The 57,671-nt window shown below is 61.9% G+C and carries 49 protein-coding genes (2 of these 49 running past the window's edge); 35 read left to right on the top strand and 14 right to left on the bottom strand.

The genetic code is table 11. The features are described 5' to 3' along the window. The 7 genes in view from ACQZ6J_RS23680 to ACQZ6J_RS23650 are tightly spaced (at most 59 nt apart) and all read left to right on the top strand, a layout consistent with a single transcriptional unit that may run on beyond the window. Positions 1–636 carry the 3' portion of a FecCD family ABC transporter permease gene (locus ACQZ6J_RS23680; protein ID WP_449085843.1) on the top strand. 417 nt of this gene lie to the left of the window's left edge, so the window shows 636 of its 1,053 coding nt (coding positions 418–1,053); its start codon lies off the left edge, out of view; the stop codon is at positions 634–636. Next, positions 633–1,394, top strand: a complete 762-nt coding sequence (locus ACQZ6J_RS23675; RefSeq protein ID WP_449085842.1) for an ABC transporter ATP-binding protein — start codon at positions 633–635, stop codon at positions 1,392–1,394. Before ACQZ6J_RS23680 ends, ACQZ6J_RS23675 begins: the two co-directional genes overlap by 4 nt. Continuing rightward, positions 1,391–2,695 carry a hypothetical protein gene (locus tag ACQZ6J_RS23670; RefSeq protein ID WP_449085841.1) on the top strand — a complete coding sequence of 435 codons (1,305 nt, stop codon included), beginning with the start codon at positions 1,391–1,393 and terminating at the stop codon, positions 2,693–2,695. Before ACQZ6J_RS23675 ends, ACQZ6J_RS23670 begins: the two co-directional genes overlap by 4 nt. Then, entirely contained in the window at positions 2,688–3,200 is a 513-nt protein-coding gene (locus tag ACQZ6J_RS23665) for a hypothetical protein (RefSeq protein ID WP_163989092.1), read from the top strand. The genes ACQZ6J_RS23670 and ACQZ6J_RS23665 overlap by 8 nt, the downstream gene beginning before the upstream one ends. 57 nt (positions 3,201–3,257) lie before the next feature. Further along, positions 3,258–4,349 carry an ABC transporter substrate-binding protein gene (locus ACQZ6J_RS23660; protein WP_449085840.1) on the top strand — a complete coding sequence of 364 codons (1,092 nt, stop codon included), beginning with the start codon at positions 3,258–3,260 and terminating at the stop codon, positions 4,347–4,349. A 59-nt stretch (positions 4,350–4,408) separates the two neighbouring features. Then, the gene (locus ACQZ6J_RS23655; protein ID WP_449085839.1) at positions 4,409–5,023 is read left to right on the top strand and encodes a hypothetical protein; all 615 of its coding nucleotides are present in this window, start codon (positions 4,409–4,411) and stop codon (positions 5,021–5,023) included. Further along, positions 5,020–5,664, top strand: coding sequence for a hypothetical protein (locus tag ACQZ6J_RS23650; RefSeq protein ID WP_163989099.1), 645 nt, complete (start codon positions 5,020–5,022; stop codon positions 5,662–5,664). The genes ACQZ6J_RS23655 and ACQZ6J_RS23650 overlap by 4 nt, the downstream gene beginning before the upstream one ends. Positions 5,665–5,731: 67 nt before the next feature. Here the strand turns inward: ACQZ6J_RS23650 and ACQZ6J_RS23645 are convergent, their stop codons facing one another. From ACQZ6J_RS23645 to ACQZ6J_RS23620, 6 genes are all read right to left on the bottom strand, one after another. Continuing rightward, on the bottom strand, positions 5,732–6,682 hold the full coding sequence (locus ACQZ6J_RS23645) for a YncE family protein (protein WP_449085838.1): 951 nt from the start codon (positions 6,680–6,682) through the stop codon (positions 5,732–5,734). Positions 6,683–6,763: 81 nt separating this feature from the next. Continuing rightward, the gene (locus ACQZ6J_RS23640) at positions 6,764–7,873 is read right to left on the bottom strand and encodes an ABC transporter substrate-binding protein (RefSeq protein WP_204326691.1); all 1,110 of its coding nucleotides are present in this window, start codon (positions 7,871–7,873) and stop codon (positions 6,764–6,766) included. Between the two features lie 22 nt (positions 7,874–7,895). After that, positions 7,896–8,942: an ABC transporter permease gene (locus tag ACQZ6J_RS23635; protein ID WP_449085837.1), complete on the bottom strand. Its 1,047-nt coding sequence runs from the start codon at positions 8,940–8,942 to the stop codon at positions 7,896–7,898. 32 nt (positions 8,943–8,974) lie between these two features. After that, positions 8,975–10,507, bottom strand: a complete 1,533-nt coding sequence (locus tag ACQZ6J_RS23630) for a sugar ABC transporter ATP-binding protein (protein WP_449085836.1) — start codon at positions 10,505–10,507, stop codon at positions 8,975–8,977. Then, entirely contained in the window at positions 10,504–11,409 is a 906-nt protein-coding gene (locus tag ACQZ6J_RS23625) for an SMP-30/gluconolactonase/LRE family protein (RefSeq protein WP_449085835.1), read from the bottom strand. The genes ACQZ6J_RS23630 and ACQZ6J_RS23625 overlap by 4 nt, the downstream gene beginning before the upstream one ends. 39 nt (positions 11,410–11,448) lie before the next feature. Further along, the gene (locus tag ACQZ6J_RS23620) at positions 11,449–12,474 is read right to left on the bottom strand and encodes a 4-hydroxythreonine-4-phosphate dehydrogenase PdxA (protein ID WP_449085834.1); all 1,026 of its coding nucleotides are present in this window, start codon (positions 12,472–12,474) and stop codon (positions 11,449–11,451) included. A gap of 446 nt (positions 12,475–12,920) precedes the next feature. Between ACQZ6J_RS23620 and ACQZ6J_RS23615 the strand changes: the two genes are divergently transcribed. After that, complete coding sequence (locus ACQZ6J_RS23615) at positions 12,921–13,598, top strand: GntR family transcriptional regulator (RefSeq protein WP_163989110.1); 678 nt, start codon at positions 12,921–12,923, stop codon at positions 13,596–13,598. Between the two features lie 26 nt (positions 13,599–13,624). Here ACQZ6J_RS23615 and ACQZ6J_RS23610 read toward each other — a convergent pair whose 3' ends face one another. The 5 genes from ACQZ6J_RS23610 to ACQZ6J_RS23590 all read right to left on the bottom strand — a co-directional run bounded on the left by ACQZ6J_RS23610 (position 13,625) and on the right by ACQZ6J_RS23590 (position 19,626). Continuing rightward, entirely contained in the window at positions 13,625–14,374 is a 750-nt protein-coding gene (locus tag ACQZ6J_RS23610) for an SDR family oxidoreductase (protein WP_449085833.1), read from the bottom strand. 4 nt (positions 14,375–14,378) lie between these two features. After that, on the bottom strand, positions 14,379–15,395 hold the full coding sequence (gene dmpG, locus ACQZ6J_RS23605; protein WP_449085832.1) for a 4-hydroxy-2-oxovalerate aldolase: 1,017 nt from the start codon (positions 15,393–15,395) through the stop codon (positions 14,379–14,381). Further along, positions 15,392–16,336: an acetaldehyde dehydrogenase (acetylating) gene (locus tag ACQZ6J_RS23600; RefSeq protein WP_449085831.1), complete on the bottom strand. Its 945-nt coding sequence runs from the start codon at positions 16,334–16,336 to the stop codon at positions 15,392–15,394. The genes dmpG and ACQZ6J_RS23600 overlap by 4 nt, the downstream gene beginning before the upstream one ends. 40 nt (positions 16,337–16,376) lie before the next feature. Continuing rightward, complete coding sequence (locus ACQZ6J_RS23595; RefSeq protein ID WP_449085830.1) at positions 16,377–18,113, bottom strand: IlvD/Edd family dehydratase; 1,737 nt, start codon at positions 18,111–18,113, stop codon at positions 16,377–16,379. A 592-nt stretch (positions 18,114–18,705) separates the two neighbouring features. Continuing rightward, complete coding sequence (locus ACQZ6J_RS23590) at positions 18,706–19,626, bottom strand: LysR family transcriptional regulator (RefSeq protein WP_449085829.1); 921 nt, start codon at positions 19,624–19,626, stop codon at positions 18,706–18,708. A gap of 114 nt (positions 19,627–19,740) precedes the next feature. Between ACQZ6J_RS23590 and lysA the strand changes: the two genes are divergently transcribed. The 17 genes from lysA (at position 19,741) to ACQZ6J_RS23505 (ending at position 41,134) form a co-directional block, all read left to right on the top strand. After that, positions 19,741–21,072 carry a diaminopimelate decarboxylase gene (gene lysA / locus ACQZ6J_RS23585; protein ID WP_449085828.1) on the top strand — a complete coding sequence of 444 codons (1,332 nt, stop codon included), beginning with the start codon at positions 19,741–19,743 and terminating at the stop codon, positions 21,070–21,072. Between the two features lie 120 nt (positions 21,073–21,192). After that, positions 21,193–22,776: an ABC transporter substrate-binding protein gene (locus ACQZ6J_RS23580; RefSeq protein ID WP_449085827.1), complete on the top strand. Its 1,584-nt coding sequence runs from the start codon at positions 21,193–21,195 to the stop codon at positions 22,774–22,776. A gap of 156 nt (positions 22,777–22,932) precedes the next feature. Further along, a complete protein-coding gene (locus ACQZ6J_RS23575; protein ID WP_163989125.1) occupies positions 22,933–23,868 on the top strand; it encodes an ABC transporter permease in 936 nt (311 codons plus the stop codon). Beyond that, a complete protein-coding gene (locus ACQZ6J_RS23570) occupies positions 23,868–24,764 on the top strand; it encodes an ABC transporter permease (RefSeq protein ID WP_163989127.1) in 897 nt (298 codons plus the stop codon). The genes ACQZ6J_RS23575 and ACQZ6J_RS23570 overlap by 1 nt, the downstream gene beginning before the upstream one ends. 4 nt (positions 24,765–24,768) lie before the next feature. Further along, positions 24,769–25,785, top strand: a complete 1,017-nt coding sequence (locus ACQZ6J_RS23565) for an ABC transporter ATP-binding protein (protein WP_449085826.1) — start codon at positions 24,769–24,771, stop codon at positions 25,783–25,785. Next, positions 25,782–26,756 carry an ABC transporter ATP-binding protein gene (locus tag ACQZ6J_RS23560; protein ID WP_163989130.1) on the top strand — a complete coding sequence of 325 codons (975 nt, stop codon included), beginning with the start codon at positions 25,782–25,784 and terminating at the stop codon, positions 26,754–26,756. Before ACQZ6J_RS23565 ends, ACQZ6J_RS23560 begins: the two co-directional genes overlap by 4 nt. 11 nt (positions 26,757–26,767) lie before the next feature. After that, positions 26,768–27,277, top strand: coding sequence for a L,D-transpeptidase family protein (locus ACQZ6J_RS23555; protein WP_449085825.1), 510 nt, complete (start codon positions 26,768–26,770; stop codon positions 27,275–27,277). 3 nt (positions 27,278–27,280) lie between these two features. Next, positions 27,281–28,840, top strand: a complete 1,560-nt coding sequence (locus tag ACQZ6J_RS23550) for a D-aminopeptidase (protein WP_449085824.1) — start codon at positions 27,281–27,283, stop codon at positions 28,838–28,840. Positions 28,841–29,243: 403 nt separating this feature from the next. Further along, positions 29,244–29,750 carry an RNA polymerase sigma factor gene (locus ACQZ6J_RS23545; protein WP_163989135.1) on the top strand — a complete coding sequence of 169 codons (507 nt, stop codon included), beginning with the start codon at positions 29,244–29,246 and terminating at the stop codon, positions 29,748–29,750. 96 nt (positions 29,751–29,846) lie between these two features. Beyond that, on the top strand, positions 29,847–30,782 hold the full coding sequence (locus ACQZ6J_RS23540) for a FecR family protein (protein WP_163989277.1): 936 nt from the start codon (positions 29,847–29,849) through the stop codon (positions 30,780–30,782). Between the two features lie 139 nt (positions 30,783–30,921). After that, entirely contained in the window at positions 30,922–33,363 is a 2,442-nt protein-coding gene (locus tag ACQZ6J_RS23535; RefSeq protein ID WP_163989137.1) for a TonB-dependent siderophore receptor, read from the top strand. Next, on the top strand, positions 33,360–34,292 hold the full coding sequence (locus ACQZ6J_RS23530) for an ABC transporter substrate-binding protein (protein ID WP_449085823.1): 933 nt from the start codon (positions 33,360–33,362) through the stop codon (positions 34,290–34,292). Before ACQZ6J_RS23535 ends, ACQZ6J_RS23530 begins: the two co-directional genes overlap by 4 nt. Beyond that, entirely contained in the window at positions 34,289–36,271 is a 1,983-nt protein-coding gene (gene fhuB / locus ACQZ6J_RS23525) for a Fe(3+)-hydroxamate ABC transporter permease FhuB (RefSeq protein ID WP_449085822.1), read from the top strand. Before ACQZ6J_RS23530 ends, fhuB (ACQZ6J_RS23525) begins: the two co-directional genes overlap by 4 nt. A 167-nt stretch (positions 36,272–36,438) precedes the next feature. Beyond that, complete coding sequence (locus ACQZ6J_RS23520; protein WP_163989279.1) at positions 36,439–37,221, top strand: ATP-binding cassette domain-containing protein; 783 nt, start codon at positions 36,439–36,441, stop codon at positions 37,219–37,221. Positions 37,222–37,516: 295 nt separating this feature from the next. After that, positions 37,517–38,758, top strand: a complete 1,242-nt coding sequence (locus ACQZ6J_RS23515; protein ID WP_449085821.1) for a DUF2325 domain-containing protein — start codon at positions 37,517–37,519, stop codon at positions 38,756–38,758. Between the two features lie 24 nt (positions 38,759–38,782). After that, complete coding sequence (locus ACQZ6J_RS23510; protein WP_163989145.1) at positions 38,783–39,730, top strand: LysR substrate-binding domain-containing protein; 948 nt, start codon at positions 38,783–38,785, stop codon at positions 39,728–39,730. Positions 39,731–39,949: 219 nt separating this feature from the next. Next, positions 39,950–41,134, top strand: a complete 1,185-nt coding sequence (locus ACQZ6J_RS23505; RefSeq protein ID WP_449085820.1) for an NAD-dependent formate dehydrogenase — start codon at positions 39,950–39,952, stop codon at positions 41,132–41,134. A 65-nt stretch (positions 41,135–41,199) separates the two neighbouring features. On the opposite strand, the gene ACQZ6J_RS23500 is transcribed toward ACQZ6J_RS23505, so the two are convergent. Further along, positions 41,200–43,428, bottom strand: a complete 2,229-nt coding sequence (locus ACQZ6J_RS23500; RefSeq protein ID WP_449085819.1) for a TonB-dependent siderophore receptor — start codon at positions 43,426–43,428, stop codon at positions 41,200–41,202. 217 nt (positions 43,429–43,645) lie between these two features. Between ACQZ6J_RS23500 and ACQZ6J_RS23495 the strand changes: the two genes are divergently transcribed. Next, positions 43,646–43,882 carry a hypothetical protein gene (locus ACQZ6J_RS23495; protein WP_449085818.1) on the top strand — a complete coding sequence of 79 codons (237 nt, stop codon included), beginning with the start codon at positions 43,646–43,648 and terminating at the stop codon, positions 43,880–43,882. 112 nt (positions 43,883–43,994) lie between these two features. Here the strand turns inward: ACQZ6J_RS23495 and ACQZ6J_RS23490 are convergent, their stop codons facing one another. Continuing rightward, positions 43,995–44,693, bottom strand: a complete 699-nt coding sequence (locus ACQZ6J_RS23490) for a FadR/GntR family transcriptional regulator (protein ID WP_449085817.1) — start codon at positions 44,691–44,693, stop codon at positions 43,995–43,997. Between the two features lie 206 nt (positions 44,694–44,899). Between ACQZ6J_RS23490 and ACQZ6J_RS23485 the strand changes: the two genes are divergently transcribed. The 8 genes from ACQZ6J_RS23485 (at position 44,900) to fhuB (ACQZ6J_RS23450) (ending at position 55,386) form a co-directional block, all read left to right on the top strand. After that, entirely contained in the window at positions 44,900–46,984 is a 2,085-nt protein-coding gene (locus tag ACQZ6J_RS23485; RefSeq protein WP_449085816.1) for an FUSC family protein, read from the top strand. Next, positions 46,984–47,178, top strand: a complete 195-nt coding sequence (locus tag ACQZ6J_RS23480; protein WP_163989155.1) for a DUF1656 domain-containing protein — start codon at positions 46,984–46,986, stop codon at positions 47,176–47,178. The genes ACQZ6J_RS23485 and ACQZ6J_RS23480 overlap by 1 nt, the downstream gene beginning before the upstream one ends. An 8-nt stretch (positions 47,179–47,186) precedes the next feature. Next, a complete protein-coding gene (locus ACQZ6J_RS23475) occupies positions 47,187–48,104 on the top strand; it encodes an efflux RND transporter periplasmic adaptor subunit (protein ID WP_449085815.1) in 918 nt (305 codons plus the stop codon). Positions 48,105–48,314: 210 nt separating this feature from the next. Next, positions 48,315–48,803, top strand: a complete 489-nt coding sequence (locus ACQZ6J_RS23470; RefSeq protein WP_449085814.1) for an RNA polymerase sigma factor — start codon at positions 48,315–48,317, stop codon at positions 48,801–48,803. A 102-nt stretch (positions 48,804–48,905) separates the two neighbouring features. Next, positions 48,906–49,901: a FecR family protein gene (locus ACQZ6J_RS23465; protein WP_449085813.1), complete on the top strand. Its 996-nt coding sequence runs from the start codon at positions 48,906–48,908 to the stop codon at positions 49,899–49,901. 150 nt (positions 49,902–50,051) lie between these two features. After that, positions 50,052–52,475, top strand: coding sequence for a TonB-dependent siderophore receptor (locus ACQZ6J_RS23460; RefSeq protein WP_449085812.1), 2,424 nt, complete (start codon positions 50,052–50,054; stop codon positions 52,473–52,475). A 62-nt stretch (positions 52,476–52,537) separates the two neighbouring features. Then, positions 52,538–53,404, top strand: a complete 867-nt coding sequence (locus tag ACQZ6J_RS23455) for an ABC transporter substrate-binding protein (RefSeq protein WP_449085811.1) — start codon at positions 52,538–52,540, stop codon at positions 53,402–53,404. Between the two features lie 23 nt (positions 53,405–53,427). Next, complete coding sequence (fhuB, locus tag ACQZ6J_RS23450) at positions 53,428–55,386, top strand: Fe(3+)-hydroxamate ABC transporter permease FhuB (RefSeq protein WP_449085810.1); 1,959 nt, start codon at positions 53,428–53,430, stop codon at positions 55,384–55,386. Between the two features lie 51 nt (positions 55,387–55,437). Here fhuB (ACQZ6J_RS23450) and ACQZ6J_RS23445 read toward each other — a convergent pair whose 3' ends face one another. Then, entirely contained in the window at positions 55,438–57,111 is a 1,674-nt protein-coding gene (locus tag ACQZ6J_RS23445) for a cyclic peptide export ABC transporter (RefSeq protein ID WP_449085809.1), read from the bottom strand. A gap of 483 nt (positions 57,112–57,594) precedes the next feature. On the opposite strand from ACQZ6J_RS23445, the gene ACQZ6J_RS23440 reads away from it, so the two are divergent. Further along, positions 57,595–57,671, top strand: the beginning of a protein-coding gene (locus tag ACQZ6J_RS23440; protein WP_449085808.1) for an RNA polymerase sigma factor. 433 nt of this gene lie beyond the right edge of the window; only the first 77 of its 510 coding nucleotides appear in the window; it begins with the start codon at positions 57,595–57,597; its stop codon lies off the right edge, out of view.

The raw sequence follows: 57,671 nt of genomic DNA, 5'->3' as shown, positions 1-57,671 counted from the left end.
CTTGGCCTGTCGGCCCTGGTGCTCGTCGGGATGCTGGCGCGCATCAACGGACGGACCGAGGTCATCACGGTCATTCTCTCGGGCATGGTCGTCGGCGCGCTGTTCGCGGCCCTCGTCTCCGTCGTTCAGTTCGTCGCCGATCCCAATACATCGCTTCCCGCCATCGTCTATTGGCTGATGGGATCCTTTTCCACCGCGACCTGGGCGCGGCTGGGTCTTGCCATTCCCGGCATGGCGATCGGTCTCGGCGTCATCTTCCTGCTGCGCTACCGGCTGAACCTTTTGGCGCTTGAAGAACAGGAGGCGCGTTCGCTTGGAGTCAATCCAGACCGCGAGCGCTGGTATGTCTTCGTCGCCATTGCCCTGATGACGGGCACCTCCGTGTCCATTGCCGGCATCATTGGCTGGATCGGCCTCGTCGTGCCGCATGCGGCACGTATCCTCGTCGGCGAAGATCATCGCGCCCTGATTCCGGCGGCGGCCTTGCTTGGCGCCGCTTATCTCACCTTCATCGACACGCTGGCGCGAACGCTGACGGCGGCGGAAATCCCGCTCGGGGTTCTGACCGCCCTGATCGGCGCACCGGTTTTCGGCTACCTGCTGCGTCGCCACTTCAGGGAGGCGAACCGGGCATGATCGGGCTCAACAATGCAACGATGGCATTCGGTAGCCGGACACTGTTTTCCGGTATCTCCTTCACCGTACCCGTCGGACGTTCCATGGCGATCCTCGGCCCCAACGGGCGCGGCAAGACGACCCTGCTTCGGGGCCTTCTCGGCTTTCAATCATTGGCAAGCGGCACGCGGCAGGCACCCGATGTCGCCGGCTATGTGCCGCAGCATGGCGCTTCGCAGGCCAAACTGACCGGCCTCGAGGTGGTTGTCATGGGCCGTGCGGCCCGGCTTGGCCTGTTCGGCCAGCCGAAAGCGGCGGATCGGATGGCCGCACAGGAGGCTCTCGCGGAAGTTGGCGCCGGCGAGCTGGCGGACCTGCGCTATGACCGCATGTCGGGCGGCCAGCGCCAGATGGTGCTGATTGCCAGGGCGCTTGCGACCGGATCGCCGGCACTGGTCTTCGACGAACCGACCTCGGCGCTCGATCTCGGCAACCAGTCGCGAACCCTCGATCTTCTGAACACGCTGAGGCACCGGCGCGACAAGGCTATTCTGTTTACCACCCACGATCCGAACCATGCGCTTGCCGCAGCCGACGATGTCCTGCTGATGATGCCGGGCGGGCGCGAAATCAGCGGCCCGGTCGCCGACATGATCGAACCGGAAAAACTCTCGGAACTCTATGGCGTGCCCATGCGCTGGGTCGATGTAACGAGTGCGGGTGGCAAGACCCGGAAAGCCATCCTGCCGGCCTTTGCCGGCGTCGAGGTGGCGGCATGAGCGTCATCTATCTGAAATCGGCCTATGACGCCCCGTCGGAAACTCTCATGAAGGCCGCAGCCGCAGGGGCAGTCGAGATCGTCGAGCAGACGGATCTGACGCACGCGCGGCTTCTCGCCAGCCGTGGATTGGTCACCGGCAATCAGCTGGACCAGAACGCCATGCTCGCCATGAGGGATATTGTCGCGGCCTTCCTTGATGCCGGCGGCCGCTGGTTCCTCAACGGCCATATTGTCCGCCCGCTGGTTGACGGCATGGCGCAGTATCGTCCGATCGACACCCCGAGACGGTCCGATTTCGCGCTGACGTCGGTCAACTCACACCCGATCTTTGCCGGCATCGATCTCAAGCAGATCGAGACGAACAAGGGTGTTGCCGGCTTCTATGGCCGTGGCTGCAATCCGCTGCCGGCCGGTGGCGTTGCCGTCAACGGTCTTGGCGAAGCGCAGGTGCCGGTCGACTGGGTCTGGGCCAGGCCCGGCGGAGGCCGGGTCTTCTCCCATGCCGGCAACGATCTGGGCGCGATGGGTCAGGATTGGGGGCTTTCGCCCGAACTCACGCGGCGGATTCTCGACTGGACCGCCGGCGGAGCTTGCCTCGACCCGTGGCCCTCGGATGCCGCGCATCCTGCCGGTGGCCGTGTCCTTGAGGAGCCGGAGACCTTTGCCGGCGCGAAGTCGGCGCCCGTCAGAGCAGGTCGCATCGTCGCTCCTTCGGTCGGCTCCTACCATATCGTCCGCAGCCTCGAGGGGCCGCGCTACGCGGACGCCTTCGATGTGATTGCGGCGCCGGAAGAGCTGGCAGACGTGCTCCAGCCGGCCGATACCCTCTGGGTTCCCTGCCGCACGCCGGCCCAGCGGATGATGCCGCGGCGTGAGGTCATCGCCAGCCATCTGCAGGCCGGTGGCACCGTGGTGGCTCTCGGCGAAAGCCGCTCCGATCTCTGGCTTCCCTCGATCGATTTCACCGAGACGCCGACGAACTGGTGGTGGTGGCGAGACCCTGATGCCGATCTTGGCGTCTCGGTTGTAGCGCCCGATCATCCGCTGATGCGCGGCATGGTCAAGGAAGACGTCACCTGGCATCTGCACGGCTGGTTCGTGCCGCCCGATGGTGCGGAGGTGCTGGCGACCGACGCGGAAGGCCGCGCCATTCTGTACGTCGACGAGGTTTCGACGCCGGGGCGGATGATCCTCTCCACGCTCGATCCGATGTTCCACCACGGCTCGCATTTCATGCCCGCCACGACGCGGTTTCTCGATCGCTTCGTGCCCAACCTGAAGGCCTATCTCCATGCATGACACGATCACCGTCCGCGAAAACGGCAAGGACCTCGTCTTTTCCTTCGATGACATCAATAGCTTTCACGGCGGCGGCTTTCCGGGCGGCGTCGCGCATGGCCTGAAATCCATGCAGGCGGCTTTTCCGCTGCTTTCGGACACGCCGCCGGAACGTCGCGAGATCTCTGTTCTGACGGCGTTTTCAGGCCCCGGCGGGCGTGATGCGATCGAGATGGCGACCCGCGCTCTGACGGACGGCCGGTTTGTCGTCGACCGTTCGATCGGCGGCAGGGACGTCATCAGCGAGCCGCCAGGCCCCTATGTCTTCCGCTTCACCTATCGCGGCAGAACGGCCGAAGCCGTCATCAAGCCAGGTCATGTGCGCGAGGAGTTCGTGGTGCTCGGCGCCAAGACGGACAGGACTGCCGAAGAAGAGGCCCGGCTGGAGGAGCTGAAGGCGGAGATGGCCGGGCGTTTGCTGCCGCTGCCGGCCACCGACATCTACACGGCGCGATTGCTGCCCTGAGCGATCCGAGAACCCATGACATTGCCAACACACTCACCAAGGAAAGTCGAAACGAATATGAGAAAGCTGGGCTTTGCCGGATTGCTGGCCACCCTGTCGCTGCTTGTCGGAACATGTGCCCATGCCGAGGAGATCAAGGTCACCGATCTCACAGGCAAGACCATCACGCTCCAGAAGCCGGCCGAGCGGATCATCGCCTTTCCGGTGCCGATGGCATCGATGGTGATCGCGCTGGACCAGAGCGCCGACCGCCTGATCGCCGCCCATCCCGAAGCTTATTCGGCTATCGAACAGGGTATTCTCGGCGAGTTCTTTCCGAAGGCCAAGGCGCTCGGGACCGGAATTCTCGCCGGTGGTGCCGCCCAGGGCAGCAAGCCGAATGTCGAGGCGATTGCGGCGCTGCAGCCGGATCTCGTGTTGCAATGGGCCCATGCGGGCAACGACAATATCGCACCGCTGGTCAATGCCGGCCTCAACACCGCCATCGTCGTCAGTGGTGACGACGACACCTATGTTCAGCAAAGCTTGACGATGCTCGGGCAGGCGATCGGCAAGCCGGAACGCGCCAAGATGATCAACGACTGGCACAATGATGTCATCGGCAAGCTGCAGGCAGGGCTGAAGGGCGTTGCCGAGGACAAGAAGCCGAAGGTCGCCTACTTCTTCTACTCCGTCGACAAGCTCTGGACCGTTGGCAACAACTACCACGACGGCTGGCAGATCCTCCTGGCCGGCGGCCGCAACGCCGCCGCCGATATCGACAAGTGGAAGCAGGTGAGCGTCGAGCAGGTCGCCGAATGGAATCCCGAAGTGATCTTCATCAGCACCTTCGAGGACAAGGCCAGCGTCAAGCGCTTCTATGACGACCCGGTGCTTGGCCTGACCGACGCGGCAAAGAACAAGCGCGTCTACCAGATGCCCATGGGTGGCTATCGCTGGGATCCGGGTAGCGCGGAATCGCCGCTCGGCTGGATGTGGCTTGCCGATATCCTGCAGCCCGATCTGTTCAACTTCGACCTGCGTGCCGAGGTCAAGAACTGGTATCCGAAGCTCTATGGACAGACGCCGACCGACAAGCAGATCGACGCCATCCTGCGCATGGACATGAATGCCGGCGCCAAGGGCTACGAGCGCTTCGCCGCCAAGTAAACGATGGAACGGGAGGGGTCTGCCACGGTGGACCCTTTTGCCGAAACAGGACCCGAGCAATGACCATGGCCGACGCTCTCTATATCCGCAGCCGCAACGAGGACGAGCCGCCGGCCGAAGCCTATCGGACGGCGCCTTTGACGCTGGAGATCGTTCACGTACGCGATCTGCCGGACGCGCCGTCGCCGCTCCGCCATCGGCTGATCATCATTCCCATGCAGAGCGACGAGATCATGCTGTCGCGCAAGGCGGCCTGGCTGGAGGACGCCTGGCTGAAAGGGACGTCGATCCTTGCCAACGACATCGTCGCTCGTCCCTACATGTCCTTCTTGCGGCCGTTCGAGCCGATCCCACAGCCCGGCCTCGGGGACTATTCGGTCGAACGCCACAGTTCTCATCCCGCTTTTGATCGGCTGCCGGTCGACCGGTTCCATCTGCTCGAGGGCATGGCCGGCGTCTATGGGGTCGGCCACAATCCGCCGCCAGCCGGCGCCACGGTGGTCAACACCATCGGACGCGGCGCCTATGCGATCGACTGGTATCTCGGAAATGACGCCGGCGGCATTTTCTTCTGTCACGGCGGCCCGGACATCTCAGCCTTTCACAGCGGACCGGAGGATACGCCGAACCTGACGCATGAGCTGATCGACTGGCTGGCGGAGGCGCGGTCATGAGCGTCACCGTGATTCACAATGGGTTGCCGCAACATCTCAATTTTCTGCGCGACTATGGCAGGATGATCGACCGGACGGCCTACTTTCCCGAACTGGTTGAAGACGATCTCGCTCACAGCAAGGCCGTGGTGATCGCCTGCCGCTCCGACAACGACCAGCTGAAGCGCCACGCGAGCCGCCTGCGCGCCTTCCTTGACGATGGTGGCCTGCTGGTGGTGATGGGCGGTATGCGCGCCGACATCATCGATCCCAGGCTCACCTTCGTGCCGACGCCGACCAATTTCACCTGGTTCATGCAGGAGGATCCCGACAGCGGTCACCGCCTGCGAACCGCCGACCATAGTCTCCATCGCTATATCGGCCTCAGGGACATGCAGTGGCACCGGCATGGCTACTATCTGAAAGCCGAGACGGCGGACACAGTCGTCGAGTTATGCCGGCCGCACAGCGAGGAGCGCGTCGGCGATATTCTCCTTGATGACAGGCGCGGCTTCCGCGGCCGGCTGATCGCGACGACGCTCGATCCGCACATGCATCACGGTGGCTATTATATTCCCTCCACCACCCGCTTCCTCAACGGCTTTTACCCCTGGCTTCGGCAGGAGATCGGCGCACCGATGCGCTGGACCACCGAAGGCTGAAAGCGCGATGTCACTTTCTCGCGGGTTGGGTCACTGAGCGAGGTCCGCCGTGACAGCAGCTCCGTTCCTACTTCTGACGGAGAAGGAAACAGCAGTCGGGTTCGGCCCTCGTTGCGAAAGACGAGATGATACGCATCGTTGCGAGATCGATCCGGACGCATTCATCGATCGTGCTGAGCGCGATGAAGGCGGAATTCGATTCGGCATCGACACAGGCCGCCGCCGGCCGCCCCGATAGTTCCAGCCGCGAGATTTCCTCCAGAGAATGCGGATCGACGACCGTGGCGCTGTTGTCTTCGTAGTTCGCGACCAGCAAACGGCCGTCAGGCATCATGTAAGCGCGCACGGGATCAGGGCGTGCGGGGGCGCTCTTTCGGATCGTCATGGTGTCGGTGTCGATGGACACGATGGTCTGCGAGATCCGGTTCGTGACGTACAGCGTCTTCTCATCCGCGCTCAGTGCAATGCCCTCCGGCTTCTCGCCGGGCGAAAGGGCAATCGGAGTAACGGTCGCGTCCAATGGCGATATCTTCGTCACCGTATGGCTCAGCAGGTTCATGCAATAGGCCCAGCGGCCGTCGCGCGTGAGCGCGAAGAGGTGGCTCTTGAGCCCGCCGCTGACGGCTGCGCGTGATGGCAGGTCCGCCTCACGCGGATTTTCGAACTGCAGCAAGACGCCGGATGTTTCGCTGAGGGCGTAAAGCCGGTCGAAACGATCGATTCCGATGCCATGCAGCCGGTGATAGGGCCTGCAATCGATGCTTCTGACCAGTTTGCGGTTTGCAATGTCGATGACCAGAATGGACGACCCGCCGGCTTCCGGGCTGGATGATGTCCTGATACCGTAATGACCGACATAGGCGAATTGCTGCGCTGAATCGACGACGAACTCATGCGGAAAATCCGGCAATGCGATCGAGCCGACAAGAGCGCCCGTGTCGGCGTTGTAGAAGCTGAGGCAGTGGCTGCTCTTTTCGATCAGCATCAGCAGCTGATCCGTCGTGCGATGGTCTGGCAAGGAACTGTCCTGACAAAAAGACTGAATCAGACGAAGCGAAAGACACCTTCCGCTTCGTCATTGCTGCAGGGCTCGGTCGGCTTATTTGCCCCAGATCTTGCGATACTCGTCGCGATAGCCGTTGCCGGGATCAAAGACGTTCTTGTCGCCGCCGTCAAATGCGATGTTGTCCTTGGTCACGAGATGGATAGCCGGAATATAGCCGGACCAGGGCTGCTTGTTGAAGGCGCGGTTCAGCTCGTCCACGACCTGCCAACCCTGCATCGTCAGCGGCTCGGGAACGGTTGCCGCCTGATACTGGCCGCTGCGGATACGCTGGTAGGCCGATTCGGAACCGTCGCCGCCGGAGATGTTGAACGGTGCGCCATCGCCCTTCAGACCGGCCGAGCTCAGCGACGGTCCCATGAAGTCGTAGTACAGATCGTTGATTGCCAGCGAATAGGTCCATTTCGTGCCGAACTTCTGCAGCATGGTCGTCGTCAGCTGCGGCACGCGGGTTGACGTGTCGGCAAGCGGCGTATCCTGAAATTCCAGTACCTTGCATCCGCTGCACTTCTTGATGACGGCTTCCATCGCGCGGCCCTTGGCGATCGCGATTGCATAGGCGGAGTCGGCGAAGATCACGACGCCGGCCTTGCCGTCGGAATCCGCGATCGCCTTCATGGCGGCGATTTCGGCAACGTCCATCGCATTCGTCGTGACGTTGACGAAGAGATGCGCGTCTTCCATCGGTCCGGGGATCGGCCCGGCATGCCAGCCGGCGATGATGATCCCCTGCTTGGCCGCGGCTTCGAGCGCTGCCTTCTGCTGAACCGCGTCGCTGCCGCCGACGATGATTGCGTCCGGTTTCAGCGCGACGGCCTGAGCAAGGCCCGCGGCCTGCCCGGACACCGTGCCTTGCCCGTCTATGGCGCGATAGTTCCAGCCGATGACGGCTGCGGCTTCCTTGATGCCATCCGAAACGCCGAGAATGCCGCCGTTACGCATGTCGCCGGCCACATAAACGATCGTCTTGCTGGCAGCCGCCTTTGGGCCGGAGGTCGGACCGTCCCACTTGTCGACCTTTTGGGATGCTGCGGCCACCTTGGCCTTGGCCTCGTCGACCAATGCGTCTGCCGACGCCGTCGAGTAGTTGACGAGCATGCTGGCCAGAACGGCCGCCGTCGTCATGAGAAATCTGTTCATGCGCATGCCATTTCCTCCCTTTAAAAAGCTAGTTTCCCTCAGATTTTATGTTTTTCGGCGTCGAGAACCTCCGCCGCCTCTGCGCATAGCCCGCGATGCAGATCGCGATCAGCAGCGTGACGCCGTTGAACAAGGGCTCGACGAAGAACTCGCCTCCGAACTGCTGAATTCCCGATATGCCGACGGCCAGGATGGTTACTCCGACCATGGTGCCCCAGACATTCACCCGGCCCGATTTGATCGTCGTGGAGCCGAGAAATGCGCCGACAAGAGCCGGCAGCAGGTATTCGAGACCGACGCTCGCCTGGCCTATGCCGAGCTTGGAGGCGAGAATGATGCCGGCGATTGCCGAGAGCACGCCGGACGCAGTGAAGGCGCCCATGACGTAGCGCTGCACCGGAATGCCGTTCAGCGCGGCGGCGCGGGTGCTTGCGCCGATGGCATAGAGGTAGCGGCCGAGTGGAGTATATTCAAACAGCAGCCATAGCCCGATTGCCAGCGCCAGCACGTAGTAGCCCGTGATCGGCAGCCCGAAGAGCCAGGTATTGTTGATCGCGAGAAACCCTTCGGGAAGCGTGCCGACAACCTGGCGTCCGCCTGTATGCCAGAGCGCAAGCGCATAGAGGATCGTTCCGGTCCCGAGCGTGGCGATGAAACTGTCGATTTGGGCAACCTCGACAAGGATGCCGTTTATCATTCCGACCACGGCCCCGAGCAGCAGGACGACGACAACCGCGACCGGCCAGGGAAATCCGAACTGCGTCTGAAGGCTTATCGCCAGGATATGCCACAGGACGATGCCATATCCGACCGTCAGGTCGATCTTGCCCGTCACCATCGGGATCATCACCGCGAGCGAAAGAATGGCGATGATCGCCTTGTCGCTGATAATCGAGCGCACGTTCAGCAAGGTGGGGAAGGTGTCGGGAAGCACCAGCGAAAAGATCACGATCAGCAGAAGCGTGAGCAGCACCAGCCCGTAGACGGGCAGGAGATGGACAAGCTTACGGCCAAACGATTTGCCGCGAAGATCGTATTTCGTGGGTTCGACTGCATTGGATTTTATCGATTGCATGGCTTGCGGCTCCTCCGGATACCGTCAAAAATTCAACTGGCCTTGGCGGATGCGGAATGGATGAGGCGATCCATGTTCAACGCATCGCCACTCAGCTCATCCACGATCGCGCCGCGGCTGAAGACGAGCGCGCGATGGCAAAGCTTCTCCACTTCCTCGAAATCCGTCGATATCAGGATGATGCCGAGGCCGCGCGTCAGTCCCTCCCTCATCAGCGCATAGATCTCCGCCTTGGCTCCCACGTCCACGCCGGCCGTCGGCTCCTCCGCGATCAGCAGCGGACAACCCATGGACAGCCAGCGGCCGACGACCACCTTCTGCTGGTTGCCGCCCGACAGCGCCTCGATCGGCAGCGTAGGTTCGTTCGGACGCAGGCCGACCGTCCGGCCGAGCGCTACGGCAAGGCCCGCCTCGCGGCGTGGCGACATGATCGAAAACAACGACCGGCCGACAGCGCCCGGATTGATGTAGGCGTTCTCGCGAATGCTGAGCGCGGCAAAGGTCGATTCCTCCGTGCGGTCGCGGGCGATCAGGCCGACGCCGCGCGCGATTGCCGAGCGCGGCGTATCCGGCTTGTAATCCTGCCCCTTCAGCGCAACGGAACCGTCGAAACGTTCGGTCCCGAAAAGCGCGCGGCCGACATTTTCCTGCCCCGCGCCGCGCAGGCCGACAAGACCGAGGATCTCGCCTTCGCGCAGCGTGAATTCCAGCGGCGGACCGCTGTTGATGCGCATGCTGCGAACCGTGAGAAGTTCCTTGCCGCCGATGCTGTCGGCCTTGGCGAAGCTGCGCTCCGGAAGACGGCCGATGATCATGTGCACCAGCTTGTCGGCATCGACGTCGGCGACCTTCTCGTTGCCCACCAGCTGCCCGTCGCGGAGAACGACGACCCGATCGGCGATCTGGAAGACCTCATCCAGGCGGTGCGATACGAAAATCATGCCCATGCCCCGGTCGCGCAGCCGCCGCAAGGCTTCGAAAAGACGCGTCACCTCGTCGGCGGGAAGGCTGGCGGTCGGCTCGTCCAGCACCAGGACATCCGCTTCGACGGCAAGGGCGCGCGCAATTGCAACCAGAGACTTTTCCGTGCGGCTGAGATCCTGCACGCGCCTGTCGGGATCGATATCGCTGCCGATGAGGTCGAGTGCCGCGCGGGCGGTCCGGCCGGTCTTGTCCCAATCGATGACGCCGATCCGACGCGGGAAGCCGATCGCCAGCGCGATGTTCTCCGCCACCGTCATCCATTCGAGCAGGCCGAGATCCTGATGGATGAAGGCTACCCGTTGCTTCAGGCCGCTTTTCGGCGCGGCATGCTGATAGCGGCTGCCGCGATAGCGCACTTCGCCGCCGTCGGGGGTGTAGACACCGGCCAGAATCTTGATGAGTGTCGATTTGCCGGCGCCGTTCTCCCCGAGCAAGGCGAGGATCTCACCGCTTGCCAGCGAGAAGGAGACGCCTTTCAAGGCCTGAACGCCGCCGAACTGCTTCCTGATGTCGTCGAAGCAGATCAGCTCATCGCCCGCGAGCACGCTTTCTCCTGCCTGAAGACCCGGGGAACCGCTCATGGCCGCACACTTCCTTTCGTGGCAAGCTCGATGGAATAGAGCGACGTGCTGGCCGTGATGAACAAGGTCGATCGGTCCGCGCCGCCGAAGGTGCAGTTCGAAATCACTTCCGGAACGAAAATCTTGCCGAGGCGCGTGCCGTCAGGGGCGTAGACCTGAATGCTGTCGGCGGAGCTGGTGAAGATGTTGCCGTTGACATCGAGACGGAAACCGTCCGACAGACCCGGCTCGATCACGGCAAAAACCCTGCCGTTGCGGGGATAACGTCCATCGGCGACGTCGAAGACGCGGATATGATGATTGCCGTCCGGATCGTGAGAACGCGACGTATCCGACACGTAGAGCAGCTTTTCGTCCGGTGAGAAGGCGAGGCCGTTCGGGCGCTGGAAGTCGTTGCAGGCGATTTCCAGCGAATTGCTTGTCGGATCGAAGCGATAGACGTGGTTTGCGCCGATCTCGCTCTCGGCCTTGACGCCTTCGTAGTCGCTGATGATGCCGTAGGGCGGGTCGGTGAACCAGATCGTGCCGTCGGACTTGACGACGACGTCGTTCGGCGAGTTGAGGCGCTTTCCTTCGAAACGATCGACCAGGGTCACGACCGTACCGTCCGCTTCCGTTCGGCTGATGCGCCGGCCGCTATGCTCACAGCTCACCAGGCGGCCCTCGCGATCGCGCGTATGGCCGTTGGTGTGGTTGGAGGGCGAGCGGAAGACGGTCATTCCCTCGCCGGAAGACCATTTCAGCATGCGATTGTTCGGAATGTCGCTCCAGGTGACGCTTCCGTCGTCCCACCAGACCGGCCCTTCGCTCCAGATCGCTCCGGTGCAGAGCTTCTTCAACTCGGCGCCTGGTCGCAGAAGCGGCTCCAGTCTCGAGTCTTCGATCAGGATCTTGTCTCCCATGGCCTCACTCCCTTCCATGGCATTGTATGCAGGCGGCCTTTACGCTGCCGATTGTCTTGCTCTGCCCGCCATGCGCGCCGCGAGCAGCAGCGCCTCTTCGCTGGCGAGAGGATTGGCGATGCCCTTGCCGGCGATATCGTAGGCCGTGCCGTGCGCCGGCGTGCAGACCGGGAAGGGCAGGCCGCCGAGCATGGTCACGCCGCGATCGAAGCCCATCATCTTCATCGCGATCTGCCCCTGGTCGTGATACATCGTCAGCACGGCGTGGAAGCCGCCTTTCAACGCGCTCAGGAACACCGTGTCGGCTGGATAGGGGCCGTCGACCGTCATCCCTCTGCGCGTGGCCTCTTCGACGGCCGGGCCGATGATGTCGATCTCCTCGCGGCCGAAGCTGCCGCCATCGCCGGCATGCGGATTGAGGCCGGCGACCGCTATCTTCGGCTGCTCGATGCCCGCGCGCTTCAGGCAATCGAAAGTCAGCGCAAGTTCCGCGAGGATGGCGTCCACGGAAAGGCTGGCAGCCACCTGCGACAGCGGGATATGCGAGGTTACGCGGGCGTTCCAGACACGTTCCAGAACGTTGAATTCCCTCGCCTTGCCGGTGAAGCCGATGATTTCGGAGATGAAGCGGATTTCGTCGTCATAGCCTGCGTAGGCATAGCGCATCGCCTTCTTGTTGAAAGGCGTGAAGCAGACTGCGTCGGCCTGGCCGCTATTGGCCAGGCGCAGGGCGAAGGCGAAATTCTCTGTTGCGAACTTGCCGCCGACCGGTGTCGCTTCACCTCGGACGACATTCTTTGGATCGAGATTTGCAAGGTCGATGAAGACCGGATGAGCACCGTTCGCCGTGATCGGGCCGTCTGCCGTGACGGTGTCGAAGCGAAGCATCAGGCCTGCCTCCTTCGCCCCCTGATCGAGCACGCGCCGATCGCCGATAACCAGGAGCCGGGCTGCGGCGGCCACGCTTTCAGAGGCCATCAGTCTTGCTGTCAGCTCCGGGCTGACACCCGCCGGGTCTCCCATCGCGAGCGCTATGACGGGGCGATCTACAACTTCATTCGACATCGGTGGCACCTATTTCTCAACTGTGTCCGGAGCCTAGATGGCGAGAGATGAGCCGTCAAGTATTTTGTATACAGCACGCAGAATTTTGCCTTTGCTCATCGGCGTGGTATGGAGATGCCAGTTCCACGGCCGTTTGGGGGATGGTATTTCGAGGGTGAGAAACGAGCTGGCGTCGCGGCATGCGGCGACGGCGAGCTTGGTGGCTGGCCCGATGACGGCGGCTCGGCTAAAGGCGGTGCTGCTTGCGGTTTGAAGGCATCGGGCACCGTTATCCATTAAAGTAGGAACGGGGGCATATTCCTTGGGACACTCTGCCTGACGCACTTCAAATATACTGTATTTAGTATACAGTGAGGTTTAGGCGTCATAAATGGATCCGTTCGAGCGCGCTGAACTCAGCTCAAACGGGCAAGCATCCCCGACTGGGGTGGCAAGGGGATTGAAGCATGAGAAATCCGTCGCCGGGTATCGTTGGCGAGGCAGGTCCGATCGCGAGGGTCTCGCTCCACGACGCGATCGTCAACCGGCTGCGCGACATGATCATCGAAGGCGAGCTGCCGCCCGGATCTCGCCTCCACGAAACGCAGCTGGGTGCGAGACTCGGTGTTTCCCGTACTCCCTTGCGCGAGGCCATCAAGTTCCTGGCGAGCGAGGGATTGGTGGAATTGGTCCCGACGCGCGGCGCGGCCGTGCGGGAATTCAGTGCGAAGGACGTCAAGGACACGTTGCTGGTTCTGATGACGCTTGAAGCTCTGGCGGGCCGAATTGCCTGCGAGCGCGCTACCGACGAGCAGATAGCCGATGTCCGTGCGCTGCACGAGCAGATGCTCGCTTACTATCGGGAGCGCAGACGCCTCGAATACTACAAGCTCAACCAGAGCATCCACTCGGCCATCGTTGCGCTGTCGGACAACGAGCCGCTTGCCTATACCCACGGCATTCTGCAGGCCCGCCTGAAGCGGATACGGTTCGTCGGCCATGAGGGCGAGGAAAACTGGGCAAGGGCAATTACCGAGCATGAAGAGATGATCAAGGCGCTGGAAGCGCGTGATGCCGAACGAATGGAAAGCGTCGTCCGGCATCACCTCACCGCCGCGTGGGAGCGGGTTCAGCAGCACCTCTGAGGATGCCTTCACATGAGGGGAAGCCGTCAGCCTCTGCCGATATAGGGCATCGCCGTCGCCATGACGGTCATGAACTGGACATTGGCCTCGAGCGGCAGCGCCGTCATGAACAGGATCGCCTGCACGACATTGGCGATGTCCATCGTCGGCTCCCGCTTCAGCGTTCCATCGGCCTGGAGCACCCCCTTCGGCATGGCCTCGGTCATGGGCGAGGCGGCATTGCCGATATCGATCTGCCCGCAGGCGATATCGTAGGCCCGCCCTTCGAGCGAAAGCGATTTCGTCAGGCCGGTGATCGCATGCTTGGCCACCGTGTAGGGCGTGGCATGGGGACGCGGAACATGGGCGGATACGGAGCCGTTGTTGATGATGCGCCCGCCCCGTGGCTGCTGGCTTTTCATCTGCCGGAAGGCAGCTTGCGCACAATAGAAGGCACCGTTGAGATTTACGGCCATGCTGCGCTCCCAATCCGCAGGCTCGATCTCCTCGACCGGTTTGGTGTAGAAGATACCGGCATTGTTGAAAAGCAGATCCAGGCGGCCGTATCGTGCCGATACCGCCTCGAAGAGCCGATCCACTTCCTCGGGTTTGCTGACATCCGCCGGGTGAACCATGCAGTTTCCGGCTTTGAAGGCGCCGTCGGCGGCCGTTTCCTCCAGCGTTTCCACTCTTCTGGCGGCCAGAACAACGTTCCAGCCCTGTTCGCCGAGCGCTATTGCCGCCCTGCGGCCTATTCCGGAGCCTGCTCCGGTGACGACTGCGACCTTTCCCGTCATCTTCTTACTCTCCTGCGGTTCGGGCGAGATCGAGCGCGACGTCCACGATCATGTCTTCCTGGCCGCCCACCATCTTGCGCTCGCCAAGTTCGATGAGGATCGAGCGCGGATCGATATCGTAGACTTTGGCGGCCCGCTCCGCATGCCGCAGAAAGGAGGAGTAGACGCCGGCGTAACCCAGGGCGAGCGTTTCCCGATCCACCCTCACCGGCCGGTCCTGCAGCGGTCGGACGAGATCGTCCGCAGCGTCCATGAGCCTGAACAGGTCGCATCCATGTGAGATGCCGGAGCGGTTGGCGACCGCAATCACGGCTTCCAGGGGCGCATTTCCCGCACCGGCTCCCATGCCGGCAAGCGAGGCATCGACGCGATAGGCGCCTTCCTCGACCGCGGCCATGGCGTTGGCGACGCCGAGCGTGAGATTGTGATGCGTATGGATGCCGACCTGCGTTTCCGCGCTCAGCGCGTCTCGGAGCGCCCGCGTGCGGACGCGCGTCGTTTCAGGCGTCAGCGCGCCGGCGGAATCCGTCACGTAGACGCAATGGGCGCCGTAGCTTTCCATCAACCTGGCCTGACGGGCGAGCTCGGCGGGTTCGCTCATATGCGCCATCATCAGGAAGCCGCTGACATCGAGGCCGATCTTGCGTGCATGCGCGATATGCTGAGCGGCAACATCCGCCTCGGTGCAATGAGTGGCGATGCGGACGGAGGAAACTCCGCTGGCCTGCGCCCGGTCAAGATCGTGGATCGTGCCGATACCCGGAATGAGCAGCGTCGTCAGCCTGGCTTTCTTCAGGACACTCGCCGCAGCCTCGATCCATTCGAGATCGTCATGCGCGCCGAAGCCGTAGTTGAAGCTCGATCCCGCCAGGCCGTCGCCGTGAGCGACCTCGATCGCATCGACGCCCGCCTCGTCCAGTGCGCGTGCGATTTCCGCCACCTGGTCAAGTGTGTAGCGATGGCGCACGGCATGCATGCCGTCGCGCAGGGTCACGTCTTGAACGTAGATCTGCCCGGTCATGCGGCTGCTCCTTCTCTTATCACCGCAAGCTTTTCGGCCGTGCGCAGGGCGGCAGCCGTCATGATGTCGAGATTGCCGGCATAGGCCGGCAGATAGTGCGCGGCGCCTTCGACCTCGAGGAGTATCGTTACCTTCATCGCCGGCACATGGCGGAGTTCGTCCGGGATCGAAAGTGAGCCGAGCTGCTCGGCCGGGACCGGCTCGAACTGCACATCCTGCTTGAGGCGGTAGCCCGGAACATAAGATTGAACCTCGCGCACCATGGCGTCGACCGATTGGCGCAGGGCATCCCTATCCTGGCTATGAACGAGCCCATAGACCGTATCGCGCATAACGAGCGGAGGCTCGGCCGGATTGAGGATGATGATCGCCTTGCCGCGCCGCGCGCCGCCGACGCTTTCGATGGCGCGCGACGTGGTTTCGGTGAACTCGTCGATATTGGCGCGCGTGCCCGGACCGGCAGACCGTGAGGCGATGGATGCGACGATTTCAGCATATGAAACCGGCGCGACCCGCGAGAGCGCTGCGACCATGGGGATCGTCGCCTGGCCGCCGCAGGTGACCATGTTGACGTTGCCAACGCCTGCCACCGAGGCCATGTTGACGGCGGGGACGACGTAGGGACCGATGGCGGCCGGCGTCAGGTCGATGGCCCATTTGCCGTCGGCTTCCAGAATGGCGGCATGCTTCTTGTGCGCGCCGGCGGAGGTCGCGTCGAAGACCATGGCGATGTCCTTGTAGAGCGGCATCCGGCGCAACCCTTCGAGCCCATCGCTTGTGATCTCCACGCCCAGACGTTTGGCGCGCGCCAGGCCGTCCGATTGAGGGTCGACGCCGACCATCGCCGCCATTTCCAGCGGACCGTCCGTGCGACGCATAATCTTGATCATCAGATCGGTGCCGATATTGCCGGAACCGACAATGGCCACTTTCACCGTCATCTCTCAAATCTCCTCAGGCATCCGCGGTCGCGGACGCAGTTCAATGGGCATTGTCCGCAACGGCGGAACCGCGGCATCCGACCAGAAAATCGAAATCCGCTCCCTTGTCGGGCTGCAACACATGCTGCAGGAACAATTGCTCGTAGCCGCCTTTGGGGTGGGCCGGCGCGACCTTGTGTTCTGCCTGCCGCCCGGCGAATTCTTCCTCCGATATATCGAGATGCAGCCGGCCGGCTTCGACATCGAGTTCGATGATGTCGCCGGTCCGCACCAGCGCAAGCGGACCGCCGATTGCCGCTTCCGGTGCGACGTGGAGAACGATCGTGCCGTAGGCCGTGCCGCTCATCCTCGCATCCGAGATGCGAACCATGTCGCGGATACCGCGTTCCAGAAGCTTGCGCGGCAGCGGCATGTTGCCGACTTCCGGCATGCCCGGATATCCGAGAAGGCCGACGCCGCGCATGACGAGGATGGAGTTTTCATCGACATCCAGTGCCGGGTCGTCGATCCGCTTCCTGAAATCGGTCAGTCCCTCGAAGACGATGGCCCGGCCGCGATGCTTCATCAGCGCAGGCGTTGCCGCCGAAGGTTTGATGATCGCACCGTCCGGCGCGATGTTGCCCCGCAGCACCTTGATGCCGGCCTTCGGCTTGACGGGATTTTCAGGGGTGCGGATGACTTCGGCGTTCCAGCAGTCCGCGCCGGCATTGTTCTCGCCCATGCTGAGGCCGGTGACGGATGCCGCACCTCCGTCCACGATATCACCGAGCGCCTGCCACACGGCCGGCAGGCCGCCGGCGTAATAGAAATCCTCCATCAGGAAACGGCCGGACGGCAGGAGATCGACAAGCAAAGGCACGGCGCTGCCGAAGGCCTCGAAGTCGGCGAGGGTCAGCGGGACGCCGATGCGCCCGGCAATCGCCAGAAGATGAATGATCGCATTGGTCGAGCCGCCGATGGCCGCATTGATGCGGATCGCGTTTTCGAAGGAACGCCGGTCCAGAACCTTTGAAAGCTTGAGATCTTCCCGCACCATCGACACGATGCGCCTTCCGCTTTCGTTGGCGAGCGTGTTGCGCCGGGCATCGACGGCGGGGATCGCGCCGTTCTGCGGCAGGCTGAGGCCGAGCGCCTCCACGAGACAGGCCATGGTGGAGGCCGTGCCCATTGTCATGCAGTGGCCGGCGGAGCGCGACATGCAGGCTTCCGCGTCAAGGAACGCTTCCGGAGACAATTTTCCCGCCCGCACATCCTCGCTCATTGCAAACAGGCTCGTTCCCGAGCCGATGTCATGGCCCCGGAACTTGCCGTTCAGCATCGGGCCGCCGGAGACGACGATGGTCGGAAGGTCGCAGCTGGCCGCACCCATGACCAGCGCAGGCGTGGTCTTATCGCAGCCGCAGAGAAGCACGACGCCGTCCATCGGGTTCGCCCGAATGGACTCCTCCACATCCATGCTGACGAGATTGCGGAAAAGCATGGCCGTCGGGCGCAACAATGTTTCGCCGAGTGACATCACCGGAAATTCGACCGGAAAACCGCCGGCCTCGATGACGCCGCGTTTCACATGCTCGGCGATTTGTCGGAAATGGCCGTTGCACGGGGTCAGCTCCGACCATGTGTTGCAGATCCCGATGACTGGCCGGCCATCGAACATGCGCTGCGGAGTGCCCTGATTCTTCATCCACGAGCGGTGCATGAAGCCGTTGCGGTCGGCTGGGCCGAACCATTGCGCCGAACGGAATGACGGCGGATCTTTTTCGTTTTCGTCGCTCATCGCTGTAGCCTGCATTTAGAATGCTGTATACAAACTACACGATGTTGTGGCTGTCAAGCATCCTGGCGCATCCTTATAAGAGGAGCGCGCACCGACGAGCGCGGTGCGAGCACGCGTGCCGCCGCACACCGCGATTTTCACTCGCAAGCTGCAACGTCTCCGAGGAAGGCGGATGTCATGGCGATTTGTATCTTGCTTTATCGGTCGCGGAATTCTCCGCTTTCCAATCAGAATCGCTCCGGATGGAGGCGTCGGTTGTAGTGACGGCAATGGCATATGGCGGCGGCAACGAAACGCAGGCGTCGGCCCCGATCCACAAGGGCTGCCGTCGGAAGCACGGAGGCGAGCAAGTGGCATCCGTGTATCCAATGCCCATGCTGAAGATGCGGTGTCGGAAAGGATCAATCCAGATCGAGGTGTCTGCTAGGACCCCTTCGTTGCAGCGTTCCGGCTGCGCGGAGCTGCCTCGGCATTCGGCATGGTTCCTCCAGGCGCGACAAGGGGTTTTGCGGGCTATCGCCCTGCTGCTTGTCCATTGGAAATTCATGCAGCTGTTGGGGGTGTCGTGGTCAGATGGATTACAGACGCAACCCTATGAATCCAGGACCCGCTCGAGGCTGGCCGACATGTCCGCTGCGACATCGCGAAGGGCGCCGACAAATTTTTTTGCCTGAACGGTGCGCGTGGTCCGGGCAGGCCGCCAGACCGACAAGAGATAAGGCACGGAGACCGAAAGTTTTCGGAAGACCACATTGCGGCCCGTATGGCTTGCCGCCGTCAGCGGATTGATCACCGAAATACCCACGCCGGCCGACACCATGGCGCAAACGCTCGTTGCCGTCGTGGTTTCGGCGGCATAGTCGCGGGCGACACCGGCCGACAGGAATACTTCATCGAGCTTATGCCGATAGGGATCGTTCTGGCCGAAATAGATGAAGGGCTGGCCGGTGAAATCCGAGGGGGTCAGGGCTCGCTGCCGCGCCAGGCGGTGCCCATGCGGCAGGACGCAAACCATGTCGCCTGCCAGGATGGTTTCACTTGCGGCCCCCTCGCGCTCGGCAAGGCTCTCAGTCAGGCTCAGGTCGAAAACCTGGGTCGTCATCTCGTGCCGCAATGAAGGTTCCTCGTGCGAATGGATCGAGAAATGCATGGGCGGACGGGTCCGCAGCAGGCACTGGATCGCGCGGGGAATGATCGATTCCGCGTAGGCGGGAATGGTGGCGATGCGGAAATTGGCCGCGCTGCGCGTGCGAATGGCCGAGGCTGCCCGATTGATCTCGTCCAGCCCGACAAAGGAACGCAACACCACCTCATGCAGAAGGACCGCCTGCTCGGTCGGGGTCAGGCGCTTGCCGAAACGCTGGAAAAGCTCGAAACCGAGCCGCTGCTCGATCTCGCGGATTTCGCGGCTGAGCGTGGGCTGCGAGCTTCCGAGCCGCACGGCCGCTGCCGTGAGGCTCTTGTTGACCATCACGGCGTTGAAGACGTCAATCTGTCGCTGGTTGAGTTTCATCGTGATTCCTCCTCAACGATCCATATCAGAAATGAATAAAAATCGCAGAAGAAGCATTTCATAAACATGCAACAATCTGGAATTCTCTTGGGATCGCAATATTGAATGCAAATTATGATGGATACGATTGCCTCTTCCCCCACAATCAGCACGGGCACTTCCGCGCGCTGGCTCTCCCGGCGCAGCGACGGCAGGCTATATGCCGAGGCTGTCCCGCTCAGCCGTATCGCCCGCGCCGTGGGCACGCCCTTCTATTGCTATTCCGCCGGCGCGCTGCGGCAGAACTATGCCGCGCTGAAAGCGGCAATCGCGGCTTCGGACGTTTCGATCTGTTTTGCCGTGAAGGCCAGCAGCAATGTCAATGTTCTGGCGGAACTGGCGCGCCTTGGCTGCGGCATGGATATCGTTTCGGGCGGCGAGATGGCGCGCGCGCTTGCGGCCGGCACCCCGCCGGAGCGCATCATCTTTTCGGGCGTGGGCAAAACGCGCTCCGAAATCCGCGCCGCTCTGGAGGCGGGGCTGCATCAGCTCAATGTCGAAAGCGCGGCGGAACTGGAGGTTGTGGCGTCGGTCGCCCGTGAAACGGGTATTCGCGCGCCGATCGCGCTGCGCGTCAATCCCGATGTGGATGCGCGCACCCACGCCAAGATTACCACCGCAAAGAAGGATAGCAAGTTCGGCATCGCCATCGACGAGATTCCCGCCATTTACGCGGCCGCTTCGGCGCGAGCCGAACTGAAGATGGTCGGGCTTGCGGTGCATATCGGCTCGCAGATCCTCGACCTTTCCCCCTTTCGGGATGCCTGGGTAGCGCTGGCGGATCTGGTGCGCCGCCTGCGTGCGGCGGGGCTTGGCGTCGACAGGCTGGATCTGGGCGGCGGATTGGGAATTGGCGATGATAGGCATGCCGGCCCTGATCTCGCGGAATATGCATCCATCATCGCCGAGACCGTTGGCGACCTGGGCTGTGCTTTGAATGTCGAGCCGGGCCGCTGGCTGGCCGGGCGTGGAGGCGCGCTTGTCAGCGAGGTGCTTTACCTCAAGGAAGGGGACGGCGCGCCGATTGCCGTGATCGACGCGGCGATGAACGATCTCATGCGTCCCGCCCTTTACGGCGCCCAGCATCCCGTACTGACGGTAGAGGCGCCGCGCCCGGCGGGGAAGGATGCCGCATGCCGCCTGGTCGGCCCGGTCTGTGAGAGCTCGGACGATTTCGGAAAATATGAGGGGCTCGGCACAATTCTAGCTGGTGATCTCGTCGTTTTCGACAATGCGGGAGCCTACGGTGCGGCCATGTCGTCGACCTATAATTCGCGCGATCTGGTGCCGGAAGTGCTGGTCGATGACGGGCAGTTCCGCATCATTCGCCGCAGGACGAATATTTCCGATGCCCTGAAGCTGGAAGAGCCTGAATCTTGGCTGGCGGGAGATGATCCCGTTCGCTAAATGATAGTATGAACCGCGGGGTTGTGCGACAGGCCTCGCGAGACTGAAACCAAGTCGCTGGTGTAGGGGCCGTGTGAGCGGTCGCTGCCGGGAAACCGAAAAACCGCCAAGAGGTGTAACGTGAATAAGAAGATGAAACTGTTGCTGGCGACCAGCGTGGTCGGCCTTACCCTGTTCTCACCCGTTCTGGCCGAGAACATGCTGCGCGTCTCCTATACGGAAGACCCCAAGACCGCCGACGCCCAGATGACGTCGGACGACTATACGCTCCCGCTCAACATCTTCGATCGCCTGATCGAAGCCGAAACCACCAAGCCGGGCGAATCCGCCCTGGTGCCCGGACTTGCCGAGAAATGGGAGATTTCCGACGACGGTCTGACCTACACTTTCCACCTGCGCCAGGGCGTGAAGTTTCACAACGGCGCCGAGCTGACGGCCGACGACGTGGTCTACACCTTCGACCGGATGCTCAATCCGGCAACCAAGGCGCTCGGCACGGATATCCTCACCTTCGTCGCGGGATCGCAGGATCGGCTCGACGGCAAGGCCGACAGCGTTTCGGGCCTGAAGGCAGTGGACAAGTACACCGTCCAGATCCAGCTCAGCCAGCCTTACGCCGCTTTCCTCGCGCTGCTCGCAAGCCCTCAGGCCTCGATCTACAATCGCGCCTTCACCGAGGCTGCCGGCGACAAGTTCGGCCTGACTCCGGAAACGACCAACGGCACCGGCCCCTTCATTCTGCGCGACTATACGCTGAACGATAGCCAGACGCTGGAAGCCAACGACAATTACTTTCGCGGCCGTCCGAAGCTCGACCGGTTGCTGATCCGCGTCGTCTCGGATTCCGAGACCCTGCGGATGCTGTTCGAATCGGATGAAATCGACGTGTTCGATCTCGACTATGCTCCGACCCAGACCCCTTACTTTTACGGAAGCGACCAGTGGAAGTCGCTGATCCGCTCGGGTCCGCGCGTCGGGCTCTACTATTACAATATCAACCAGAACAAGAAGCCGTTCGACGATCCGCGCGTCCGTCGCGCTTTCCAGATGTCGATCGACCGGCAGGCTATCCTCGACAAGAATTTCTATGGCAGGGGCAAGCTTGAAGATGGCGTCATGCCCCGCGGCCTGACCTGCTACGCGGCGGCTGCCCCCATCGAGTACAATCCCGCCAAGGCGAAGGAATTGCTCGCCGAGGCCGGTTATCCGAATGGCGTCGAAATCAACCTGCAGCAGGTGTCGAGCTGGTCGTCCAAATGGTCGGACATGAACCAGATCATTCAGGCGCAGGTGGCTGAGGCCGGGTTCAAGGCCAACGTCGTCACAACCGACGAGGCGGCATATCTGGCCGCTCGCAAGGCGGGGGATTCGGACGCCTATACGCAGGTCTGGTCGGCTGACTTCAACGATCCGGACAACTTCTTCTACACGTTCTTCTCGGAGAGCGGCAGCAAGGTCCGTGCCTACAACAACAACGACCCCGAGGTATTTACCGCCGTCGACAAGGCGCGCGGCATGACGGATCCGGCAGCCCGCTGCAAGCTCTACCAGGACCTGACGGCGCGCATCGTCGGCCAGGACGCGGCCTGGGTGCCGCTGTTCAGCCTCGATCACAGCTTCGTCGTGCAGAAGCGGGTGAAGAACTTCGTCGTTCCTTGGAACGGTTGGAGCGACATGAGCTATTACAAGGTCGAGGTTGAATAAGCCTGTGCTGTAATACGTCGTGCCGGCCGCGTAATTCCACCAACCTGATTTTGGTTTCGGAGTTACGCGGTGGGGACACGGGGCGCCTATTGCCCGTGTCCCCTGCAACCGTCCATTCGCCCTCCCGCACGGGCCCGCTGAAAGAACACTTCGCCGATGCTGATGTTTGCGATCCGACGCATTCTCGTTTCGATTCCGGTGCTGATCGGGATCACAGCTATCCTTTTCGTCATGCTGAACGTGGTGCCGGGCGATCCGGTGGCGCTGATGATGAAGGAGCATGCCAGCGCCGAGGTGATCGAGCGTATTCGCGGGCAGATGCATCTCGATGATCCGTTGATCACCCGTTATCTGCGCTTCCTCTGGGATGCGCTGCACGGCGATCTCGGCACGTCGATCAAGCTCAATCGCAGCGTGACCACCCTGATCCTCACCGCATTTCCGGCGACGCTGCTGCTGGCAGCCTGCGCCGCCGTCGTCTCGTGGATCATCGGCATTCCCGCGGGTATTCTGTCGGCGGTGCGGCGCGACAGCTTCCTCGATCATTTCTTCATGGGCTTTTCGCTGCTCGGCGTGTCGATGCCGATCTTCTGGTCGGCGCTGCTTCTGCAATATATCTTCGCCTTGAAGCTGAAATGGCTTCCGGTTTCGGGCTTCTATGGCTGGAAATATCTGATCCTGCCGGCCATCGTGCTCGGCTGGAGTTCGGCAGGCGTAATCGCCCGTCTCACCCGATCGAGCCTTCTGGAAGTCATGCGCCATGACTACATCCGCACCGCCCGCGCCAAGGGTCTGCGCGAGCTTCGCGTCATTTCGCGTCACGCGCTGAAGAATGCGCTGATCCCCGTGGTGACGATCATGGCGATTCAGGTGGCCACGCTGCTGTCAGGCGCAGTCATCACCGAAGCGATCTTCGGCATTCCCGGGGTCGGCCGCATATCGGTCAATGCCATTCAGTCGCGTGACATGCCGCTGCTGCAGGGCTCGGTGCTCTTTGCCACCGCCCTGGTGATCCTCGGAAACCTGATCGCCGATATCCTCTATTCCGTCCTGGATCCCCGCATTCGCTCCCAGATGAAGAAGGACGCCTGATGAGCCTGTCTGCCGAAGCCGTCACGGGGGAAAATGTCCCCGAAGCCATCGAGGAAGCGAGCTTCCTGGGCGACAGTCTGCGCGCCTTCCGCAAGAACCGCATGGCCATGGCGGGGCTGGCTTTCGTCATGCTGCTGGTGTTGCTGGCGATCTTCGCCCCCTGGGTCAGCCCCCACGATCCCTATCGGGTGGCGCTGAACGAACAACTGCTGCCCGCGTCCACGACCTACTGGCTCGGAACCGACAATTTTGGCCGGGACGTGCTGACACGCATTCTCTACGGCGCGCGCGTTTCGCTCGTGGTCGGCATCGTGCCGAGCCTGATCTCGCTGATGATCGGCACGGTGCTGGGTATCCTCAGCGGCTATTTCGGCAACCGCACGGATTTCGTCGTCATGCGCCTGGCCGATATGATGATCGCCTTTCCCTCGCTGCTTCTGGCCATGGTGGTGATGTACACAATGGGGGCCAATCTCCTCAACATCTTCCTCGCCCTGGCGCTGGTGGGATGGGCAGGGGTGGCACGCGTCGTCCGCGCGCAGACGCTGGCGTTGAAGCAGAAGGAATTCATCGAGGCTGCGCGGGCGGGCGGCACCGGCCGGGCCACCATCATGCTGCGGCATATCTTTCCCAACGTGATCCCGACCCTGATCGTGCTGTTTTCGCTGTCGATCCCGGAAGCGATCATGTGGGAATCGAGCCTCAGCTTCCTTGGCGTCGGCGTGCAGCCGCCGGAAGCAAGCTGGGGTCTGTTGGTTGCCAAGGGTAAGGAATACCTGTTTCAGGCGCCGCTTGTGGCGATTTCGCCCGGGGTGGCGATCCTGCTTACGGTCCTTGCCTTCAACTTTATCGGCGACGGGCTGCGCGACGCGCTCGATCCCTCCATGAAGGACTGAACCGATGGCATCCGCATCCGATACCGTGCTCAGCGTGCGCGAGTTGCGCACGGAATTCCGCGGCGACCGTGGCAATGTCCGCGTGCTGGACGATATTTCCTTCGATGTGGGGCGAGGGCGCATCGTCGGGCTGGTGGGCGAATCCGGGTCCGGCAAGAGCATGACCGCACTCTCCCTCATGGGGCTGGTGCCCAAGCCGCAGGGCCATGTCAGCGCAAAAGGCATCATGCTCGACGGCACCGATCTTGCGACGCTTACGCCGGACGGGATGCGCCGGATCCGGGGCAGCGAGATTTCGATGGTGTTTCAGGAGCCGATGACCTCGCTCAATCCGGTGCGCAAGATCTGGGATCAGGTGGGCGAGCCGCTGGCGATCCATCATGGGCTCAAACGCAGGCAGATCCGCGACCGGGTGTTGGAGATGTTCGAACTCGTCGGCATTCCCGAACCGAAGGCGCGGCTGGACGCCTATCCTCACGAGCTTTCGGGAGGGCTGCGCCAGCGCGCCATGATCGCCATGGGGCTGATCTGCGAGCCGAAGCTGCTGATCGCCGACGAGCCGACGACGGCCCTCGACGTGACGACCCAATCGCAGATCCTGAGGCTGATGCTGGATCTGCGCGACCGGGTCGGCACGGCGATCATCATGATTACCCATGATCTCGGCATCATCGCCGAAATGTGCGATGAGGTGAATGTCATGTATGCCGGTCAGATCGTCGAACAGGCCAACGTGTTCGACCTCTTCGAGCGCCCCTCCCATCCCTATACGCGCGGGCTTCTTGCCTCCATTCCCAAGGCGGGCGCGGCACGGGTTTCCAGACGGATGCCCAGCATTCCGGGCATGGTGCCCAATCTGGCCAAACTGCCGCCGGGCTGTCGTTTCGGTCCACGCTGCGGCGATGCCATGCCGATCTGTCAGCAGCGTGTGCCGGAGCTCGTTGGTCTGGGGCAGGGTCACGTCGCGGGCTGCTGGCTGCACGCGCCGCAGGAAACGAGCGGGCAAGGAGCGGCGCCATGAACGATATCGTACTTTCGACCCGTGACCTGAACAAGCACTACCCGGTGGGCGGCGGCCTTTTCGGCCGCGGCGCCCGCACCGTGCGCGCCGTCGATGGCGTGTCCCTCGACATCTACGAGCGGGAGACCTTCGCTCTCGTGGGTGAATCGGGCTGCGGCAAGAGCACGCTCGGCCGGGTGATGCTGCGCTTGCTGGAGGCGACGTCCGGCACGATCCGCTATCGCGGGCAGGAATTGACCGCGCTGGACGAGGGCGGAATGCGCAGCCTGCGCAGGAAGCTGCAGATCGTGTTTCAGGATCCCTATGCATCGCTCAATCCGCGCATGCGCATCGAGGAAATCCTGAGCGAGCCGCTGCGCACACATGGCTATGGATCCGCAGAGGCGATCCGCGAGCGTTGCGCCGAGCTTCTCGACATGGTGGGGCTGCGGCGACAATATCTCCGCAACTATCCGCATCAGTTCTCGGGCGGGCAGCGGCAGCGCATCGGCATCGCCCGCGCCCTTGCCAACGAGCCGGATTTCGTGGTGTGCGATGAATCTGTTTCGGCGCTCGACGTCTCGATCCAGGCGCAGGTGCTGAACCTGCTCTCCGATCTGCAGGAAGAACTGGGTCTGACCTATTTCTTCATCACACACGATCTGAGCGTCGTGCGCCAATTTGCCGACCGCGTGGGCGTGATGTTCCTTGGTCGTCTGGTGGAGGTCGGACGGACGGAGGAAATCTTCGCCAAGCCGCTGCATCCCTATACGATGTTTCTGATTTCAGCGGTGCCGGTGGCCGACCCTCGCCAGCGCGGCCGCGAAAGGCCGGTGTTGAAGGGCGAGATTCCAAGTCCGATGAATCTGCCTTCGGGTTGCCGGTTTCATACGCGCTGCCCGTTTGCCAAGGATATCTGTCGGGTCGAAGACCCAGCCCCACAACAGCGAGGCGACCGGCTGGTTGCCTGTCATTTTCCGCTGGAGACCTGAAGGAGATGGACTTGGATCTGATCGTGAAACGCGATGGCGATGGCTGGCAGGCGAGCTATGGCGACAAAGTCTGGCGTGCGGCGGTGGGCCGCAGCGGCATCCGCGCCGAGAAGGTCGAGGGCGATGGCGTCAGCCCCATCGGCTGCTGGCCGATCCGCCGGGTGTTCTACCGCGCCGACAAGCTGAAGGCGGCCCCGGTTTCGGTATTCGAGACCACGGCCATCGATCCGCAGGACGGCTGGTGCGATGCGGCTGATCATCCCGACTATAACCGCCCGGTGCGCTTGCCCTTTGCCGCCAGCCACGAGGAGCTGTGGCGAAAGGACGATCTTTACGACATCGTCGTGGTGCTTGGTCAGAACGACAATCCGGTGGTGCCGGGTGCGGGGAGCGCCATCTTTCTGCATATCGCCAGCGATGGCTATGGTCCGACCGCCGGTTGCGCCGCGCTGACGCTGGCGGACCTGCAGGAGTTTCTGGCGATGGCCAGGCCTGGCACCCGGCTCTGCTTTCAAGGCTGAACCATGAGCCGAATTGATCCCGCGGTGCTGGAAAAGGCGCTGAACCTGCTGCCGGACCGCTATCGTGGCCCGGCCGGGGTGGTGGGCGTGGTGAAGGATGGCGAGGTGATCGCCCGCCGCGCCTGGGGTTTTGCCGACATGGAGCGGCGTTTGCCGATGACCGCGGCAAGCCGCCTGCCGATCTGCTCGATCTCCAAGCATATGACCTGTGCGTTGCTGCTCGACATGTTCGGAGATCCGGCGGCACTTGATCCGCTCCTGCAGGATCTGCTGCCGAACTTCCGGGGCTCGCTGCCGCGCGTGGCCGACCTGTGCCACAACCAGTCCGGCCTGCGCGACTACTGGGCGCTGACCGTGCTGCACGGCGCGGTGCCCGAAGGTCTTTTCACCGAAGCGGAGGGCCTGCGACTGCTCTCCCAGGCGAGATACGGACATTTTCCGCCGGGCGCGCACTACTCCTACAGCAACGGCAACTTCCGCCTGCTGGCCGAGCTGATCCGCCGCGCCAGCGGACGCGATTTCGGCGAATTGCTTCGCGAACGCATCTTCCGTCCTGCGGCGATGACCGGGGCGGTTCTTGCGGCGGATACGCGCCGGACGCTGGACGGCGTCATCGGATATGAGGGCAATGACACGGTGGGCTTTGTGCCTGCCAGGAGCGGCATCTTCTGGTTCGGCGATGCCGGCATCTCTGCCTCGCTTGACGACATGCTGGCATGGGAACGGCATATCGATACCACGCGCGACGATCCGGCCAGCCTTTATAATCGCATCAGCGTGCCGGTAAGTTTTGCCGACGGCAAGCCGGCCTCCTATGGCTACGGAATACGCCGCGAGCGGATCGGCGGTTATGATGTCACCGCCCATGGCGGCGGCCTGCGCGGCTTCTGTTCCTACCGAATGCACATTGCCTCGGAACGGCTGTCGATCGTGGTGATCTTCAATCACGAGGCCAGCGCCATGCGGGCGGCATGGTCGTTGATGGAGGCTGCTCTCGGTTGCCGCATTGGCGAGGACACGGTTCCCGCCGAAGGTTGGACGGGCCTCTGGCTGGATGAAGCTCAGGGGCTTTATCTGCGCACAGAAGAGCAGAAGGAGGGTGTGCGGCTGTACTATGCCACCGCCTCCAGCCTCTGTACGCTCCTGTCCGAGGGGACCGCTCGTGCGCGGGACGTAACGCTTCGGCGCGAAGATGGACGGTTGCTCATGGAGCGTCCGGGCGAGAACCTGTCTGTCGCTGCAAGGCCCGTCGTGCCGATGGAATGGGCTGGTGGTGCCGAGATCGCCGGATCCTATGTGTCGGAGGAGATTGGCGCGCGGTTGGAAATCGAAGCTCGGGATGGCGCGGCCTATGTCGGCTTCGAGGGCATGCTGGGGCGCGGGCCTGTGGAGCGCATGTATCCATTGGCGAAGGATCTCTGGGTCATCACGACGAGGCGCTCCATGGACGCCGCCCCGCCCGGAGACTGGACGGTGCAGATTCGGCGGGACCACGCAGGGAGCGTGTCGGGCCTGAGACTTGGTTGCTGGCTTGCCCGTAACATCGACTATCAGAGGATCTAGCATTGTTTGCATGATTTGGGCGCGGGGATCGTGACGCTCTCGCGCTCGTTGCCATGGCCTTCGGCAGATATGTGCAATGAAGAAATTGCCGCTGGCAAACCGGGAGCCGCCACCAATACTCAGCCGGCTACAGGCGTGGCGAGCTGAGTTCGTCTTCCAACGTAGACGTTGCTCAATGGCAACAGGTGCGATCAAACATGATATCTAAAGTCAAGATAAATAACGGATGCGGCTTGTGCAAAGCTGAATGAATGCAGGCACTTATGCTCTCAGGCGACGCGCAAGACCTACCCCTGATGCCCCTATTTTAGACGAGATCTAAAATATTGCGATTGCGAGGCGTCAGTCGATCACCTACTGCCGAAGACCGGGTCCTGCCCAGTTTCATGTCCGGATGAAGTCGATGAACGCCAATACATTTGACATTGCGGGTTTGTATACGTCCGAGCAAGGACGCCTTCGCCGGCTCATCCGGCGCCTCGTCGGCAACAAGACGACCACGGACGACCTTGTCCACCAAGCCTTCGTCAAGTTGCTGGCGGCGGCAGACGGCGGCAATATCGACAATTGCCCGGCCTACCTGAGAACGACGGCCCGCAATCTCGCGCTCAATCATTTGCGCGACCTTAAACGGCACGCCGAAATCGGCGTTTCCGACGCCGAGCTGCATGCGATACCCGACCTGCAGCCGTCTCCCGAAATGACGGTGGTCTATCGTTGCGAGCTGCGACGCGTTCTCCAGGCCGTCGCCTCGCTCCCGCCGAAGCGGCGCGAGGTCTTTGTGCTCAATAAGTTCGAGGGTCTGAGCTATGACGAGATCGCGGCACGTCTCGGTGTTTCGCGAAACACCGTAATCTCCCACATCGTTATCGCTCTTGCCGATCTCGATCGAAAAATCGGCAGCAAATAATCCGGCGTTCTCTTCATTAGATAGCCCTGCGGCGGTGTCATGAAGGTTAAGGCTGTTGGTATGCCGGGGAGGGAAGACGCCCGGACTGTGAGCGACATGAGCGAAGACGCGACCGATCCGATCGTCATGGAAGCCCTGGAATGGTTCGTGCGAATGCGCGACGAGACGGTAACGGCTGCCGATCGCCAGGCCTTCGAGACCTGGCTTGCAGCCGACGATGCCCATCTTGCCGCCTGGAAGCATGCGCAGGCCCTCTGGGCTCGCTTCGATATCATGCAGCCGGAATTCGATCGGTTGCGCCGTGGCCGATCGCCGCTGTCGCGCCGCAACCTCATGCTGGGTGGAATCGCGCTCCTCGGCGGATCGGCTGGCCTTTATACATTCAGCCGACCGGGTCTCTTTGCCGAATATACGACCGATATCGGTGAACGCCGGACGGTTCGGCTGCAAGATGGCAGCTCCGTCGAGCTCGGCAGCTATTCGGCGCTTTCCACCTTCTTTTCCGGGACCGAACGCCGTATCGAGTTTTATCGCGGCGAGGGCTTCTTCGATGTTTCGTCCGATCCGAGACGCGCTTTCCTGGTACATGCGGGCGGCGGGACGACGCGGGCACTGGGAACGAAATTCGATCTGAAGTTCGTCGAGGATGTCGTCACCGTCGCCGTCAGCGAACACGCCGTGCAGGTGGAGACCGAAAGTCTCTCCACCTTGAGGCTGGAGCAAGGCTGGCAGGTGAGCTACGGACTTGCCGGGCTCGGCCAGCCGACCGAAGCAAGCCTCGACGCGGTGGAAGCCTGGCGCAGCGACCGCATCGTCTTTCAGGATGTGCCGCTGCGACGCGTGCTGGCGGAGCTGGAGCGCTATCGGCGCGGGCGCATCATCCTGATGAGCGATGGTATCGGCGACATACCCGTCACGGCGATCTTCGAAACGAAACATGCGGAGAATGCCCTGCAGACGATCGCCGACACGCTCGGTATTCGCCTTCTGAACGCCGCCAACTACGTCACGCTCGTCTACCGGGTCAGCTGAAACCAGAAAACATGAATTTTTTTCTCCACTCATTCATTAGCCTCGCTCGATCGGGTGTCTAACGTTTCGAGGGCATCAGTCCGATGCCTTCTCGAACAGGAATCCCGCAATGGGCGGGGAATAGGATGCAGGTGGGGCAATGCAGGACCGCGAAAACCGCAATCAGGAATCACGACATGGCGACGCAGGCGGCAATCCGATGCAAAGCCGCTCCCTGGCAATCGCCCTCCTGGTCACGACGGCGCTCGGTATCATCGCCTCTTCACCCGCGCCGGTGTTTGCGCAAGCCGCTGAAAAGACCGGCCGGGTTTCGTATGACATCGCGCCGCAGCCCTTGTCCCAGGCTCTTGTCCAGTTCTCGAAAGTGACCGGCGTTCAGCTGTTCTTCAATGCCGATCTGGCGCGGGGAATAAGCTCGAAGGGCGCCAGCGGGCCGCTCACCAGGGCAGAGGCGTTGGAGAGGATCCTCGCGGGATCCGGCCTCATCTACCGTTTCACCAACCCGACGACGGTGACGATTTCCAATTCGGCTCGCTCGGCAGCTGCCGATGGAGCGACCGCCCTTGCGCCTATCGTCGTGCAGGCGGGCAAGCAGAGCGGGTTCATCTCGACGGACGGCAGCGTCGCCTCGAAAACGGACATACCGCTTCTGGAAACGCCGCAGTCCGTACAAGTCGTCACGGCCGCTCAGCTCGATGTCCAAAAGCCGCAGACCGTCCGCCAGGCCGTCGCCTATTCGAGCGGCGTCACCACGCCGGACAGCCCTGATAATCGGCTGGACAATCTTATCGTTCGCGGTTTCCAGGTCGATCAGTACTACAATGGTCTCAAGCTGCAGCAGGGAACCTGGAGCACGCCGAAGGTCGATCCGTTCTTCCTCGACAGCATCGAGGTTCTGCAGGGGCCTTCCTCCGTCCTTTACGGACAGGGCTCACCCGGCGGCATCGTCAACCTGGTGGGCAAGAAGCCGACTGACGAGCCGCTGCACGAAATCCAGCTGCAAAGCGGCAGCTACAATCGCGCCCAGGCTGCCTTTGATTTCAGCGGACCGGTCAACGATGACGGTACGCTGCTGTATCGCCTGACGGGACTGGGGCGCACGACCGGAACGCAGGTCGAAAACCAGCGGGAGGAACGGGTCGAAATCGCTCCGGCCGTCACGATCAAGCCGGACGAAGACACCAAACTCACGATCCTGGGCGACTATCTGAACGATCCGAAAGGTGGCTTCTGGAGCCGTTTGCCGACAACCGGAACGCTCGTTCCGACCAGCCGCGGCACCTATTTCCCGACGGATCAGTTTACCGGCGATAAGGATTTCGACCATATGCGCCGTCAGCAGCAGAGCATCGGCTACGAGTTCGAGCATCGCTTCGACGATGTCTGGACAGTCCGGCAGAATCTGCGCTTCCAGCATATGAGCGTCGACTATGCGGAACTGCAGGCCGCCTCGCTTGCCGCCGACGGTCACACGCTGCGCCGGTCTGCCTACACGGCGCAGGAGCAGCTCAACACGCTCGCAATCGACAACCAGGCCGAAGCGGATTTCGATACCGGGGCGGTTTCGCACAAGGCGTTGTTTGGCCTGGACTATCAGTACAAGAACTGGAACAACTTCACCCGCTACGGCACCGGTCCGTCGCTCGACCTCGATGATCCCGACTATATTCAGGCCGTCGCGACGCCGCCTGTTTTCCAAAGTGCGAAGCAGAGGCAGAGCCAGTTCGGCCTCTATGCGCAGGACCAGCTCAAATTCGACCAATGGGCGCTGCTGCTTTCGGCTCGCCAGGACTGGGCTGCAACCGACAGCAACAACTACCTGACCGGCGTCGACACCAACCAGAACGACCATGCCTTCACCTGGCGCGCCGGGCTTACCTATCTGTTCGATAACGGATTTGCGCCTTACGTAAGCTATGCCACCTCCTTCAGTCCGACGGTCGGCGTCAGTTCCTCCGGCGATCCCTTCAATCCTACAACGGGCAAGCAGTACGAAGTCGGTTTCAAATATCAGCCGACGGGCTATGACAGCTTCATCACCGCGTCGCTCTACGATCTGAGGCAGCAGAATTACCTGACCAGTACATTGACGACACCCGTCGTCCAGACGCAGGTCGGCGAGATCAGAAGCAGGGGTGGCCAGATTTCCGCTCTTGCAAGCATCACGGATGAGTTCAACGTCACGGCCTCCTACGCCTATCTCGACAACGAGATCCTGAAGGCGAGCGACGGAACGGCGGGCAACCGCGTTGCCAACCTGCCGGCCAATACCGCATCGCTATGGGCGGACTACAAGTTCCAGGATGGCGTGGCCGACGGCCTTGGTCTCGGCCTTGGCGTCCGCTATATCGGCAGCCGCTATGTGACCAATGCCAATACGGCGAAGATTCCCGATCATGTGGTATTCGATGCGGCCTTGAACTACGATCTCGGAAAGATTTCCAACGAGATGCGCGGAGCCACCTTTGCCTTGAACGTCTCCAACCTGTTCGACAAGCACTTCATCAGCGATTGCACGGCGGCCGGTTGCGTCTACGGCATGCGCCGCACGGTTTTCGCGACGCTTGGGTACAAATGGTGACGAAATACCGAAACGGCGCGGCAGCCGGCATCGGTCGTCGGGCGCTGCTGGCGGGTCTTGCAACCTCCTGGATCGGCGGCGGTATCTCCGCGAAAGCCGCCGGCGCTCCCGAGGCGCCCGCTGGCGCGCTTCTCCGGATCGCGGCATTGGACTGGGGAATTGCCGCAACGCTCGTCAGCCTCGGCGTGGTGCCGGTCGGCGTGCCGGCTCCCGCCTGGTATGCTCGCTATGTCGTCGATCCGGTCCTGCCCGGTTCGGTGGTCGACGTCGGTCTGCTGTTCACGCCGAATTTCGAACTGCTTCAGGCCCTTTCCCCGCAACTGATCGTCACGACGCCTCTCCTGCAACAGGCCGCGCCGATGCTCCAGCGCATTGCGCCCGTCTATGGCGACCTGCTGTTCCAGCCGGAAGCGGACGTTTTGGACGTTGCCGAGAAGGGGACGCTTGGGCTGGCCGAAAGGATCGGCGTGCGCGCAGCCGGCGAGAGCCTTGTCGCATCGACGCGCGGCGAACTGACGGTAACAGCCGAGCGGCTTGCAAGCCTGGCCGGCCGGCCGCTGCTCTTGGCAAGCCCGCTGGACAACCGGCATGTCAGCCTCTTCGGTCCCAACAGCCTTTATGGCGGCGTGCTGCGGCGATGCGGTCTGACCAATGCCGAAACGACGATTCAGGGAGAATTCAATGTTGTCGGTCTGGAAAAGCTTGGAGCCTATGGCGACGCCACGATGATCCTGCTCGACAGTCCCGCCGCGCCCGGCATGGCAGCCCGGCTGGCCGAAAGCCGCCTTTGGCGGACTTTTCCCTTCGTTCGCGACGGAAGACTGCATGTGCTGCCGGCCGTGCTGGGTTCCGGCGGCCTGCCATCGGCCGCCCGCTTTGCGTGCCTGCTGACCGCCGCCCTCGGCGGCAATGACGGCGGCACGCCATGATCGCGACACAAGACAGGCTTCGTCCGGGGCCCGCGGCGATCATCGCGCTCCTGCTTGCCGCCGCTCTCCTTTCGGCGGCGACGCGGCTTTCCGAATTGCTGCCCGTTCATGATTGGTGGCAGGTGCTCGTCGCCCCCGATCTCAATTCCTATGCGCAGGTTCTCGTCCACGACAGCGTGCTGCCGCGGTTCGTCATCGCGCTCGTTGCCGGCGGTGCGCTTGGATTGTCGGGCACGATTTTCCAGCAGGTATTGCGCACGCCGCTGGCCGATCCTTCGACCCTCGGCGTTTCGGCCGGTGCCTATCTTGCCCTGGCCGCAGCGGGTCTCTGGGCTCCCGCGCTCGCCGCGTCGGCGCGGGAACTGATCGCCCTTGCCGGCGGCCTGACGGCTTTCGGGCTCGTCTTCCTGATCGCCTGGCCGCATCGCCTTTCGCCGATATCCCTCATTCTGGCCGGGCTCGTCGTCACCCTCGTCTGCGGCGCGATCGCGGCCGCGATCAGCCTCTCCTACAGCCTGGGAATGAACGGGCTCTTCGTCTGGGCCAGCGGTTCGCTGACCCAGAACGACTGGTCGGCGGTCTCGCGCCTCGCGCCCTATGCAGCATTGGGTTGTCTCGGCGCAGCACTGCTTGCGCGGCCGCTGGGCGTTCTGTCGTTGAGCGATGAGGGAGCCAGATCGCTCGGCCTGTCGCTCGCTTCCGTTCGCCTCTTGTCCATCCTGCTTGCCGTCATGCTGGCTGCTTTCACCGTCAGCGCCGTGGGCGTCATCGGCTTTGTCGGATTTGCCGCGCCGTTCATCGCCCGTGCGAGCGGCGCCCGCCGGCTGCCGCAGCGCATGATTGCCGGCATCGCCATCGGAGCAATCCTGCTGCTTGCCGCCGACGAGGCATTGCAGCAGGCCGCGCGCTTCATGCGGGAGATCCCTGCAGGCGCCGCGACCGGGCTTCTCGGCGCCCCGCTCATCGCCATCTTCCTGGGGCGGTTGCCGGTCGTGGAAGCACCGGTATTGCCGACTGCGGAGCGACGCAGCCGCCGTCCCATGCTTTATCTCGCGATCACCGCGATCGTGCTGCTGGCATTGGTCTGGATTTCGCTTTCGCTCGGCCCGTCGCTTGACGGATGGAGCTTCGCATCCCCCGCGCAGATGCAATCATTGCTGATCTGGCGGTTGCCTCGCCTGGCTGCCGCCGCCGCCGCCGGTGTCCTCTTTGCACTCTCGGGTACCGTCATCCAGCGCATGACCGGCAATCCGATGGCAAGCCCCGAAATCATCGGTGTCAGCACGGGTGCTGCGCTCGGCATCCTTTTACTCGTTCTGCTGGCGCCTGCCTTCACGCCATTGACGCAGCTGGGCGCTGCCGCTGCCGGTGCTGTCGTCAGCCTCGTCGCCGTTCTGCTGACGGGGCGGCGAAGCCGTTACAATCCGGATCATGTGCTTCTCTTCGGCATTGCGATCAATACCGCCTTTGCCGCGCTGATCGCGGTCCTCCTCGGTACGGGCTTGCCGAAAGTCTTCGGCGTCATGCAGTGGATGGCCGGCTCGACCTACAGCACGACCCCGCTGCAGGCGATGATCGCTGTCGCCATGGCGGTCGTGTTTCTTGCGATCGTGCCGTTCTTCAGCCGCTGGCTCGATCTGTTGCCGCTCGGCGCCTCCTCGTCGAGAGGCCTCGGCCTCAACATATCGGTCAGCCGGGCCGTACTTCTGCTTTTGTCGGCTGTCTCGGCAGCCGTGGCAACCCTGCTGATCGGCCCTTTGAGTTTCGTCGGCCTCATGGCGCCACATATTGCAAGAACGCTCGGCTTCCAGCGGGCACTGTCGCATATGATCGCAGCGGCCATTGCCGGCGCGGCCCTCACGACGCTTGCCGACTTCATCGGGCGCGTATCGCTGTTTCCGAACCAGCTGCCCGTCGGAATCGTCACCACTCTGATCGGCGGCCCTTATTTTCTCTGGCTGATGCGAAAACAAGGGTGATAAACTCAAGAATAATTGTAGCACTCGAGGTGGATCTCTTGCTAGGACGGACATGCGGTCATTGATCACCCGTCCGCGGGTGGAACGCTACGAAATAACGAAGGATATGAAGAATGGTGACGACTGCCTCCGAAGCACGCCTTGTGCCTCCAGTCGATGGTCCGGCAATGAGCAGCGAGGCGCTTTTCCAGCTTGACGCGGTCTCTTTTGCCATATCCGGGCGCACGCTTCTGCAGCCCCTGACGCTGACACTCGCACCGCGACGCACGGTCGGCCTTATCGGTCACAACGGCTCCGGAAAGTCGACACTGCTGAAACTGCTCGCGCGTCAGCAGCCTCCGGCAGGCGGCACCATCCGTTTTGAAGGCAAGCCGCTGGCAGATTGGGGCGACAGGGCCTTCGCCCGCAAGGTCGCCTATCTGCCCCAGGCGACGCCGGCTGCCGCCGGTATGCTGGTGCGCGAACTCGTGGCGCTCGGCCGTTATCCCTGGCATGGCGCCCTTGGACGTTTCGGTCAGACGGATCGCGACAAGGTCGAGGAAGCCATGCAGCTCACCGATGTGGTCGGCATGGCCGACCGCCTCGTAGATACGCTTTCAGGCGGCGAACGCCAGCGTGTCTGGCTTGCCATGCTGGTTGCCCAGGATGCCGAATGCCTCCTGCTCGACGAACCCATCTCCGCCCTCGACGTGGCCCACCAGATCGAAGTGCTGTCGCTGGTGCAGAGCCTCAGCCATGCCAAGGGGCTTGGCGTCGTCGTCGTGCTGCACGATGTCAACATGGCTGCGCGCTTCTGCGATCACATCATTGCCTTGCACTCGGGCAGGATCATCGCCGACGGACCGCCGGACGATATCCTTACCCCCGAAGCGCTGCGCGCCATATACGGCCTCGAGATGCACATCATGCAGCATCCCACATCGCAGCATTCGGTGGCGATACCGGTATGAGATGACGGGAACGGCGGCGTCGCCTCAACGGTGACAGATGCGCCAGCATTGCTCCGTGCGTTCGACCGCAGGTTTGAGCCTTGGAATTGCTCTGGAGAAATACGCGCTCTTCCATCGGCGTCCAATCGCCGCGAAGAGCGAAGCTGCAAGACTTCATGCATTCTCCCGTTGTCCCCTCCCGCTGTCGCGGGAGCAAGGCTGACCCGCATCCGACATCGATCACGACCGAATGCTTGCGCCATCGATGGATCGGCGGTAGCGTAATATTCAGCTGAATATAACGCTACCTTGGACCATGACCATTCTTCTCAATCACAAGCGTGTACCGGGATTGACGATTGCCGATCTCAATCCGTCGGGAACCATCGTGAAGGCCGTGGATGCGGATCCGCCGGCGAAGTCGCCGCGCCTGAGAACATGGGAGCTTCCATCGATGTTTCATTGTTCGATCGTCGGCACATGCCTGACGACGGGCGAACTGCGTCAGGTACTGGCGAAGATCGGCGACATCGATGCAAAGAGCGCGTCCGATCACGCGCTCCACAGCCGGGGAGTCCGGGCGGCCGGGCAGCGCGACATCGCCGGAAAACTGCTGAACAAGTCCCTCGACAAGCGTCACGAGCGGATCATCAAGCGCTTTTCGAGGCTGTCGACCGCCGATCAGATCAAGCGGCAATGGAATGAAGCGGTCGACGACGGGGATATTGCAGGCGCTTATTGGGCCGTTATGAGCCATCCCGTCAGCGATCGTGCGCTTATCCAGGAAGTCTTCGGCGAGGTGCACATGCTCTCGCATCTGGTGGGCAGCTCGAGCAGATTGGATATTGCCCGGCTTCGAAAACTCCAGCTCGAAGTCGAGGCGAAAGACGAGAAGATTGCACGGCAGGAAGAGCGGATCCGCATCATGTCGGAGGATCGTGCCGGGCTGCAGAACCGTGTCGGGCAGTTGGAGACGAGCCTTCTTCAGGCGCGCGCGCTCCTGATCGACGCCCCACAGGCCTCGGACGGCTCGAAAAAGAGCCTGAATCTCCTGGCCAAGATGGATGCCGCTCAGGAGAGGGCCGAGGAGCTCGCGGCACGCCTTTTCGCCATGGAAGCCAGATTGGCCGAAGCCGAAAGAAGGGCATCGCAATTTGCCGAGCAGAACCGGGTGCTGCAGCATGAGCTCGATCTCGTCGCCGACCTTGTCGAGCCTGCGGGTGTCCAGAGTTCCGCCGTTGCGCCGAACGTGGATGTCGCGGTCCTCTATGTCGGCGGACGACCGGGCTCCTTCGACCGGATAGGGGCAATCGGCGAGCGTCGTGGGGTGCAGGTCCTGTTCCACGATGGCGGCATGGAGGACAATCTGTCGCTGTTGCCGGCGCTGGTCGGACAGGCGGTTTCAGTGGTTTTTCCCGTCGATTGCATCAGCCATTCGGCGGCAGGCATCGTCAAGCGTCTCTGCCGTGAAAGCGGCAAGCGCTATGTTCCGATACGGTCAGCGAGCCTCGCCAGTTTCCTGGCGGCCGTCGAGAACATGTCCCTGACCGCGGGCTAGGGCCCATCATTGCGAGGATCGCCGGTGCTGATCAGACATTTGTCCTTTTTCGTCGTGCTCGCGGAAGAGAGGCATTTCGCAAAGGCGGCGGAACTCTGCAACATTACCCAGCCGACCCTGTCGGCGGCCATCCGAAAGCTTGAGGACGATCTGAAGACGACGCTGATCGTGCGCGGCAACCGCTACATGGGCCTGACGCCCGACGGGGAGCGCGTTCTCGAATGGGGTCGCCAGATTCTCTTCGACTACGATAGCCTCCAGAAGGATCTGAAAGGATCGCAGAAAGGATTGGCCGGCACGCTTCGCATCGGCGCCATTCCCGCTGCCATGCCCGCTGTCTCTTTTCTTTCGGAGCGCTTCAGCGAGGAGCATCCGGACGCCACGATCGAGATCAAGTCCATGACCTCGCGCGCCATCCAGCATTCTCTCGATACCTTCGAAATCGACGGCGGCTTGACCTATCTGGAAAACGAACCGCTGGAGAATGTCAGGCGTATTCCGCTTTATCATGAGCGCTACGTCTTCGTATGTCGCTCCGATCACCCCTTCGCCGATCGTCCCTCCGTCACATGGGCGGAAGCCGCCTCTGAAACGCTCTGCCTCCTGAGTGAGGATATGCAGAACAGGCGCATTCTCAATGGCATTGCGGCATCGGCCGGCTTGACGATAAGGCCGCCGGTGGTGACCAACTCCTTCCTCGCGGTCTGCTCCCATATCCGCAACGGCCTTTGGTGCAGCATCGTCCCGCACACGTTTTTCTATGTCTTCGGGGATAGATCAGACCTGGTTGCCATCGACCTGACTGATCCGGATCAGACGCATGCCGTCGGTCTGGTCATTTCCGATCGATCGCCGCAGTCGCCGATGACGAAAGCGTTGATCCGCTGCCTGCAGGGAGCGGATTTCGACCGCGAGTTCCAGGACCGAATGCCGATAAATCAGGCGTCATCGACTTTGTCTATCGCGCGGTAGAAAGCTTTCATTTGCCAGCCTCTGGATGCCGTGAGAGCATTCCTCTCGTTGAAACGATGTTCCGTGCAAACGGACCGTGGCTTTAGGAAACACCGGCAACTGACCTGCCTCGGGGCAACCTGGCGCTGGCCAATTCCTCCAGAAACAATCTCTGCGAACGGCGGACAAGTTCACGCTGCCGACGGTGTCTCCCTTTGCCCAAAATCTAAGGAGATGAACATGGCTAAAGTGGTTTGCGTTCTTTATGACGACCCGATTAACGGCTATCCGACATCCTATGCTCGCGATTCACTTCCGGTAATCGAGCGTTATCCCGATGGGCAGACGCTGCCGACGCCGAAGGCGATCGATTTCGTTGCCGGCAGCCTGCTGGGCAGCGTGTCCGGCGAGCTGGGACTGCGCAAATACCTGGAAGCGAACGGCCACAGCTTCGTCGTGACCTCGGACAAGGACGGCCCGGATTCGGCGTTCGAGCGGGAACTGGTCGACGCCGATGTCGTCATTTCCCAGCCGTTCTGGCCCGCCTATCTCACCGCCGAGCGCATCGCCAAGGCGAAGAAGCTGAAGCTTGCGCTGACGGCGGGTATAGGCTCGGACCATGTCGACCTTCAGGCCGCGATCGACCGCGGGATCACGGTGGCGGAAGTCACCTACTGCAATTCGATCAGCGTGGCCGAACATGTGGTCATGACGATCCTCAATCTGGTGCGTAACTATACTCCGTCGCATCAATGGGCCGTCGACGGCGGATGGAACATCGCCGATTGCGTCGAACGCTCCTACGATGTCGAAGGGATGCATGTCGGCACGGTGGCTGCCGGCCGCATCGGCGTTGGCGTGCTGCGCCGCCTCAAGCCTTTCGGAATGCATCTGCACTATACGGATCGTCACCGCCTGCCGAAAGAGGTGGAGACGGAGCTGGGCCTGACCTGGCACGAAACGCGGGAGGACATGTATCCGGCCTGCGATGTCGTGACGCTCAACGTGCCGCTCCATCCGGAGACGGAGCACATGATCAACGACAAGACGCTGAAGCTGTTCAAGCGGGGCGCCTATCTGGTCAATACCGCGCGCGGCAAGCTTTGCGACCGCGACGCCGTTGCCCGGGCGCTGGAGAGCGGGCAGTTGGCCGGTTACGGCGGCGACGTCTGGTTCCCGCAGCCTGCGCCGAAAGACCACCCATGGCGGACGACGCCGCATATCTCGGGCACATCGCTGTCGGCACAGACGCGCTATGCGGCCGGCACGCGTGAGATTCTCGAATGCTTCTTCGAGGGTCGTCCGATCCGCGACGAATATCTGATCGTCCAGAGCGGTCAGCTGGCCGGTGTCGGCGCTCACTCCTATTCCAAGGGCAATGCCACGGGCGGCTCGGAAGAAGCCGAGAAATTCAAGCGCGGCTAGCGAATGGAGGGGCGGCGACCTTGTCGCCGCACCTTTGCCTGAGATGCCCGTGCGCAAATTTCCCATCACCATTGATAGTGCAGGCTTGCCGTCACGATGCGGCCATTTCCGTAGAAGCATCCGCCTGCGGAAAAGCATGAGGCCACATAGGTCCTGTCGAAAAGATTGGAGACGTTGACCGCCCCGCGCCATCCTTTCATTTGCGGATGGGCCGCACCGAAATCGTAGCCGAGCGCGGCGTCGAACAAGGTTGCGTCGGGAACGTAGAACGTGTTCGCATTGTTTCCCGCAGATTTCCCGACATAGCGTATTCCCCCGCCAAGGCTCAGGCCCTCGAGTGCTCCGGTGGCGAACTTGTAGTTCGCCCACAATGATGCCGCTTGCTTCGGGACGCCGACCAGACGGTTGCCGATGACCGACGAATCGGTGTCCTTCTCAACGACGGTATCGAGATAGGTGAAAGCGCCGATCAGATCGAGCTCGTCGGTGAGTTCGACACGGGCCTCAAGCTCCACCCCGCGCGATCGTGCCGCGCCCGTTTGAACATAGAATAACGGGTTGCTCGGATCGGTAACGCTGATGTTCCTCCGATGAATGTCGAAGAGGGAGGCGGTGAAGGAGGCATCCCAGCCGACTGGCTGATAACGCAAGCCGACTTCCGTCTGGCGTGCCTTGGACGGTTTGTAGGCCTCGCCGCCGGCATCGACGCCAGCGGTGGGCTGGAAGGAGGTCGAATAGCTGAAATAGGGGGTCAGTCCATTGTCGAAGAGATAGACGGCACCGATCCTGCCCGAGAATGCATGATCGTACTGGCTCTGGCTTGAGCCGGTCAGGCGATCCTGAGTGTCGCCGAATGCCCAGTCCTCTCGCGCCCCGAGCGTAACAACCAAACGATCCGCGCGGATCTGGTCCTGAAGATAGAGGCCGGCCTGATCGGTTGCCTGGCGGGCATGGCTGGCAAGTTGCGGCCTGTCGAATGGCTGATCGTAGACCGGCGAAAGATAATTGATCGCCGGGACGATACCCCAGCCGGAGCTCCTATTGTTATCCACTGTCCGTTGATAACTGACGCCGCCCAGCAATACGTGCTGCAAAGGGCCGGTGTCGGCACGATATTCGACCTGATTGTCGACAGCGACGCCGTCGAGCCTTTCCTGATCCCATATGGCAAGGCGATTGAGGTCGCCCGCCGTTACGCCGAACGGTGCATAATAATTGATAGCGAAGCCTTTGAAGCTCGTATCCACATGGGAGTAGCGGAGGGTTTGCCGAACCGTCAGGGCATCGCTGAAGCGATGCTCGAGATTGTAGCCGATCATGTATTGCTGCCGGTCGTAGTCGTCATAATTTGGGTCTCCCAGAAAGAAGCTGCGGCGAATGCGACCGGCCGGACCTGGAAAAAGCGTACCCTCGGCCGGCAGCCAGCCGGCGAAATTGTTGTCCGGATCGTTCTGGTAGAAACCGTAGATGGTGAGCTTGGTATCTTCGTCCGGCTTCCATGAGAGCGTCGGCGCGAGCACGATGCGTTGTTGCTTGGAGAAATCGAACTGCTCGTCGGTGCGGCGGCCGAGACCGTTCAGCCGATACGACCAGACGCCGTCATCCGTAAGAGGACCGCCGAAATCGAAGCTCGTCTGGATACGATTGCGATTGCCGGTCTCGATGCCGACGTCATGATACGGATCGTCGGTTGGCTGCTTGCTTACCATGTTGACGATACCGCCCGGCGCGGCCTGACCATAAAGAACCGAGGCCGGGCCACGCAGGACTTCAACCCGTTCCAGCGTCGAAGGGTCTATGACCTGTGCGGCATATCCCGTGCCGGTCATGAGCGGCAGCCCGTCGAGGAACTGTGGATTGGTGGCCGCGACACCATAGCCGCCGAAGCCGCGCAGAAACACGCTTTCAAGCACGCCGCCGACACGGCTGTCGGCAAAGACGCCGGGCGTATAGCGAAGACTGTCGCCGACGCTCAAAGGGTTCTGCTGGTTCATCTGTTCACGGGTGACGACGGAAACAGCCTGCGGCACCTCGTTGATCGGCGTATCTGTCTTGGAGCCCGTGGTTGTCCCATGGGCGACTATCCCGTTTACCGGACCATCGCCGCGTTCCCCGCGAAGTACGATCGGCGCGAGTTCGGTCGTGCCGGAGCCGGCGGCGGATTGCGAACCGGCCGCGGCTGCTTTTTCAGCCGCGACGTTGCTTCCGGCGGTTACCCGCCGTGCTTTTGGCGACAGCCGGGAGGCCGTTGTCGCGGTCTCGGCCGGAGGGTTCGCAGACCCTAGCGGAGACATCTCCTGGGCGAGGCCATCGGCCGATGAGTACAGCAGGACCGAAAGTGCGAAGCCGGTGGCAAGGGTCCTGTGCGGTTTATAAATCCTATCATCCGATGTTTTATGATGGCGATCTGTTCGGCTTGCGATATTCGGCATGTGTTCGGTCCGTGGTCAGTGTGGAATGCGCGGACGGTACGGTGGCATCAGCCCGGAGTCAATAACATAGGATGTTAGAATGTTTATCGAAGGTGCCGTCGTTGAAACCGCCGTGCCATCCATCGGCCTTGTGATGCGAACAGGCGCAATTCGATATCCGCTCAACCCTGCGGTACGAGGAGAATATCGACCGTCAGGCGCTGGCGGCTCAGCCAAGGAGCGGCTGCGCGTCTCATGGAACCGCGCACCGCTCTATCTCTTTGTTTTACGAGATTTCAGACGGAAAACGCTGTGGACTTTGCCTGAAATAGCTTGAGTACAGCAAAGAGCGTTTTCTTGGTATCGACCGTTCGGCCCGTCCGCGCCCGCATGTGCGTGCCCGGCAAGGGGAACCGGCCGCCAGCGTGCGGCAGTATGGCCGGAAGCGTCTATTGAGAGGATCGGCCTTCCGCCGCCAGCGCTGCGATCAGGGGCGCGACGACGGCACGGGCTGCAAGCGCGGCTGCTTCATCATCTTGCTGCTCGATGGCGTCCACGATCGCTACGTGGGCTTGCTGATCCGGCTCCGGCAGGCCGTCGTCATCCAATGCCGAAAGAGTGTTGAGGCGCACCGTGTTGGAGAAGTAACGGTAGAGTTCGGCCAGCGCGGTGTTGCCGGAAATTTGGGCGATGGCGCTGTGAAAACGGAGGTCGGCATCGACGAAGGCCTCGCGCTCACGCTTGTCTTCCCGTTCTTTGAGAAGACGGCGGAGCAGAATGACGTCCGCCTTGGTGCGACAGTCTGCGGCGAGCCGGGCAGCCTCCGTCTCCAGCATCGCCCGCAGCTCGAAATGATCCCGAAGGCTTGCTCTGCTCACCCGGCGCATCACCTCCGCCGGGTCGACATTCGACCGTACGTAGGTGCCGTCGCCCTGGCGGACTTCGAGAACATTGGCGTGAGAGAGCACGCGTATCGCTTCCCGGACGGTATTGCGGCCCACCTGGAGCATATCCGCGAGTTCCTGTTCCTTTGGAATGCGCTCGCCGACTTTCCAGGCCGCGCTTTCGATCTGGGCGCGGATGAGTTCAATCGTCGATTCAACGAGGGAGCGCCGGGGCGCATGGGGAAGCGTGACAGAGTTGGACATGGCGCGTCTCACAACGGGAAAAACCCGATCATCCTATGTGAGAATGTTTGATTTGCCCAGATGCTTGACCAGGCTTCTTTTTAAACATAGGATGATCCTATTTTAAAGTTTCTTGAAGGCAACCGAGGGGCTTGGCCCCCCAGTTTCAGTCCGGCCTTTTAACCGGTGATCGGATTGCATTTGAGACAGGATCGGAATGGCAGGCAATGATGGCGGTCACCGCGGCATGGCGAAATCAGTTTGGCTGGCGTATGCGTGCGCGGCTGAAAATCATCCCTTCCATCTGGCTGCGCCTCGATTTGTTTACGCCGCAATGGGGCCATGTTCTGCGCTCGGTGCTGGCTGCCGCGCTTGCTCTCGGGATCGGGTTTGTCTGCCAGGTGGAAACGCCTTATTCGGCGGCCTCGACCGTGCTGCTCGTCGCCAACGCAAGTCAGGGCGCCGTTCTTGCCAAGGGATTCTGGCGCGTCGCCGGGACGCTGGTAGGCGGCATCGTTGCGATTCTTCTCATGGGCTTGTTCGCGCAGACTCCCGCCCTTTTTCTGCTCGCATTCGGCCTCTGGCTTGGGCTTTGCACCGGCGGCGCGATGATCTTCCGCCATTTCCGGGCATCGGGAACGGCGGTGGCAGGCTATACGATCGGCCTGGCAACGTACGGCTCGCTCGAGCATCCCGACACATCGCTTGAACATGCCCTCGGCCGCATCGCGACCGTCGTGCTCGGCGTGGTGTGCCTGGCCGTCGTCACGGCGTTGTTCTCGGCCAGGGTTAGCCCGTCCAGGTTCCATGCCGGCTTCGCACGCCTCATCGGTGCCGTGGGACGTGTTATGACGGCAAAACTGTCAGGTGAGGCGAGACGAGACATGGCGCCGGCCGTCGGGTTGGTGCCGGAATTGTTCGCCCTGGATGATTTGCTGGAACTGGCATCGGCAGAATCCGCCGAAGTGGCCTTGCGTGCGGGCGCCGTGCGTGAGGGGATGGCGGCGCTGCTTGCCGGTCTGGTCGGCGCAACCGCGTGGTCGTCGACCGGGCCTCTGCATCCCATCATCGAGCGTGCAGCGAGCCGTATCCGGCAGGCCGTCGATACCGCGTCCGAGGCGCTGAATTCGATAGACGGTGTTGAACAGGCACGCGCTTCGATCGCGGCCGCTCGTCACGATCTGCAGGCCCTTGTCGTTGAAGCGGAAAGCCTGGAGGGTGCGGAAAAGCTGGATGTTCCGATCCAGCTCGACCGGATGATCGAGCTGGCCGAGGATTATGAAGCCGCGCTGGTCGGTCTGGCGCGGCTGCGCAGCGGCCGACTGGATGCCCGCCGATCCTACCGGTTTCACCGCGATTGGCGCGCGGGCTTGGATAACGGCCTACGATCGTTCCTGGCGATTGTTCTTGGGGGCGCGTTCTGGATAGCGACGGCGTGGCCGGACGGATCGCTGATGCTGCTCGTGCTCGCGCCCTATTGTGCGCTGCTGGCCATGGCGGGCAATCCGGCCGCCGGCGCTGTTGAGTTCGTCAAAGGTACGGTCGTCGCGGTTCCTGCCAGTTTCATATGCGCCTTTATCGTCCTGCCGCAGATTGACGGCTTTCCTCTGCTGATCGTCGCGCTGGTCCCGTTCTGGATCGCAGGGCTCTACGCGACGACGAAACCGAAATTTGCTGCCGCTTCGCTTGCCTATCTGGTGGCGTTCAACACCCTCGTCGGAGCCGCCAATCCGATGACATACAACTTTGCCGCCTGGTGCAATCAGGTTTGCGGCTGGCTGGCCGGCGTGATCGTCACGCTGCTGTGCTTTCGTATCATCCTGCCGCGCAATCCGGGCAAGGAGGCAGGCCGCATAGCGGTGAAGATTCGCGACGACGTGCTTGCCATCGCGAGACGTGACGGGCGATGGGACCGGCATGCCTGGGAGCATCTCCAGCATCACCGCCTGTCTCGCATCGCGCTTGCGTTGAAGGGCGATCCTGCTCGGCAGCGCTTGATGATGGAAGATGGGCTTGCCGGCATCCATGCGGGTCGTGCGTTGTTGCGGATCCGCAATACGCTTCGCCAAAACCATTTTCCAGCCACTGCGCTTTCGCTGACGCTCGCTGTCCTGGCCGATTCAAAAAGCTGGAGCCTTGCGCCTGCCGAAGCGGCAAACACGCTTCGAGCAATTGCGGAGCTGCTTCTTTCGGCCAATTCAGGCGATCCATCAGCGCAAGGGCCGGTTCACCAGGTTGCCGTGGCTTTGGCGGATCTCAGCTCACTGATCGGCGCCCATCCCGGCTTCTTCGCCCTTGCGGAGAGTGCGTAATGCTGGCCGAAGTCAATATTGCGGGCATCTATATCCCGCCGCTTCTATTCTATGCCTGCATCGCACTGCCGGTCTTCATGCTGTTGCAGACGATCTTGGCGCGTATCGGCGTGTTGCGCCGGGTCTGGCATCCCGCATTGGTCGAGTTTGCCATGGCGCTCTCGATCTTCGCCCTCTTTATCCTCTTCATTTGAGTTGCATGATGCATAATTTGAGTCTCTGGATACGCTCCGCCCTTTCCTTCATCATTCTTACTGTCACCGGCTTGCTCGTCATCGCGCTCTGGCAACAATATGTGCTTGCGCCATGGACACGCGATGGCCGGGTGAGCGCGGACATCGTGCGGATTGCGCCCGAAGTCTCCGGAACGGTGCTCTCCGTTTCGGCTGCCGACAACGAATATGTGCGTCGCGGCGACATTCTGTATGCCATCGATCCGAAACGGTTTGAGCTCGCCATCGCGTCGGCGCAAGCCGATCTGGAAGCCAAGCGTCAGGACATGCTCGTTCGCCAGTCGACGGCCCAGCGACGGAACCGGCTGCGCGATGTCGTGTCCCAGGAGGACGTCCAGCAGACAGCCGGGGCTGCAGCGCAGGCGAGCGCGGCCTATCAAGGCGCGCAGGCAGCGCTCGACCTCGCCAAACTCAATCTTGCGCGGGCCACCATCCGATCGCCTGTCGACGGATACGTCGCCAATCTGCGTCTGCGCCCCGGAGACTATGCAACGGCTGGCGAGACGAAGATCGCAGTCGTCGATGCGAGCAGCTTCCGGATTACCGGCTATTTCGAGGAGACGAAGCTTCGGCGGATCGGTATCGGCAGTCCGGCGCAGATCATGCTGATGGGCTTCGACAACCCGCTCTCGGGGCATGTGGAAAGCATCGGACGGGGCATCGAGGACAGCAATGACGCCCCCGGCCAGTCTGGCCTGCCGAGCGTCGAGGCGGCGTTTACCTGGGTGCGGCTTGCCCAGCGCATTCCCGTGCGCATCCATATCGACCGGGTGCCGTCAAGCATCGAGCTGACGGCCGGCATGACGGCAAGCGTTGCCGTGGGACCTGCGATCGCCTCCGACGCGCCAAGAGGCCGTCTGATTTCTCTGTTGCGGGCGGTCGAGTGACCAGGATGCGGGGCAGGCTGTCAGGCATGCGCGCGGCCGTCAACTCGCAACCGTCGGTTCGAATCCGGTCAAACCGAACCGTGAAGCCGATAACCGAGTCATCGGAATGATCTACTCAGGTTTCCGTGCCAAATTGTCGTTGCGGAAGTGCGAAAAACGCTATAAGCGGAGTTTTAAACTCCAGTTTTAGCGTAGTCGCAGGCGCCTCTCGTGACGACAAAGCAATCTGAAATCGAATCTCTTTACACCTCCGAGCGAGGGCGGCTTGAGCGCCTGGCCGGGCGCAAGGTCGGCCGATCGAATGCCGCGGATGTGGTGCAGGATGTATTTGCGGCCGTCTGGTCTCGGGCGATGGAGCACATCACGCTGACGCCTGCCTATCTCTCGCGCGCAACGCAGTATATGGCGATCAGCCAGTTCCGCGCCGAGCAGCGCCATGAAAGGATTCTCGGCGGTTTGAGGGAGGAGCAGTATGCGCCGCCCGTCATACAGCCCGACCAGATTGTTGCCGCACGCCAGGAAGTCAGGCAGCTGCAAACGGCAATCGCTGGCTTGCCTGAGCGAACGCGTCAGGTCTTCCTGCTCAATCGGCTGCACAATTGCACCTATGACGAGATAGCGTTCGCCCTCAATATTTCCTACAGCACCGTCGAGCGCGAAATCGCAAGAGCGCTTCTTGCCTGCAAGAATGCACCGTAGCAGCGATATTCCTGAGGGTAGGCGGCGCCATCGCGCGATATAAGGTATGAGACGCGCATGGGAAGCCGTGTCCGTATGCTGCAGGGCAGGTGATTTAGGTCAATGGCAGACGATCGACAGCATTTACGCGACCAATCATTGATCGAACGGGAAGCGATTGCCTGGTTCACCCGCATGAACGGCAAGCCATCGCGGCAGGAGCAGAGCGACTTTCAACGCTGGCTGGAGGCATCCCCCGACCATCGGCGGGTCTACGACGAAGTGTGCGGCATGTGGCAGGATCTGGGATCGACCGCGTGGCTCGCGAAGGCGGGCGCGGACCCGGATCTGTCGGTCCCCCTGGAAAAGATCCGGCGCCTTCGGGATGGGCGAAAAATAGGGAAGATCGGACCGATTGTCGTCGGCTGTCTTGCTTTCCTCGTGGCAGGTTGCTGGTTCTGGTTGGAGCGGCCGACCCTTCTGCAGGACATGCAGGCGGATTTCGTGTCGCCGCGAGGCGAGCGGCGGCAGATCACCCTTGATGACGGGTCGCGTGTCTTGCTGGATGCGGACACGGCGATCGATGTTGTGCTGTCAGGCCCGGAAAGGCGAGTACGCCTGTTGCGCGGGACAGCCTTCTTTTCCGTCGTTCACACGGGCAAGCCATTTGTCGTCGAGGCGCAGAACGGTGAGGCGAGGGTCCTTGGCACCGAATTCGACGTCGCCATGAAGGAGGATCGCCAGGTCAGCGTTACGCTTGCGAGAGGCAGCGTCGAAGTCGGCATAAGCGGCGATACGCAAGACGTTCTGTTGAAGCCCGGGGAGAGCGTCGACTACGGCGAATCGGGAATCGGCCAGGTGCAGGAAGCCGTTATTCAGGACGAGATGGCCTGGCACGAGGGCCGGTTCGTGTTCAACAACGCGCGGCTCAGCAATGTGCTTGCCCAGATCGGTCGGTATCGGGATGGCAGGATTGTCGTCATCGGTTCGGCCATCGGCGATCTCAGGGTCAGCGGCAATATCACGCTTGACGACACGGACAAGGCCTTGGCTGCCGTTCAATCCTCCGTCGGATTCCAGATGCACAGCTTCGGCAAACTGACGGTCGTGGGACCATAGGCGGTCGCTGAAGATCCGCCCGGAATTATTTCCATAAAATGTGAGGGTACGCGTTCCTCCCGCGCGATAGACACTATGAGGAGGCCGGCAAGAAGGGCTCGCCGGTTTCTCTCGCGTTTCGAATATAGCAAGGGCGGACGTATGAGGGGCATGACAACGAAAAGCAGGACCTTCGTCCTGCTTGCGGCAACGGTCTTGGCGGGTGTTGCGGAAAACAGCATAAGCTTTGGAGCCGCATGGGCGCAGGCTGTCGACCAGCGAACGCATAATTTCGACATTCCCGCTAAGCCGATCCGCCAGGCCATGAACGATATCGTTCGCGCAACCGGTATCAACGTCGTCTTTCCCGAAACTGCGGCCGCATCGACGATCGGTCGTCCGGTGCACGGTTCCATGAGCACGGCCCAGGCAATCGGCGCGCTTCTTGCCGGCTCCGGGCTGCAATATAATTTCACGAATGCAAATACGGTTACGATCGTCGGCGCCTCTCGCGGCGGCGGCGCCGGCACTTCATCCGACGCGACGACGCTTGCGCCGATCGTCGTCAAAGGCGCATCGGCAACCACCGAGGGGACCAATTCCTATGGCAGCGGTTATGCGAATGTTGCCGGAAAGGAAGAGGTCGCGCTCAAGGAAACTCCACAGTCGGTCTCGGTCGTTACGCGCAAGCGTATCGAGGACCAGAATCTGACGACGCTCGATCAGGCGATCGCCAACGCGACCGGAATGGTGGTGCAGCAGGCGGATTCCGACCGCCCCGCCTATTATTCGCGCGGCTTCCAGGTCAACACGATTCAGATCGGCGGCGTCCCGACGAATATTGCCTTGCCGACGTCGGCGCAGGATCTTGCCATGTACGATCGTGTCGAGGTTCTCAGGGGACCGGCAGGGTTGCTCAACGGGCTCGGTTCCCCCGGCGGCACCATCAATCTCGTCCGCAAGCTCCCGATGGACGAGTTTCACGTTACCGACGAAGTCTCCGCCGGCTCCTATCGCAATCTTCGCAACGAACTCGACGTGACCGGTCCGCTGAACAGCGACGGCAGCCTGCGCGGCCGTGTCGTCGGGACGTTGCAGACCCAGGATTTCAAGGAGGACGACACCTACCGCCGTCTCGGGCAGATCTATGGCGTGCTTGAAGGCGATGTAACGGACAATACGACGATCCGGGGAGGCGCCTACTACCAGAGGAGCCCAGCACGGGAAAACTGGGTCGGCGTCCCCGTGACGACCGACTACAAATTTCTGGATGCGCCCCGCTCGGCGTTCTTCGGCTCGCCCTGGAATAAAAGCACGTATAGCCAGACCGGCGCGTTCGTCGAACTCGAACATGAGTTCGACAACGGCTGGAAGACGAAGGCGACCCTCAACTACGCCCGCTACCAGAGCAACATCATCGCAAATTCGATCAACAGCATGGTCGATCCTTCCTCGTTGACGGCCAATATCGTTGCCAACAAGTGGGCTCAGGACGATCGGCAATACGGGCTCGACTGGTACACGACAGGTCCGGTTGACCTGGGTGGTCGCGAGCACAAGCTGACATTCGGCGTCAATGCCTCGCATGAGGACCTGGGACAGACGAATTATTACGGTCCCGCCGGCGACGAGTTCTATAGCCATACCGGGAGCATTTTCGACTGGGACGTACCCGAGCCGGATTTTCCGAATGTTTATGGCAGGCACACCCTGACGAACCAGTATGGCGTCTACGGCAATGCCCGGATCAGCCTTGCTGATCCCTTGACGCTGGTCGCGGGCGGACGGGTCATCTGGTGGAACAGCTCCTACAAGCCGAATGCCGATGAAAACTACTGGGGCGATACCAGCACGCACGACGACATCGGCCCCAAGGCCATTCCCTTTGCCGGCCTGATCTATGATCTGAACGACACCCTCTCCGTCTATGGGAGCTACGCCAAGATCTTTCAGCCCCAGGTCACGCGGGATGTGAGCGGTAACCTTCTGGCACCCGTGCAAGGTCAGCAATATGAAGTCGGCCTCAAGGGCAGCTTTCTGGACGACAAGCTGAATGCGTCGGTCGCCCTGTTCAGCCTGACGCAGAAGAACCGTGCGATGGCCGATCCCAGCGACCCCACCGGCTCGATTTACTTTGCTCAAGGCAAGGCGCGCGCGCAGGGGGTCGACTTCGAAATCTCCGGCCGGGTGACGGATCAGTGGAATGTCTTTGCCGGCTATACCTACACGAATACCAGGAACTATGACGACAGCAACAGCACGGACTACGTCGCTTTCAGCTCGATCGCGCCCCGTCACCTGTTCAAGCTGTGGACGACCTACACCTTGCCGAACGATCTCGACAAATGGACGATTGGCGGCGGTCTTTATGCCTCCAGCAGTTTCTACAATGAAGACTCCGGCGGAAAGCTGGTGGCGCCGGGTTACATGACGGCTTCGGCATCGGTGTCCTACAAGATCAACGAGCACTACACGGCATCGCTGAGCGTCGATAACATCTTCAACAGGGAATATGTTCGGTCGATCAACAACACGACCACCGGCTTCTACGGCGATCCCCGTACCTTCCTCTTCAAGGTGAAGGCAACGTGGTAGGAACCTTCCGGTTCCCTTCAGCCACGTCTTCCAAACTAGGAAGACGTGGCTTCTTGCAGGCCATGGCGATTGCATTTGCAGGCCTTGCTCCGGGGCATTCCGCGCATGCCGCAAAGGCCGGCCTTCGGGTTGCGAGCCTGGATATCACAGCGACGCATATCGCCGTTTCGGCTGCCGCCAATTTGATCGCGGCGGCGTCTGCAGGCGGCTTTCGCGCCGGAAGCGCCGACCTCGTTCTGGACGCGGGCATTGTCGATATCGGACATCCGGCCGAACCGAATCTGGAGCTTCTGCAAAGCCTGCGTCCGGATTTGCTGCTCGCGGCATGGCCTCTCGCGGAGGACGCTCCGGTACGTCGCATCGCGCCCGCGCTGACATTGGATCTGTTCGGCAACGGCGACGACTGGCTCACCCGGATAGAGCGGGCGGTTCTTGCAACCGGCGAACGGGTCGGCAGCGGAAAAACTGCAAACGAGGCCCGTGCCGCCGCGGAACGGCAATTCAATGAGGCGAAACAGTCGGTCGCAGGCCGCGAGATTCCGCCGATCTATCTGGTCAATCTGAACCAGGATGGAGCCAGTCTCCTCGTCTATGGCCGCAACAGCCTGATGGACGCGGTGATGCAGCGGCTCGGCATCGACAATGCGTGGGCTTCCGAAGCCGACATGTGGGGTTGGTCCCGTACCGATCCGCAGGCTCTCATGGATCGTCCCGAAGCCACGATCATACACCTCCAGCAATATTGGGAGGGGCCGGGGCTGGCCATGCGCCGGCTGACCAGCGGGCCAATATGGAATGCCTTGCCGCAAATGCGGACCGGCCGTTTTCGAATCCTCCCGCCGATCGATATCTTCGGCGGCCTGCCCAGTGCCGCGCGTTTCGCGGCACTGATCACCGGCACGCTCGATAGTCGCCAGACCGCCCGATGATGGACCGGGCGATGGTGGGAAAAGTGAAATCCAACCGTGCGGCGCTCGTGCTCATCGCTCTTGCGGTCTTGCTGTCTGTTTCAACTGTTTGCCGCATGGCTCGAATGCTATCGGCCTCAGCCTCCGGCGACACGACTTTCACGGTGCTCACCGTCGAATTCCAATTTCTGCCCCGCATGGCGGTTTGCCTGCTGGCGGGCGTTGCCCTTGGGCAGGCAGGGCTCGTCATGCAACGGGTCTTGCGAAATCCCCTGGCCGAGCCGACAACGATCGGGGCGTCCGCCGGCGCGCAACTAGCGATCATGTCCGCTTCGCTGTTTGCGCCATCCCTGCTCCTGTCGGGAAAGGAGTGGCTGGCCATTGCAGGCGGGCTTGCCGCCACCGGTCTGGCTTTCGCCGCGGCGAGCGCGGCGAGGTTCTCGCCCCTGGCGCTTCTTCTGTCGGGATTGGTCGTCGGCCTGTTGTGCAACTCCGTTGCCGGCATCCTGATGCTCTTTCGATGGCAATATCTTGGAGACTTCTTCTTCTGGAGTTCCGGCTCTCTGGCTCAGAACGACTGGTCAACCGTTTCGTACCTGCTGCCGCGCGTTCTCGGTTGCACCGTTGCGCTCCTGCTGTTGCTTCGGCCGCTGTCCGCCATGTCCCTCGGCGACGACGCCGTGCGTGCCCTGGGACTGTCGGCACGGTCGGTCCGCTTGACGGCTTTGGCCATCGCCGTTCTGCTGTCGGCTTTCGTGGCCGCGGCCGCCGGAATGCTCGGATTCGTCGGCCTGGCCGCTCCGGCGATCGCCAGGATGATCGGCGCGCGAACCTTCAGGGGACAGTTAGCCATGTCATCGGTCGTGGGGGGCTTGCTCCTGTGGAGTGCCGACGAAGCCGTGCAGTGGGCGGGAAGCCTCTGGCCCGGGGTGCCAACGGGGGTCGCGACGGCGCTGCTGGGCGCACCTCTCTTGCTGTTGCTGCTTCGGCGAATACCGCATGGCCCGGCAAGTCCGGACAGTTCGCTTTATGCGTATCGACGGACCCGAAACCCTGCTTTCGTCCTCACCGGGCTAACGATCTTCTCGATCGTGCTCCTCTGGCTTGCCCTCGACTTCGGAAAAACAGCGGATGGCTGGGTGTTTGCTCATTGGGATGATTTTATGTCTTTGGCGACATGGCGCTGGCCCCGCGTTCTGGCGTCGTTCTTTGCCGGCGGCATGATCGCGCTGGCGGGAAGCATTATCCAGAAGACGACCGGAAACACCATGGTGTCGCCTGAAATCCTTGGGATATCCTCGGGTGCGGTGCTCGGCGTCCTCGCCATGTACATGCTTTCTGCGGCGCCAAGTCGAAGCGCCCAGATCGTCGGGAGCAGCATCGGTGCATTCCTGACCTTCGTCATTCTGGCCTTGCTGGAAAGGCGGGGCTCCTCCTCGAATGGCGGGCTGCTGCTGACGGGGATCGGGATCGGCACGGTGTTCGGAGCGCTTGCATCGCTTCTGCTCGCAAGCGGCGATCCCAGGATGGGAACGCTGCTGCCCCTGATGACCGGCTCCACCTATCAGGTGACGGAATCCCAAAGTGAGGCAATCGCGCTTCTTGGCATCACGGGCTTCATCCTCAGCCTCGGATGCTCCCGCTGGCTGACGATCTTCTCCCTGGGCGAGCCGACAGGCCTATCGCTCGGCGTGAACCTTCCGAACGTCAGAATATTGCTCCTGCTTCTCATTTCGGTGCTGACGGCAGCAGCCACCACGGTCATCGGGCCAATCAGCTTTGTCGGGCTGATGGCGCCGCACCTGGCATCGTTGCTTGGCTGCAAGGGGACGAAAAGCGAGTTGGCGGTTTCAGCCCTGGTCGGTGCCGTGGTGATGGTTGCCGCCGATTGGCTCGGGCGCAGCCTGGCATTTCCCTATCAATTGCCAGCCGGCCTGCTTGCAAGTGTGGTCGGCGTCGGATTTTTCCTGCTTGCCGCGCCTGCCCTCAAGGCGAGGCGATAGGTCTCGTGACGGATGCGGACATTGAAGAAAGCGGCGGGCCGAGCTTTGCCGTCATGGGGCCTCTCCCTCGACCAGCCTCGGCCGCTGCACACGGTCATCCTCGACGATCCGGCCGTTTTCCATGCGCACGATGCGGTCTGCGACATGGAAGTAGCGGTCGTCATGGGAAATTACGATCAGCGTTCGGCCCTGTGCCTTCAGCTCGGGAAGCAGTTCCTCGTAGAAGACCCGGCGGAAGTCCGGGTCCTGGTCGGCGGCCCATTCGTCGGTGACGATGACCGGCCGGCGCTCCAGCCAGGCCTGGACAAGGGCGAGCCGCTTGCGCTGGCCGGTCGACAGATCCGTCGTCGTGAAGTGGTCGTCCTCGAGCCTGACCTTGTGGGCGATGCCCAGCCGCTGCAGGTGCGGTCCCGCCTCTTCCGGCAGGGCGCCGTAGACGAGGTCGTCGAACAGGTAGTAGTCCGAAAAGATCGTGGAGAAAAGCTGGCGATAGCGGTCGCGGTCCTCCGGCATTACCACCATGCCATCGTGCAGAAGCGAGCCTTGCTGCGGCATATAGAGCCCGAGCAGCAGCTTGATCAGCGTCGTCTTGCCCGAGCCGTTCTCACCGACGATGAACAGCAGTTCGCCGGCACTGATGGTGAAGTCGATCGGCCCCAGGACGAAGGGTGCGATATCGTCCCTGGCGGAAAAGGCATAGGTGACGCCGCGCAACTCGATCGACTGTATCGCCGGAACAAGGGCGTTCCCGCCGGTGTCTGCCAGGAGGGGGATATTGGGCTCATGCTGGTCGAGTTCGGCCGATAGCGCGGCAATCCGGGCAAAAGAAATCCGCGCCTGGTCGAAGACGGGCAGGGCGCCGGCGATCTGCTCGACCGGTCCCTTGACATAGAGCAGCACGATGACGGCGCCGCTGATCACGGCATTGTCGATGCCGAGCTGCTTGCGGTAGGCGAGGAGCAGCCCGATCATGACGAAGAAGACGGCGGAGCCGGCGGCGTCGGCAATCCAGTGCAGCCGCATGGCGCGGCTCTTCAGCGCGGCGATCCGGTCTGCGGCCCCCGACAAAAGGACACCGAAGACGCGCTCCCGCCGTGGCCGGCTGATCTTCAGCTCCTTCGCCCCGTCGGTGATCGCCCGGTACTGCTTGTGCAGCTCGTCCTGGGCGACCCGCACCTCCTGATAGTCGCGGATCCAGGCGCGCTGGGAGATCATGTTGATGACGATGCCAAGCGCCAGCGAGACGACAGCCAGCAGAAAGACCACCGTCGACAGGGAAAGCAGATAGGCGAAGCTGCCGATGGTGATGGCGAGCGCGATCGCGTAGCCCGAGAAATTGAAGGTGAAAGCCGAAACCGTATCGACATCGCCGGTCAGCACCGACATCAGCCGCCAGGAGCGGTGTGCCTCCAGCGCAGCGATCGGCGCGCGCAGGATCCTCGCGGAAATATCCTTGCGCAGGGCGGCGATGATCCTTTGGCCGAAGATGCTGTTGATGGCACCGGAAATCGCCGTGCCGGCGACGCTCAACACACACAGGCCGGCAAACCGGGCAAGCAGCGAAAACGAAATGGTGTCGCCGTCATGCAGGCCGGCATTGATCGTCGCCAACAGCCACGCCGTCGCCAAGCCGCCCAGGATCCCGACCACCGTCGCGAACACAACCACCGGCCAGAATGGCCGCAGCAAGCGGAAAACGACGCCGAAAATCTTCTCCTGTTTCAATCGTCCATCTCCAAAATCATCGAGGGCGATCGCACGTCCCTATGTGTTAGACGAACCAGCGCGCGAAAATTGGGAAATAAAATCCGCGGGTTCATGAGATTTGTCTTTGCATGGGCCACGGGAAGTCTGGCCCATCGACACGCTGAATGGATCGCGACATCCGCGATATGGCCAATCACGCCCGACCGGGACACTGCGCGGCTAGCCTTCAAATGAGCCGTGCGGCTGGAGAGTTGTTGCGTATTAGTCACGGATCGGAACAAACGTTGTTTTTCGCGGCAGCCAAGTGATGCGGGCAATCCCGGATCACGGAGAGCTTATGCCATGAAAAAACATGATAATTCTAATCATATTTTTGTCGAAACGACGGATTTCCATCCGATCGGCCCGCTTTTGAACTATTGCGGCGCCGGTCAATCCTGATTAGTCGCTGACTGCAGCGGGGTAGCAGGTGCAATATTTTCGCGTTGGCGGGAAGTGACTATGAGTTGGGATTTAAACGGTCTCTTTAGACGGCATGCCAAGGAAGTCGTACGCTTCCTGTGCCGGCGCGGTATGAA

This window comes from Rhizobium sp. A37_96 (genome assembly GCF_053521765.1).
Note: the sequence above shows the minus strand (reverse complement) of the source record. Positions and strands in the feature narration are given on the sequence as shown.

Bases quoted from the DNA above. Each gene is read 5' to 3' on its own strand.
- ACQZ6J_RS23490 (WP_449085817.1), bottom strand. From the start codon at position 44,693: ATGTCCAACTCTGTCACGCTTCCCCATGCGCCCCGGCGCTCCCTCGTT.
- ACQZ6J_RS23485 (WP_449085816.1), top strand. From the start codon at position 44,900: ATGATGGCGGTCACCGCGGCATGGCGAAATCAGTTTGGCTGGCGTATG.
- ACQZ6J_RS23500 (WP_449085819.1), bottom strand. From the start codon at position 43,428: ATGTCTCCGCTAGGGTCTGCGAACCCTCCGGCCGAGACCGCGACAACG.
- ACQZ6J_RS23610 (WP_449085833.1), bottom strand. From the start codon at position 14,374: ATGACGGGAAAGGTCGCAGTCGTCACCGGAGCAGGCTCCGGAATAGGC.
- ACQZ6J_RS23455 (WP_449085811.1), top strand. From the start codon at position 52,538: ATGGCGATTGCATTTGCAGGCCTTGCTCCGGGGCATTCCGCGCATGCC.
- fhuB (WP_449085822.1), top strand. From the start codon at position 34,289: ATGATCGCGACACAAGACAGGCTTCGTCCGGGGCCCGCGGCGATCATC.
- lysA (WP_449085828.1), top strand. From the start codon at position 19,741: ATGATGGATACGATTGCCTCTTCCCCCACAATCAGCACGGGCACTTCC.
- ACQZ6J_RS23665 (WP_163989092.1), top strand. From the start codon at position 2,688: ATGCATGACACGATCACCGTCCGCGAAAACGGCAAGGACCTCGTCTTT.
- ACQZ6J_RS23545 (WP_163989135.1), top strand. From the start codon at position 29,244: ATGAACGCCAATACATTTGACATTGCGGGTTTGTATACGTCCGAGCAA.
- ACQZ6J_RS23640 (WP_204326691.1), bottom strand. From the start codon at position 7,873: ATGCGCATGAACAGATTTCTCATGACGACGGCGGCCGTTCTGGCCAGC.
- ACQZ6J_RS23475 (WP_449085815.1), top strand. From the start codon at position 47,187: ATGCATAATTTGAGTCTCTGGATACGCTCCGCCCTTTCCTTCATCATT.
- ACQZ6J_RS23670 (WP_449085841.1), top strand. From the start codon at position 1,391: ATGAGCGTCATCTATCTGAAATCGGCCTATGACGCCCCGTCGGAAACT.
- ACQZ6J_RS23635 (WP_449085837.1), bottom strand. From the start codon at position 8,942: ATGCAATCGATAAAATCCAATGCAGTCGAACCCACGAAATACGATCTT.
- ACQZ6J_RS23630 (WP_449085836.1), bottom strand. From the start codon at position 10,507: ATGAGCGGTTCCCCGGGTCTTCAGGCAGGAGAAAGCGTGCTCGCGGGC.
- ACQZ6J_RS23520 (WP_163989279.1), top strand. From the start codon at position 36,439: ATGAGCAGCGAGGCGCTTTTCCAGCTTGACGCGGTCTCTTTTGCCATA.
- ACQZ6J_RS23595 (WP_449085830.1), bottom strand. From the start codon at position 18,113: ATGAGCGACGAAAACGAAAAAGATCCGCCGTCATTCCGTTCGGCGCAA.
- ACQZ6J_RS23620 (WP_449085834.1), bottom strand. From the start codon at position 12,474: ATGTCGAATGAAGTTGTAGATCGCCCCGTCATAGCGCTCGCGATGGGA.
- ACQZ6J_RS23615 (WP_163989110.1), top strand. From the start codon at position 12,921: ATGAGAAATCCGTCGCCGGGTATCGTTGGCGAGGCAGGTCCGATCGCG.
- ACQZ6J_RS23575 (WP_163989125.1), top strand. From the start codon at position 22,933: ATGCTGATGTTTGCGATCCGACGCATTCTCGTTTCGATTCCGGTGCTG.
- ACQZ6J_RS23505 (WP_449085820.1), top strand. From the start codon at position 39,950: ATGGCTAAAGTGGTTTGCGTTCTTTATGACGACCCGATTAACGGCTAT.
- ACQZ6J_RS23600 (WP_449085831.1), bottom strand. From the start codon at position 16,336: ATGACGGTGAAAGTGGCCATTGTCGGTTCCGGCAATATCGGCACCGAT.
- ACQZ6J_RS23540 (WP_163989277.1), top strand. From the start codon at position 29,847: ATGAGCGAAGACGCGACCGATCCGATCGTCATGGAAGCCCTGGAATGG.
- ACQZ6J_RS23465 (WP_449085813.1), top strand. From the start codon at position 48,906: ATGGCAGACGATCGACAGCATTTACGCGACCAATCATTGATCGAACGG.
- ACQZ6J_RS23480 (WP_163989155.1), top strand. From the start codon at position 46,984: ATGCTGGCCGAAGTCAATATTGCGGGCATCTATATCCCGCCGCTTCTA.
- ACQZ6J_RS23460 (WP_449085812.1), top strand. From the start codon at position 50,052: ATGACAACGAAAAGCAGGACCTTCGTCCTGCTTGCGGCAACGGTCTTG.
- ACQZ6J_RS23660 (WP_449085840.1), top strand. From the start codon at position 3,258: ATGAGAAAGCTGGGCTTTGCCGGATTGCTGGCCACCCTGTCGCTGCTT.
- ACQZ6J_RS23590 (WP_449085829.1), bottom strand. From the start codon at position 19,626: ATGAAACTCAACCAGCGACAGATTGACGTCTTCAACGCCGTGATGGTC.
- ACQZ6J_RS23565 (WP_449085826.1), top strand. From the start codon at position 24,769: ATGGCATCCGCATCCGATACCGTGCTCAGCGTGCGCGAGTTGCGCACG.
- ACQZ6J_RS23570 (WP_163989127.1), top strand. From the start codon at position 23,868: ATGAGCCTGTCTGCCGAAGCCGTCACGGGGGAAAATGTCCCCGAAGCC.
- ACQZ6J_RS23650 (WP_163989099.1), top strand. From the start codon at position 5,020: ATGAGCGTCACCGTGATTCACAATGGGTTGCCGCAACATCTCAATTTT.
- ACQZ6J_RS23515 (WP_449085821.1), top strand. From the start codon at position 37,517: ATGACCATTCTTCTCAATCACAAGCGTGTACCGGGATTGACGATTGCC.
- ACQZ6J_RS23675 (WP_449085842.1), top strand. From the start codon at position 633: ATGATCGGGCTCAACAATGCAACGATGGCATTCGGTAGCCGGACACTG.
- ACQZ6J_RS23655 (WP_449085839.1), top strand. From the start codon at position 4,409: ATGACCATGGCCGACGCTCTCTATATCCGCAGCCGCAACGAGGACGAG.
- ACQZ6J_RS23550 (WP_449085824.1), top strand. From the start codon at position 27,281: ATGAGCCGAATTGATCCCGCGGTGCTGGAAAAGGCGCTGAACCTGCTG.
- ACQZ6J_RS23535 (WP_163989137.1), top strand. From the start codon at position 30,922: ATGCAGGACCGCGAAAACCGCAATCAGGAATCACGACATGGCGACGCA.
- dmpG (WP_449085832.1), bottom strand. From the start codon at position 15,395: ATGACCGGGCAGATCTACGTTCAAGACGTGACCCTGCGCGACGGCATG.
- ACQZ6J_RS23560 (WP_163989130.1), top strand. From the start codon at position 25,782: ATGAACGATATCGTACTTTCGACCCGTGACCTGAACAAGCACTACCCG.
- ACQZ6J_RS23495 (WP_449085818.1), top strand. From the start codon at position 43,646: ATGTTTATCGAAGGTGCCGTCGTTGAAACCGCCGTGCCATCCATCGGC.
- ACQZ6J_RS23625 (WP_449085835.1), bottom strand. From the start codon at position 11,409: ATGGGAGACAAGATCCTGATCGAAGACTCGAGACTGGAGCCGCTTCTG.